This is a genomic window from Sporosarcina luteola (genome assembly GCF_023715585.1).
Classification (GTDB): Bacteria; Bacillota; Bacilli; order Bacillales_A; family Planococcaceae; genus Sporosarcina; species Sporosarcina luteola_D.
The window spans coordinates 1,903,040-1,959,894 of record NZ_JAMBOK010000001.1; the positions used below are offsets into that span (position 1 = coordinate 1,903,040).

General features: G+C 46.5%; 66 protein-coding genes (2 of these 66 running past the window's edge). 19 read left to right on the plus strand and 47 right to left on the minus strand.

The features are described from left to right. Positions 1–218, plus strand: the final stretch of a protein-coding gene (gene argS, locus M3193_RS09315; protein WP_251626755.1) for an arginine--tRNA ligase. Its footprint begins 1,447 nt before the window's first position; 218 of the gene's 1,665 nt are visible here — the last part of the coding sequence; its start codon lies off the left edge, out of view; its stop codon occupies positions 216–218. Between the two features lie 52 nt (positions 219–270). On the opposite strand, the gene M3193_RS09320 is transcribed toward argS, so the two are convergent. From M3193_RS09320 to M3193_RS09345, 6 genes are all read right to left on the minus strand, one after another. Continuing rightward, a complete protein-coding gene (locus tag M3193_RS09320) occupies positions 271–2,373 on the minus strand; it encodes a methyl-accepting chemotaxis protein (RefSeq protein ID WP_251626756.1) in 2,103 nt (700 codons plus the stop codon). A 155-nt stretch (positions 2,374–2,528) separates the two neighbouring features. Next, entirely contained in the window at positions 2,529–3,914 is a 1,386-nt protein-coding gene (locus M3193_RS09325; protein WP_251626757.1) for an alanine/glycine:cation symporter family protein, read from the minus strand. Between the two features lie 406 nt (positions 3,915–4,320). Further along, entirely contained in the window at positions 4,321–6,261 is a 1,941-nt protein-coding gene (locus M3193_RS09330) for an FtsX-like permease family protein (RefSeq protein ID WP_251626758.1), read from the minus strand. Beyond that, entirely contained in the window at positions 6,239–7,015 is a 777-nt protein-coding gene (locus M3193_RS09335) for an ABC transporter ATP-binding protein (protein WP_251626759.1), read from the minus strand. Before M3193_RS09335 ends, M3193_RS09330 begins: the two co-directional genes overlap by 23 nt. 101 nt (positions 7,016–7,116) lie before the next feature. Further along, entirely contained in the window at positions 7,117–8,136 is a 1,020-nt protein-coding gene (locus M3193_RS09340) for a sensor histidine kinase (RefSeq protein ID WP_251626760.1), read from the minus strand. 10 nt (positions 8,137–8,146) lie between these two features. Beyond that, the gene (locus M3193_RS09345) at positions 8,147–8,830 is read right to left on the minus strand and encodes a response regulator transcription factor (RefSeq protein ID WP_285851869.1); all 684 of its coding nucleotides are present in this window, start codon (positions 8,828–8,830) and stop codon (positions 8,147–8,149) included. A 499-nt stretch (positions 8,831–9,329) separates the two neighbouring features. Here M3193_RS09345 and M3193_RS09350 point away from each other — a divergent pair, with 499 nt between their 5' ends. The 3 genes from M3193_RS09350 to M3193_RS09360 are packed head-to-tail and all read left to right on the plus strand — an operon-like array spanning position 9,330 to position 12,018. Then, on the plus strand, positions 9,330–10,469 hold the full coding sequence (locus M3193_RS09350) for a betaine/proline/choline family ABC transporter ATP-binding protein (protein WP_251626761.1): 1,140 nt from the start codon (positions 9,330–9,332) through the stop codon (positions 10,467–10,469). Then, positions 10,466–11,122, plus strand: a complete 657-nt coding sequence (locus M3193_RS09355; RefSeq protein WP_251626762.1) for an ABC transporter permease — start codon at positions 10,466–10,468, stop codon at positions 11,120–11,122. Before M3193_RS09350 ends, M3193_RS09355 begins: the two co-directional genes overlap by 4 nt. Continuing rightward, complete coding sequence (locus M3193_RS09360; RefSeq protein ID WP_251626763.1) at positions 11,122–12,018, plus strand: glycine betaine ABC transporter substrate-binding protein; 897 nt, start codon at positions 11,122–11,124, stop codon at positions 12,016–12,018. Before M3193_RS09355 ends, M3193_RS09360 begins: the two co-directional genes overlap by 1 nt. Positions 12,019–12,217: 199 nt before the next feature. Here M3193_RS09360 and M3193_RS09365 read toward each other — a convergent pair whose 3' ends face one another. The 3 genes from M3193_RS09365 to M3193_RS09375 form a co-directional block, all read right to left on the minus strand. Beyond that, on the minus strand, positions 12,218–13,159 hold the full coding sequence (locus M3193_RS09365; protein ID WP_251626764.1) for a nuclease-related domain-containing protein: 942 nt from the start codon (positions 13,157–13,159) through the stop codon (positions 12,218–12,220). A 117-nt stretch (positions 13,160–13,276) separates the two neighbouring features. Further along, complete coding sequence (locus M3193_RS09370; RefSeq protein ID WP_251626766.1) at positions 13,277–14,056, minus strand: nucleotidyltransferase domain-containing protein; 780 nt, start codon at positions 14,054–14,056, stop codon at positions 13,277–13,279. A gap of 40 nt (positions 14,057–14,096) precedes the next feature. Next, entirely contained in the window at positions 14,097–14,384 is a 288-nt protein-coding gene (locus tag M3193_RS09375) for a hypothetical protein (RefSeq protein WP_251626767.1), read from the minus strand. 258 nt (positions 14,385–14,642) lie between these two features. Here M3193_RS09375 and M3193_RS09380 point away from each other — a divergent pair, with 258 nt between their 5' ends. The 4 genes from M3193_RS09380 to M3193_RS09395 all read left to right on the plus strand — a co-directional run bounded on the left by M3193_RS09380 (position 14,643) and on the right by M3193_RS09395 (position 16,813). Next, on the plus strand, positions 14,643–15,239 hold the full coding sequence (locus M3193_RS09380) for a hypothetical protein (RefSeq protein WP_251626768.1): 597 nt from the start codon (positions 14,643–14,645) through the stop codon (positions 15,237–15,239). Between the two features lie 214 nt (positions 15,240–15,453). Further along, on the plus strand, positions 15,454–16,032 hold the full coding sequence (locus M3193_RS09385; protein ID WP_251626769.1) for a uracil-DNA glycosylase: 579 nt from the start codon (positions 15,454–15,456) through the stop codon (positions 16,030–16,032). A gap of 68 nt (positions 16,033–16,100) precedes the next feature. Beyond that, positions 16,101–16,553, plus strand: coding sequence for an SRPBCC family protein (locus M3193_RS09390; RefSeq protein ID WP_251626770.1), 453 nt, complete (start codon positions 16,101–16,103; stop codon positions 16,551–16,553). Between the two features lie 83 nt (positions 16,554–16,636). Continuing rightward, positions 16,637–16,813 (plus strand): hypothetical protein, encoded by a 177-nt coding sequence (locus M3193_RS09395; protein WP_251626771.1) that lies wholly within the window; start codon positions 16,637–16,639, stop codon positions 16,811–16,813. Positions 16,814–16,839: 26 nt separating this feature from the next. Here the strand turns inward: M3193_RS09395 and M3193_RS09400 are convergent, their stop codons facing one another. The 8 genes from M3193_RS09400 to M3193_RS09430 form a co-directional block, all read right to left on the minus strand. Further along, on the minus strand, positions 16,840–17,619 hold the full coding sequence (locus M3193_RS09400) for a class I SAM-dependent methyltransferase (protein ID WP_251626772.1): 780 nt from the start codon (positions 17,617–17,619) through the stop codon (positions 16,840–16,842). Positions 17,620–17,638: 19 nt separating this feature from the next. Beyond that, positions 17,639–18,187, minus strand: a complete 549-nt coding sequence (locus tag M3193_RS09405) for a hypothetical protein (protein ID WP_251626773.1) — start codon at positions 18,185–18,187, stop codon at positions 17,639–17,641. A 41-nt stretch (positions 18,188–18,228) separates the two neighbouring features. Then, on the minus strand, positions 18,229–18,354 hold the full coding sequence (locus tag M3193_RS16730) for a hypothetical protein (RefSeq protein ID WP_285851870.1): 126 nt from the start codon (positions 18,352–18,354) through the stop codon (positions 18,229–18,231). 228 nt (positions 18,355–18,582) lie between these two features. Continuing rightward, positions 18,583–18,744: a hypothetical protein gene (locus M3193_RS09410; protein ID WP_251626774.1), complete on the minus strand. Its 162-nt coding sequence runs from the start codon at positions 18,742–18,744 to the stop codon at positions 18,583–18,585. Next, positions 18,741–20,048: an acyl-CoA thioesterase/bile acid-CoA:amino acid N-acyltransferase family protein gene (locus M3193_RS09415; protein WP_251626780.1), complete on the minus strand. Its 1,308-nt coding sequence runs from the start codon at positions 20,046–20,048 to the stop codon at positions 18,741–18,743. Before M3193_RS09415 ends, M3193_RS09410 begins: the two co-directional genes overlap by 4 nt. Next, positions 20,048–20,581, minus strand: coding sequence for a GrpB family protein (locus M3193_RS09420; RefSeq protein ID WP_251626782.1), 534 nt, complete (start codon positions 20,579–20,581; stop codon positions 20,048–20,050). The genes M3193_RS09415 and M3193_RS09420 overlap by 1 nt, the downstream gene beginning before the upstream one ends. 419 nt (positions 20,582–21,000) lie before the next feature. Then, positions 21,001–21,534: a DinB family protein gene (locus tag M3193_RS09425; RefSeq protein ID WP_251626783.1), complete on the minus strand. Its 534-nt coding sequence runs from the start codon at positions 21,532–21,534 to the stop codon at positions 21,001–21,003. Between the two features lie 305 nt (positions 21,535–21,839). Beyond that, positions 21,840–22,346 (minus strand): GNAT family N-acetyltransferase, encoded by a 507-nt coding sequence (locus M3193_RS09430; RefSeq protein ID WP_251626784.1) that lies wholly within the window; start codon positions 22,344–22,346, stop codon positions 21,840–21,842. A gap of 112 nt (positions 22,347–22,458) precedes the next feature. Here M3193_RS09430 and M3193_RS09435 point away from each other — a divergent pair, with 112 nt between their 5' ends. The 3 genes from M3193_RS09435 to M3193_RS09445 are packed head-to-tail and all read left to right on the plus strand — an operon-like array spanning position 22,459 to position 23,925. Then, positions 22,459–23,208, plus strand: coding sequence for a class I SAM-dependent methyltransferase (locus M3193_RS09435; RefSeq protein ID WP_251626785.1), 750 nt, complete (start codon positions 22,459–22,461; stop codon positions 23,206–23,208). Positions 23,209–23,265: 57 nt separating this feature from the next. Next, positions 23,266–23,709, plus strand: a complete 444-nt coding sequence (locus M3193_RS09440; protein ID WP_251626786.1) for an NUDIX hydrolase — start codon at positions 23,266–23,268, stop codon at positions 23,707–23,709. Positions 23,710–23,721: 12 nt separating this feature from the next. Next, positions 23,722–23,925 (plus strand): hypothetical protein, encoded by a 204-nt coding sequence (locus tag M3193_RS09445; protein ID WP_251626787.1) that lies wholly within the window; start codon positions 23,722–23,724, stop codon positions 23,923–23,925. 90 nt (positions 23,926–24,015) lie between these two features. Here M3193_RS09445 and M3193_RS09450 read toward each other — a convergent pair whose 3' ends face one another. The 12 genes from M3193_RS09450 to M3193_RS09505 form a co-directional block, all read right to left on the minus strand. Further along, entirely contained in the window at positions 24,016–24,249 is a 234-nt protein-coding gene (locus tag M3193_RS09450; RefSeq protein WP_251626792.1) for a hypothetical protein, read from the minus strand. Further along, a complete protein-coding gene (locus M3193_RS09455) occupies positions 24,246–25,037 on the minus strand; it encodes a dioxygenase (RefSeq protein ID WP_251626794.1) in 792 nt (263 codons plus the stop codon). The genes M3193_RS09450 and M3193_RS09455 overlap by 4 nt, the downstream gene beginning before the upstream one ends. A gap of 27 nt (positions 25,038–25,064) precedes the next feature. Continuing rightward, positions 25,065–26,180, minus strand: coding sequence for a muconate cycloisomerase family protein (locus M3193_RS09460; protein WP_251626795.1), 1,116 nt, complete (start codon positions 26,178–26,180; stop codon positions 25,065–25,067). Next, entirely contained in the window at positions 26,180–26,812 is a 633-nt protein-coding gene (locus tag M3193_RS09465; protein ID WP_251627264.1) for a 3-oxoacid CoA-transferase subunit B, read from the minus strand. Before M3193_RS09465 ends, M3193_RS09460 begins: the two co-directional genes overlap by 1 nt. Next, positions 26,766–27,491, minus strand: a complete 726-nt coding sequence (locus tag M3193_RS09470; protein WP_251626796.1) for a CoA transferase subunit A — start codon at positions 27,489–27,491, stop codon at positions 26,766–26,768. The genes M3193_RS09465 and M3193_RS09470 overlap by 47 nt, the downstream gene beginning before the upstream one ends. Position 27,492: 1 nt before the next feature. After that, positions 27,493–28,200 (minus strand): carboxymuconolactone decarboxylase family protein, encoded by a 708-nt coding sequence (locus M3193_RS09475; protein WP_251626797.1) that lies wholly within the window; start codon positions 28,198–28,200, stop codon positions 27,493–27,495. After that, positions 28,193–29,044 carry an alpha/beta fold hydrolase gene (locus M3193_RS09480; protein WP_251626798.1) on the minus strand — a complete coding sequence of 284 codons (852 nt, stop codon included), beginning with the start codon at positions 29,042–29,044 and terminating at the stop codon, positions 28,193–28,195. Before M3193_RS09480 ends, M3193_RS09475 begins: the two co-directional genes overlap by 8 nt. Further along, positions 29,041–30,588, minus strand: a complete 1,548-nt coding sequence (locus M3193_RS09485) for a 4-hydroxyphenylacetate 3-hydroxylase family protein (protein ID WP_251626799.1) — start codon at positions 30,586–30,588, stop codon at positions 29,041–29,043. The genes M3193_RS09480 and M3193_RS09485 overlap by 4 nt, the downstream gene beginning before the upstream one ends. 149 nt (positions 30,589–30,737) lie before the next feature. Then, the gene (locus M3193_RS09490; protein ID WP_251626801.1) at positions 30,738–31,199 is read right to left on the minus strand and encodes a flavin reductase family protein; all 462 of its coding nucleotides are present in this window, start codon (positions 31,197–31,199) and stop codon (positions 30,738–30,740) included. Positions 31,200–31,466: 267 nt separating this feature from the next. After that, positions 31,467–31,655: a hypothetical protein gene (locus M3193_RS09495; protein ID WP_251626803.1), complete on the minus strand. Its 189-nt coding sequence runs from the start codon at positions 31,653–31,655 to the stop codon at positions 31,467–31,469. Continuing rightward, a complete protein-coding gene (locus M3193_RS09500; RefSeq protein WP_251626805.1) occupies positions 31,652–32,998 on the minus strand; it encodes a GntP family permease in 1,347 nt (448 codons plus the stop codon). The genes M3193_RS09495 and M3193_RS09500 overlap by 4 nt, the downstream gene beginning before the upstream one ends. A gap of 3 nt (positions 32,999–33,001) precedes the next feature. After that, complete coding sequence (locus M3193_RS09505) at positions 33,002–34,138, minus strand: glycerate kinase (RefSeq protein WP_251626807.1); 1,137 nt, start codon at positions 34,136–34,138, stop codon at positions 33,002–33,004. A gap of 127 nt (positions 34,139–34,265) precedes the next feature. Here M3193_RS09505 and M3193_RS09510 point away from each other — a divergent pair, with 127 nt between their 5' ends. Further along, entirely contained in the window at positions 34,266–35,348 is a 1,083-nt protein-coding gene (locus M3193_RS09510) for a CdaR family transcriptional regulator (protein ID WP_251626810.1), read from the plus strand. A 201-nt stretch (positions 35,349–35,549) separates the two neighbouring features. Here the strand turns inward: M3193_RS09510 and M3193_RS09515 are convergent, their stop codons facing one another. The 4 genes from M3193_RS09515 to M3193_RS09530 all read right to left on the minus strand — a co-directional run bounded on the left by M3193_RS09515 (position 35,550) and on the right by M3193_RS09530 (position 38,347). After that, a complete protein-coding gene (locus M3193_RS09515; RefSeq protein ID WP_251626812.1) occupies positions 35,550–35,840 on the minus strand; it encodes a hypothetical protein in 291 nt (96 codons plus the stop codon). Between the two features lie 152 nt (positions 35,841–35,992). After that, positions 35,993–36,283 (minus strand): hypothetical protein, encoded by a 291-nt coding sequence (locus tag M3193_RS09520; RefSeq protein WP_251626814.1) that lies wholly within the window; start codon positions 36,281–36,283, stop codon positions 35,993–35,995. A gap of 16 nt (positions 36,284–36,299) precedes the next feature. Next, complete coding sequence (locus M3193_RS09525; protein ID WP_251626816.1) at positions 36,300–37,628, minus strand: vWA domain-containing protein; 1,329 nt, start codon at positions 37,626–37,628, stop codon at positions 36,300–36,302. A gap of 482 nt (positions 37,629–38,110) precedes the next feature. Then, positions 38,111–38,347 carry a glutaredoxin family protein gene (locus tag M3193_RS09530; protein WP_251626817.1) on the minus strand — a complete coding sequence of 79 codons (237 nt, stop codon included), beginning with the start codon at positions 38,345–38,347 and terminating at the stop codon, positions 38,111–38,113. Between the two features lie 95 nt (positions 38,348–38,442). Here M3193_RS09530 and M3193_RS09535 point away from each other — a divergent pair, with 95 nt between their 5' ends. Then, on the plus strand, positions 38,443–39,177 hold the full coding sequence (locus M3193_RS09535; RefSeq protein WP_251626818.1) for an MBL fold metallo-hydrolase: 735 nt from the start codon (positions 38,443–38,445) through the stop codon (positions 39,175–39,177). Between the two features lie 142 nt (positions 39,178–39,319). After that, positions 39,320–40,342, plus strand: coding sequence for an AI-2E family transporter (locus M3193_RS09540; protein ID WP_251626819.1), 1,023 nt, complete (start codon positions 39,320–39,322; stop codon positions 40,340–40,342). Between the two features lie 123 nt (positions 40,343–40,465). On the opposite strand, the gene M3193_RS09545 is transcribed toward M3193_RS09540, so the two are convergent. The 13 genes from M3193_RS09545 to M3193_RS09605 form a co-directional block, all read right to left on the minus strand. Further along, positions 40,466–40,855, minus strand: coding sequence for a hypothetical protein (locus M3193_RS09545; protein ID WP_251626820.1), 390 nt, complete (start codon positions 40,853–40,855; stop codon positions 40,466–40,468). A gap of 196 nt (positions 40,856–41,051) precedes the next feature. Then, on the minus strand, positions 41,052–41,615 hold the full coding sequence (locus tag M3193_RS09550; protein ID WP_251626821.1) for a PepSY domain-containing protein: 564 nt from the start codon (positions 41,613–41,615) through the stop codon (positions 41,052–41,054). An 89-nt stretch (positions 41,616–41,704) separates the two neighbouring features. Beyond that, entirely contained in the window at positions 41,705–42,280 is a 576-nt protein-coding gene (locus M3193_RS09555) for a PepSY domain-containing protein (protein WP_251626822.1), read from the minus strand. Between the two features lie 38 nt (positions 42,281–42,318). After that, positions 42,319–43,683 (minus strand): sensor histidine kinase, encoded by a 1,365-nt coding sequence (locus M3193_RS09560; protein WP_251626824.1) that lies wholly within the window; start codon positions 43,681–43,683, stop codon positions 42,319–42,321. Continuing rightward, the gene (locus M3193_RS09565) at positions 43,673–44,374 is read right to left on the minus strand and encodes a response regulator transcription factor (protein WP_251627265.1); all 702 of its coding nucleotides are present in this window, start codon (positions 44,372–44,374) and stop codon (positions 43,673–43,675) included. Before M3193_RS09565 ends, M3193_RS09560 begins: the two co-directional genes overlap by 11 nt. An 86-nt stretch (positions 44,375–44,460) precedes the next feature. After that, entirely contained in the window at positions 44,461–45,288 is an 828-nt protein-coding gene (locus M3193_RS09570) for an undecaprenyl-diphosphate phosphatase (RefSeq protein WP_251626826.1), read from the minus strand. 3 nt (positions 45,289–45,291) lie between these two features. Beyond that, complete coding sequence (locus M3193_RS09575; RefSeq protein WP_251626828.1) at positions 45,292–45,903, minus strand: DedA family protein; 612 nt, start codon at positions 45,901–45,903, stop codon at positions 45,292–45,294. A 323-nt stretch (positions 45,904–46,226) separates the two neighbouring features. After that, positions 46,227–47,510 carry a DUF4139 domain-containing protein gene (locus M3193_RS09580; RefSeq protein ID WP_251626830.1) on the minus strand — a complete coding sequence of 428 codons (1,284 nt, stop codon included), beginning with the start codon at positions 47,508–47,510 and terminating at the stop codon, positions 46,227–46,229. 256 nt (positions 47,511–47,766) lie between these two features. Continuing rightward, positions 47,767–48,012, minus strand: a complete 246-nt coding sequence (locus M3193_RS09585) for a hypothetical protein (RefSeq protein WP_251626831.1) — start codon at positions 48,010–48,012, stop codon at positions 47,767–47,769. 37 nt (positions 48,013–48,049) lie between these two features. After that, positions 48,050–49,672: a long-chain fatty acid--CoA ligase gene (locus M3193_RS09590; protein WP_251626833.1), complete on the minus strand. Its 1,623-nt coding sequence runs from the start codon at positions 49,670–49,672 to the stop codon at positions 48,050–48,052. Between the two features lie 107 nt (positions 49,673–49,779). Beyond that, the gene (locus M3193_RS09595; RefSeq protein ID WP_251626835.1) at positions 49,780–50,928 is read right to left on the minus strand and encodes an acyl-CoA dehydrogenase family protein; all 1,149 of its coding nucleotides are present in this window, start codon (positions 50,926–50,928) and stop codon (positions 49,780–49,782) included. A 12-nt stretch (positions 50,929–50,940) separates the two neighbouring features. Then, a complete protein-coding gene (locus tag M3193_RS09600) occupies positions 50,941–51,711 on the minus strand; it encodes a 3-hydroxyacyl-CoA dehydrogenase (protein ID WP_251626837.1) in 771 nt (256 codons plus the stop codon). 24 nt (positions 51,712–51,735) lie between these two features. Next, the gene (locus M3193_RS09605) at positions 51,736–52,884 is read right to left on the minus strand and encodes a thiolase family protein (protein WP_251626839.1); all 1,149 of its coding nucleotides are present in this window, start codon (positions 52,882–52,884) and stop codon (positions 51,736–51,738) included. A 200-nt stretch (positions 52,885–53,084) separates the two neighbouring features. Here M3193_RS09605 and M3193_RS09610 point away from each other — a divergent pair, with 200 nt between their 5' ends. The 5 genes from M3193_RS09610 (at position 53,085) to M3193_RS09630 (ending at position 56,633) form a co-directional block, all read left to right on the plus strand. Then, a complete protein-coding gene (locus tag M3193_RS09610) occupies positions 53,085–53,438 on the plus strand; it encodes an ABC transporter permease (RefSeq protein WP_251626841.1) in 354 nt (117 codons plus the stop codon). 13 nt (positions 53,439–53,451) lie between these two features. Continuing rightward, entirely contained in the window at positions 53,452–54,090 is a 639-nt protein-coding gene (locus M3193_RS09615) for a PspA/IM30 family protein (protein ID WP_251626843.1), read from the plus strand. 191 nt (positions 54,091–54,281) lie between these two features. After that, entirely contained in the window at positions 54,282–54,983 is a 702-nt protein-coding gene (gene liaF / locus M3193_RS09620) for a cell wall-active antibiotics response protein LiaF (protein WP_251626845.1), read from the plus strand. Beyond that, positions 54,980–56,026, plus strand: coding sequence for a sensor histidine kinase (locus tag M3193_RS09625; protein WP_251626847.1), 1,047 nt, complete (start codon positions 54,980–54,982; stop codon positions 56,024–56,026). Before liaF ends, M3193_RS09625 begins: the two co-directional genes overlap by 4 nt. Next, positions 56,001–56,633, plus strand: a complete 633-nt coding sequence (locus tag M3193_RS09630; RefSeq protein WP_251626849.1) for a response regulator transcription factor — start codon at positions 56,001–56,003, stop codon at positions 56,631–56,633. The genes M3193_RS09625 and M3193_RS09630 overlap by 26 nt, the downstream gene beginning before the upstream one ends. Positions 56,634–56,812: 179 nt before the next feature. Here the strand turns inward: M3193_RS09630 and M3193_RS09635 are convergent, their stop codons facing one another. Then, positions 56,813–56,855 carry the end of a mechanosensitive ion channel gene (locus M3193_RS09635; RefSeq protein WP_251626851.1) on the minus strand. Its footprint extends 1,445 nt past the window's final position, so the window shows 43 of its 1,488 coding nt (coding positions 1,446–1,488); the start codon falls outside the window, past its right edge; the stop codon is at positions 56,813–56,815.

Below are 56,855 nucleotides of genomic sequence, written 5' to 3' on the forward strand. Positions count from 1 at the left end.
CGCAAGCAGTCAAGCGCGCAAATGACGAACTGGACCCTTCAGTTATCGCTAAATATGCGGTCGACCTTGCCCAAGCGTTTAATTCATTTTACGGGAATGTGCAGGTGTTATCCGACGAAGCTCACAAGCATTACCGGATTTCACTAATTGAATGTGTCACCATCGTATTGAAGGAATCATTACGCCTGCTCGGAATTAAGGCGCCCGAGGAAATGTAGAATCAAAAAAAGCAATCGTTCCACCTGGGCGAGGCGGGACGATTGCTTTATTTTACTGTAGTTTAAATCTTTCAACGATCGCTCGCAATTCGTTCGCAATGTCTTTCATTTGTGTCGTCGAATCGGCCACTCGTTCCAATTCGTTTTGCTGAGCGATAGAAGAAGCACTCACTTGTTCAGCAGAAGCGGCTGTCTCTTCTGATACGGCTGATACACTTTGAATGGATGTCATTACTTGGTCTTTGTGTGCCAGCATTTCGGATAATTCGGCCGTCAACTCTTTAATAGAGGCGCTCATCTGCTCTGTCAGCTCCGCGTTTTCCATGAAGGATGACTCAGTGCCTGTGACAGATTTGTTTTGACCTTCCATCAATTTCAGATTGGATTCAATTACTGCCGAGGTCTGTTTTGATTCCGTGATAATTTCTTGGACAGTCTGTTGAATGACTTCCGTTTCCACTCGTGACTGTTCCGCAAGTTTCCGCACTTCCTCCGCGACAACTGCAAACCCTTTGCCATGTTCGCCGGCACGTGCCGCTTCGATGCTTGCATTCAAAGCAAGAAGATTTGTCTGCCCCGTAATGCTTTGAATCGACGCAATCACTTGATCGATTGCCGCAATTTTAGTCGAGAGCGCATCCATTTGCCGTTGGACTCGCGTATTCATTTCATTTGCAGTTTCATTATGTTCCCGAAGGCTTTGAACTTCCATTATTCCTTTTTCAGTAGAGGCTACTGTCTGTTTTGACAATACATCCATGCTATCAGCTAAACTGGATAACGTAGTGATCTGCTCCGCCAATTCTGTCATACGGCTGCTCGTTTCTTCTGTGTCCTCCGATTGAGTGGAAGCTCCTTGGGCAATTTCATTTGTCGCCAATGCCACTTCCTCGCTGGATGCTACAATTTCTTCAAAAGCATGGTGGACATGTGAACTGGACTCACTTAATTCATTGGAAGAAGAACGCACCGCGCTCATCGCTTCGTTTGTTTGGCGCAGCATATCATTAAAAGCGTTTGTGACGGCACCGATTTCATCGTTGCGGATATATTTCTCGTCGACGGATTGCGTTATGTCGCCGGTCGCCGCTGCTTCAATGGAACGCTGTAAATAAGATAGTGGTTTCAGCTGTCTGAAAATAAACAATGAAGTCGCCCCTGCCATAATCACAACGATTATAATCGCGGAAATCACTGTAACCAATAGGATCTTATTGAAAGTTCCAAGGATTGTAGAGCGCGGCAACACGGTTTGCACGGACCATACATCATCTATATTGTCCAGCATGATTGGCGCAAATGTATTAAAGGATTTCTCCTTCAGGCTCTTGGAATCCACATAGAGTGTACCGGTTTGCCCTTCATCCAACTGCTTCTTCACAGCGCTCCAATCAATCGAATCTTGCATATTCGTGCCAATCATATCTGCTTTCAAACTATTCGCCGTCAAGTTGCCTGTCTCCGTTATAATTGAAGCATAACCACCGTCAGGTTGAATTGTTGTCACCAGGTCATTTAAGAAATCAATCGTCAGATCTGCTGCCAATACCCCAAGAAGCTGACCGGATTCCGTCTCAAGCGGCACAGCCATGGTCGTCATTAGCACCATTTTGTCACCCGCATCGTATTCATGGGGTTCCGTCAGTACAGCCCGCTTTTCCTTCTTTGGTATCGCATACCAATCTCCATCTCCGGCAACGTCGTACCCAACAAGCCCTCTTAAATCAATACGATTGCCATCCTTATATAAGTAAGGGATTAATTTTCCCGATGAATCAATTACATTTTTATTGACTTGATCATCTAGTGGAATCGCACCACTTTCGAACACAGCAGCCATACCTATTGCATCCGCATTATCTGTCAAATTTCTTTCCATCACACTGAGAATCTCCTCAGTTGTAAGATTCCCCTGCGCATGCAACGTCTCGAAAACACGCTTTGTCGTATGCAGCATCTCGTCTGTTTTCCCAAACCTCGCACTGATCACTTGAGCATTATAACGTGTACTTTCTATCGCGTAATTTTCAGCTTCGGCAACGGTTTCCTTATGTAAAATCGTGCTCGTTATTACCGTATACGCAATGAACAGCAGCAAAAACAACCCAATAATTAATCCCGACAACTTCCACACGATACTTTTCTGCTTCTTCAAATGTAAAATACCTCCAATGGTACTATAGTAATAGAATTATAGCAGACTTAAATATAATTAGAAACAACTATTATTAAGTTCGATATTTCTAATTACATAATAAAAAAAGAATGGTTCGTCAATTTCGACGATACCATTCTTTCTATTGATAAGTTTCACTCTTCTCTCCAACAGTCGGCACCTTTCAAACTAGAATCCGCTTTAAATACAGGATTCTTCCCTTGTTTCCGTTGCTTCGTGTAATCATCCAATACGCGGAAAGCAACTTTTCCAAGCGCCAAGATGACGAGGAGATTTATAATTGCCATCAAGCCCATGAACAAGTCCGCCATGCTCCAGACGATATCCACTTTTGCGAGGGCACCGAACATGACCATTCCGAGCACCGCAATTCGGTAGGCCGTCATCCACGACTTATGTGTGTTGATGAATTCAATATTTGTTTCACCGTAATAATAATTCCCGACGATTGAGCTGAACGCGAAGAACATGATCGCAATCGCGACAAAATAAGGTGCCCAAGAACCAACGTGTACGGCCATCGAGGACTGCGTCAGCAAAATGCCGCTCTCTTCCCCTTTGTCATAAAGTCCTGCGAGGAGGATGATAAAAGCGGTCGCAGAACAAATGATGATCGTATCGAAAAATACACCAAGACTCTGGACTAGCCCCTGCTTCGCCGGATGCGTCGCACTCGCCGTCGCCGCAGCGTTCGGCACACTCCCCATACCAGCTTCATTTGAGAACAGACCACGTCGGATACCTTGCATCATGGCAGCACCAATACCGCCGCCAGCCATTTCCTTAATGCCAAAAGCATGCTCAAAAATGAGGGCAATCATGGCAGGAACTTCCGTGATATTACTAGCAACAACATACAGCGCAATCAGCAAGTAAAACACCGCCATGATTGGGACAATTGCTTGCGTCACTTTGACAATCCTTTGCACGCCGCCAAAAATGATGATTGCCGTCAAAATGACAAGTAGTAAACCAACCACCCAATAGGGTAGATTGAATACATCATGGAATGACTGGCTGATCGTATTTGATTGAACAGAGTTAAAAATAAAACCGAAACACATCGTTAGGAGAATCGCGAAAACGATTCCAAGCTTCCGAAGGCCTAGCGCCTTCTCCATGTAATAGGCTGGTCCTCCGCGGAAGGTGTCGCCGTCCCGAACTTTGTACACTTGCGCAAGCGCACTTTCAATGAATGCCGTCGCCATGCCGATAATGGCAATGACCCACATCCAGAAGACCGCGCCTGGTCCGCCAATCCCGATGGCAAGCGCTACGCCAGTTACGTTCCCTGTACCGACCCGGGACGCCGCACTAATTGTAAACGCCTGGAACGCCGAGACTCCACGGTTGCCTTCTCTTTTCTCGAAAATGAGTCTGAACATCTCTCCAAATAAACGAAATTGGACAAACTTCGTTCTTATCGTAAAATAAAGACCAATGAGCAATAAAAGCCCAATCAATATATATGTCCAAATAAAATCATTCGCCGGTCCCACCAGCCACTCCACTACGCCCACACTATTCACTCCTTCTCCATCATCATATTTCACTTACTATCCTTACCCAGTCGTGCAAAAAAACTCACATTTCAGAAATAGAAAAACCGCTGAGCCATCATGGACTCAAACGGTCTAGAAGCTCTCTTCCACTTTTCATGAAAGCGCTTCATATTTACTCTGACTTGATTATTTTATCATCGGCTCGGCATTTTTCAACCCATTTATTTAAAAAAATTATCGAATACTGCCAGAAAATATTGGTTATCACCGACTAAGGGGGGTTATCACCGATTCTCGGCACTTTACCACCGTTGCCCAGAGTATTACCACCGATTCGGATGGCATTACCACCGTTGCTCAGAGCATTACCACGATTCGAATGACTTTACCACCGAATCGCCTTTTTTCGTAGCAATTCGCCCAACTAAAGCGCAGCCTTCACCGTTTTCCGGTAATACCCGACCGTCAAAAAGGCGAACATGAGATAAATAAGCACGTAGATACCCATGGCGATCGAAGCGGGCAATGTAATATCGGACATGAACATGAATGACGCGGCTTTTATCGCAAAGATGGAATGCAACAGCCCAATCATCAACGGAACTCCGAAGACGAATACTTGCTTGCGGACGATACCGCGCATAATGTCTTGCGCGGTGAAACCTAGCTGACGCAATGTTGCATAGCTGCTTTTCTCTTGCTCCGCCTCCGTCATTTGCTTAAAGTACAAAATGCTGCCTGTCGAAATGAGGAACACGAGCCCTAAGAACCCAGAGATAAAGATGAATAAACCATTGTTCTCCATCCCCGAAGCGTATTGGGAATAGTAATCAAATCCGTGCTGATCATCTTCCTCATTAATACGCTTGAAAATCGCAGAAGCTTCGGCAAGCTGATCACGGTCTAGAACATCGATGGCATAGGTGTTTGAAATGCGCCATTCGTTTTCATCATTCAGAAACAGCTCTTTTAATTCATGATAAAATGCATCTTTCACAACAAGGTGTGTCATCGCTGAAGTATTTAATGCATTTCCTTCGCTCACTTTTACAACTTTCATATCGGCTTCTATTTCTGCATTCGATAATTCGATATTGAATGGAACTTCCATCGTTTTCAATAACCAGTATATGCCCGCATCATAAAGGTACGCAGCGTCGGAGTCAGAAACTTCAATATCCACACCTGCTTGTTGCAATTGTTTGTCGCTTATTATATATGCTCCAAACGAATTGGACATCAATTCTGATACACTGCCACCTTCGAATTCACCATCCACTTCTAGCGTTTCAACTGTTGAATACGAATACGTAATCTGTTGCTTATCTAGTTCGCTGATGAATTTTTCGGCAGCACCTTTACCGTCATCATACCAAAAATCATCAAATGCAAAATCAAAAGGATAAATGAGACGGACTTCCTTTTCCGTCGAATAATAAAGGGAATACACGCCCGCCAACATTGTCAGCGTCATTGCGGATAATACCGTAATAATCGTCAGTGAATTCGCATTGCCCTTCATCCGATGCATGATCGGCGCAAGCGACAAGCTGTTATACAATCCAAGATGGCCCTTCTTCCTTTTGCGCATCTGATACAGCACCCACCCGATCGCCACGCGGAACAATAAAAAAGTACCGAGAATTGTCGTAACCAAAACGACGATCATATTGATGAACAGCAAAGCATTCAACATCCGGCCGGATAGCCAGTATCCGAACGCGATGAGGGCTATCCCTAAAATCGCAAGAAAGGCTGACCTGATAGCTTTCGGCTTTTTCGGATGCTCGCCGGTCTTCTCGGCATTGAATAGTCCAAGCAACGTGTTGCGGTAGACTGCAACGAGCATTTGCATTGACGTGAGAATGGTGATTCCAAGAAATACAATCACCGTCTGGATGACAGCCGCCGTCGAAAACTCCACTTCGATAAATCCATCAAAGCCGATGAGCTTCATTAGCAATAATAAAAATACGCGTGACACGAGAATCCCTATGCCAATCCCAATCGCTAACGCCCCGGCGCTCAGCAAGGAATTTTCGATAATCAACAGACGCGAAACTGATCCTTTTGTCAGGCCAATCAATTGATACAGCCCGATTTCACGGCTTCTTCTCTTCAAGAAAATCGCATTTGCATAAACGACGAAAATCCCTGCGATGAATAACAGTAAGATTCCTGCCACTTTGAACGCCGCACCCATGCTGCCGCCAGACCTCTCAACAACCGACGGATCATGCTGCAACGTCGCAAAGACGAAGTACAGGACGACACTTAAAATAAGCGCAAAAAAGTATAAGTAATAATGCTTGATGTTTTTCCGCATGCTGCGGATGACGAGATCAAAGAGCGTCAACGCTGTCACCCCCGAGGACACCTTGAACTTTCAGGATTTCCTGGAAGAAGGCCTGTCTCGTTTTATCGCCGCGGTACAGCTCCGAGTAAATATTGCCGTCCTTCAGGAAGACAACACGGCTGCAATAGCTTGATGCGACAGGGTCATGCGTCACCATCATGATCGTGACGCCGCGTTGTTTATTGACATCCTCCAATGTTCCGAGCAACGAAGACGCCGATTTCGAATCAAGCGCGCCCGTCGGTTCATCTGCAAAGACCATGGATGGCTTGTTGATGAGTGCACGCGCTGCGGAAGTCCGCTGTTTTTGGCCGCCGGAAATTTCATGTGGATATTTATCTGCCAATTCTTTGATGCCTAAAATATCGGCAATCGAGTTGAATTGATCTTCCGCCACCCGCTTTTTCATTTTGCCAAGTGAAACTGGCAGCAGGATATTTTCCTTCACCGTCAATGTGTCGAGAAGATTGTAATCTTGGAAGATGAACCCTAATTTGTCTCGCCTGAATGCGGATAATTCGCGGTCCTTCATCTTCGAAATATCAGAATCTCCAATAAGAATCGAGCCCTCCGTCGTACGGTCGATTGTCGCTAGAACGTTCAACAATGTCGTTTTTCCTGCGCCGGACGCCCCCATGATGCCGACAAATTCGCCTTCCATTACCCGCAAGTCGATCCCTTTCAATACTTCTTGCACATTTCCGCGAGTTCCGTATGATTTGCGGATATTTTGAGCATGTAATACTGTTTTATATTGATCCATCATTGTACCCTCCCTGTTTGCTATACCCTTATCTTAACGGGTGAACTAACTCCGGTCGTTTGATTTAGATGACAAACAGGTCGGCCAATGTGACATTATTGTCATGTTCGTGTGGCGTCAAACTCGTTTTCGGTGGAAAACGTCATATTCATCGTCGTTCCTTGATCCGGCACGGACTCGGCGGACAGTGAAATCCCAATTTTCGATGCCACTTGTTGGGCAAGATACAACCCGAGTCCTGTCGCAGCATTATGCAGCCTTCCCGTGCCCCCGGTGAACCCTTTGTCGAAAATACGGGGCAAATCGTGAGCCGGGATTCCCGGTCCATCGTCTTTTATTGATAAAACCGGATTTCCTCCCTGCGATAGACTAGTTCGAATGCAGATGACGCCTCCTGCCGGACTGTATTTCGCTGCATTCGTCAGCAATTGGCGGATGATGAAGCGGCACCATTTGCTGTCCGTGAGCACTTCCATATCACCTTCGATTTCCACTGCGATATTTTTCTCAATATACCAAGATCGCAGCTCGCGGATTTCGGGTGTGAGCAACTGTTGCACCTCAATTTTCTCCAATACATAATCCGATTCAAGCGTGGTTAATCGTGAAATATAGAGCTGCCGGTCGATAAGCAAATGGACACGCAGCCAATCCGACTCTATTTTACGGATGGCCGGATCTTGACGATTTGCGTCGATTGTCAGTTTCATCGACGTCAACGGCGCCTTCACTTCATGCACCCACGCAGCTGTATAGTCGCTTTCCATAAGGTTTGCGGCCTTCATTTCCGAAAGCTTCTGCAAATGATCATCCGCCACTTGCCGCAACAGATCATTGATTGTTTCGTCACGATTGAAAAGCGGTTCCGGAAGCCCTTCCTGCCAGTCCCTTGAAGGATCTCCGGAAATTTGAAGAAGTTCTTTCTTATATTGCGTCTCCTTTTTGTATCGCCAGATGAGGAATAAAATGAAAATAGCAATGAGCAGCAGGTTAAGGTAAATGAGGGAGCTTAGCTTCATTGCCAGCCCCTTATCAATCAAAATCATTAAGTCAGTGACCGCAATAGATCCGGCAAACAGGAGTATCCAACTTTTCATATCCTTCAAGTATGCAATGAACATCGTATCCCCCCTACAAGCTAACCGCCATATAACCCATTCCTTTTTTTGTGAGAATCGCGTCACCGAGTCCGATGTCTGCAAGCTTTTGGCGCAGCCGCGTCACATTTACGGTCAACGTGTTGTCGTTAACGAACCGTTCGTCGTCCCAAAGTTTGCGAATCAATTCATCGCGCGACACAATTTCATCCTTCGCCTGGACAAGCACCGCCAAGATGAAGAATTCATTTTTCGTCAGTTCCACTTCATTTCCATCAAGCCGAATGACACCGCGCTTCATATCAATCATCGCGCCGTTCCACTCAAGCACATCCGCTGGCTCTTCCGTGTATGCATATGTACGACGGAGTGTCGCTTGGATTTTCGCAAGCAGCACATCTGTATGGAACGGCTTCTGAATATAATCATCCGCCCCCATATTCATCGCCATTACCATATCCATCGGATGATCCCGCGATGACAGGAAAATGATCGGCACCTTCGAAACTGCTCGGATTTCCCGGCACCAATGGAACCCATCATAGGCGGGTAGCTGGATGTCGAGTATGACCAGATGGGGCCTCTTTTGGATGAAAGCCCCAATCACATCATGGAAATCTTCTGGTCCCGACACTTGAAGCGACCACTGCCCAAGCCTTTCCTTCAGCGAGTCAAATATCGCCCGATCGTCCTCCACTATGAAAACGTTCATCTCCATCCGCTGCACTCCCTTTCGTTAGTTAGTATTATAGTTCATTACCGCTGAAACCGGACACTTCTACGATGGTCGGACTTTCACCGAGGCGGCGAGTGTTATCACCGACTCGCAAGTTTCTGTATTTTCATAGGTAAAAGGAATTATCTTCATAGGTGTTTTCCTTCACTACCGACTCTCGGTACTTCCTCACCTTCTTGGACTAATTCATTAACTACTTTCGGCACTTAATCGCCGAATCAGCTTGGTTTATCATCGATCCGCAAGTTTGCGGAAAACTTCACATGCGCAGGTCTTAAGTTCTACAAATGACATATACTAAAAACCTACTAAATATCCAGTTATCCATTACTTCCATCTCCGAAATATGATATACTAATTAGCAAGACAGACGCACCTGATTGTTCAGGAAGCATAAATGTCTTCTTTTTTTGCCGCTGCTTTATATTTTCATTCCAAATTCAACACATTACAGTTTTGTGAAAAAACATAGGAGGATTATATGCTGAAATTTGAAAACGTAAGTAAAGTATATGATGACGGGTTCAAGGCTGTTGATTCTGTCAGCTTTGAAATTCCGAAAGGCGAGCTGCTCGTTCTCATCGGTCCGAGTGGTTCAGGTAAATCAACAACGATGAAAATGATCAATCGGATGCAACCGCATACAAGCGGGAAAATTTCGATAAACGGAAAGGATAACAAATCGTATGTCGCTTCCGACCTTCGAAGAAGCATCGGCTATGTAATACAACAAATCGGTTTATTCCCCCATTATACGATCGAAAAGAACATCTCCATCGTTCCTGAATTAAACGGTTGGGGCCCGGAAAAAATCAAGCCAAGAGTAAACGAACTGCTTGAACTGGTCGGACTCGATCCTAAAATCTACGCAAATCGCTATCCAAAAGAACTCTCCGGGGGACAACAACAGCGTGTTGGAATTGCTCGAGCACTTGCATCTGACCCCGAAATCATCTTAATGGATGAACCGTTCAGCGCATTGGACCCGCTTACTAGGGAGCAATTGCAAGGTGAACTCATTTCATTACAGAAAAAATTGAATAAGACTATCATTTTTGTAACGCATGATATGGACGAGGCACTCAAAATGGGTGACCGCATCGCAATAATGAAAGACGGCAAGCTCCTTCAGTTGGACACTCCAGAGAAATTACTTCACGAACCTGCCCACGGTTTTGTAGAGGAGTTCATTGGCAAGCATCGAATTATCCAAAACCCTGAACTGATGCCGGTTATTGACATCATGTCCGAATCGGTTGTCACATCTCTTCCTCAAAGTTCTCCTGAAAAGGCAATTTCACTTATCCGCCAGAGGAAAATCACGGATCTCATCATTGTGGATGAATCAAAAAATCTGCTAGGCATCGTTTCCGCCTACGACGTTATCAAGAAAGTGAACAACATCCGTACCATTGAAGAGCTAATGCAGCCGATCAGCCACATCTTGCAAGACACTGCTTCCGCAAAAGACGCCATCATTATGATGGATGAATCACCGTTCGGCCTGATTCCTATCGTGGATGAAAAGAATAAGGTCGTCGGTCTCGTAACTCGCGGTTCGTTGCTATCCGCATTGTCCAGCCAGTGGACGGATACAGAAACGGAGGTGGTTGCCATATGAATAATTTATCAATCTGGCAACAATTGACCGAACAATCACAGATGCGTTGGAGAGAAGTTCTTGAAGCGACTTCGGTCCATATCCAGCTTGTGTTCTTCTCGATGTTAATCGCGATCATTCTTGGCGTGTTCCTCGGAATCCTCGTCACCCGAGTTCCAAAACTGACGACACTCGTACTCGGCGGAACAGGCGTCATGCAGACAATCCCAAGTCTCGCCTTGCTCGGTTTCATGATCCCTATTTTCGGGATTGGCGTGAAAACTGCGATTGCAGCACTTTTCCTTTATTCGTTGCTGCCAATTGCCCGAAACACGTACGCAGGAATTAGCGACGTCGATCCGGCTACTCGGGAAGCTGCCAAAGGAATGGGTATGACGAGCATGCAAATTCTGTTCAAAGTGGAGCTGCCGCTTGCGATTCCAGTCATCATGGCCGGAATCCGGACAGCTGCAGTCATTAACGTCGGAAACGCAACACTTGCCGCATTTATCGGCGCTGGCGGACTCGGAGATTTCATTTTCCTAGGAATTACGCGCGGAATCGATGGACTGATCCTTCTTGGCGCAATCCCGGCCGCACTGCTTGCCATCATTCTAGAAGTGTTCTTCAGCTCGGTTGAGCGCTGGACGACGCCGAAAGGATTGAAAGTGTAATGAGGAAAAAGTTCGTTTCACTACTGCTCATGGCAGTTGTCGCAAGCATGCTCACCGGATGCATCTTCATTGAAGAAGATTCATTGACACTCGGTTCACGGAACAATACGGAAAGCATCATTTTGTCCCACATCATGGGGCAGTTGATTGAGAATAAAACAGATATTAAAGTCATCTATAAAGAAAACCTCGGCGGCTCCAACGTCGTTTGGAACGCAATGCTGAACGGCAATATCGACGTTGTTCCCGATTACACGGGGACGATTGTCGTCAACTATTACCATGAGGAGCCAGGCAACGCAGAGGAAACGTTGGAAATGACAAGACGACTCGTCGGTGAAGACGGCATCATCGCCTTCAACACATTCGGCTTCAACAACACGTACACCCTCGCGTTGGACGAATCAAAAGCGGAAGAACTTGGCATCGTCACATTCAGTGACTTCGCTGCTTACTCCAAAGATTTCACGTTAGGCGCGGTCTTTGAATTCATCGACCGCCCCGACGGACTCCCCGGCTTCCAAAAGGAATACGGGTTGAAATTCAAGAATGTCAAAGGTATGGACCACGGCATCATGTACCGTTCCATCAACGCAGGCGAAGTCGACGTCATCAACTCCTACACGACAGATGGTCAGCTGCAGGAATTTGACCTGCGTGTATTGGAAGACGACAAATCCTACTTCCCTCCGTATCACGCGCTCCCGCTCGTGCGGAAAGAAACGCTGAAGGAGTACCCTGAAATCGAAGCCGTCTTGAAACAGCTCGAAGGCATGATCGACGAAGAAGCGATGCAGAAAATGAACGCCAAAGTCGACAACGACGGCATGATGGTTGAAAGGGTTGCGGAGGAGTTTTTGGTGGAGAGTGGGTTGATTGAGGCGGTTGCGCGGTAGGTTATCGCCAACTTCCGGAGAGTTATCACCAATCTGGCAAGTCCAAACTCGGCAAGGCACCGTGAAGATTTCATTTACCACCGATTCTTAGGACATTACCACCGATTCAGGGGAGTTTACCACCGAATCTTAGGGCGTTACCACCGAATCTCGACACTTTACCACCGATTCGACATTTTCCCATCAAAAAAGCGCACAATCATGTGCGCTTTTTGCGTTCCGAGAGTAATTCCATTGTGTATACCCGATTCCGGTAGGTGCCCTCCGACTTTAATTGCATAGACATTATTAGCCGATGAGCAGTCTGCTGCCGATTAACTCTCAGAAACTCTCTACAATCTTTATTACTCATTCCACCGCCAAACAAAAGAAACCAGTCGCGGATCGCTCGTTTGTGGGCGTCTCGGCTCGTCTTTGCACAAGCTAAACAACGCCACCCCCCATTATATTTCTCCATACCAATAACACCACACCCCGGGCAAATCACACCCGTCCGGATGTCGCTGCGTCTAATAGAATAAGTTTCACAAATAGGAGAAGGAATAAAATCACGATGGGAGCTGCTGAGCTGCGATAATAGGTCGACGAATGTTTTGTCATCCAACAATGGGGAGGTTGTTGGCAGTTTGCGGATGAATGTGGGGACCGCGCTTGGGAATAAAATAGGGATTTTCGTGTCAAAAACTTCGATGCGCTGCCTGGCATACGCGAGGACGACGGCGCCGTAGACCGGCAATGACATATTTCGGCTATATAGCCAGTCCCGAAAAAGTTCACAGTTGCTTTCCAATTGGGCAATTGGGCTTTTAAACCCGCTCACTTGTCCGGAATCCAATGTGCGGATTAATTGCGGCAGATTTTCCGTCACCGTCAGTTCGCCCGCGATGTTTTTCACCTCGAATAAAACCGCGTACCATGGGGTGATAAACAGTGTGTCTACTTGAAAATACGCACTGGAGGCCAATGATAGATCGTGGAAAATACCATGCTTCATTGTAAAAGCATAGCCCTCAAATACCTTGTCCAATTCCTGCTCGCCGCCAAATCCGGCTTGGACCGCTGCATGCTTCGATCGCAACGCTGGAATCGCTGCATGGTGGCTCAGCAATCTTCTCATTGCTGCTTCCAGTCCTTCTAACAAGAGAGGGGCTTTTCTAAGTTTATGAATGAATTTGGTTCAACTCCTCTTCTATTATTCCGCTTCCAGATAGTCTACCATAGTTACTCATGACTAAATATTAAATACTCAGATACCTCATCATTCATTTTCCTCAATGTACTTATCAATCATCCTCCGAACAAATCGCATCTGCTGACTTTCTTCACTCCACTGCAACCGAATCCATTCGTACTCGCAATCGAGCAATCGGCTAATCAAAACAACTGCCTGCGCATGCTTTCCGGGTGTGATGCACTCCAGAATTTCCGTCAATTCCAGTATCACTGACTCAGGCAACGACCGCTCAATCGTCTTCAGCCCCAGCTTCGCGCGTTCCGGTGCATATCGATAGAGCAACACCCTCCCTAGATGATGCACAACGTTCGTCAGCATCCTCACCGACCAAATGTCATTTCCCCTTGCAGCTGTCTTTGAGTACTGGAATAAAAACCAGCCTACATCCATGACATCATCCCGATATTCCTCCTCCCTCAACGCCAATCCTTGCGTCTCCACGAATTCATCCATTAAACGATAAGGATCATACAACACCTTGAAATGATCGCCTCCAACAAACGATTCCTTCGTCACCGTGAATAAATCGATATGCAGTAAATCGTCAAACACGGCGATGATCTGAGGAGCGACAATGAAAATATCATCCATTAGAATGATGTCGCGATACGCCCGCAAATGCTCTACGCGGTTGACGAGAAATTCCTCCTTGCCCACCTCGTTCACTAAGCAATAAAGGTCGACGTCTGAATGCTCGTCATGCTCTCCTCTTCCCATTGACCCTTTCAGAAAAACCGCCTGCACATGCGGATCCTTTTCCAAACTGGCAGTAATTTTTTCAACAGCCAACTCCTGCGGTAACATAATCTTCCCCCTTACTTGTACAGTCCCACTGGACAGCCCCTTAGTTAAACAATTTTAACCAAAATGGATAATCGTATTGACCTTCAGACACTTGAAAGAATGTGCCAAACGCGCCGATATGCGTTATCCCATGCTCCCAGTGATAGATTGGGGTATAGGCTGTAAACAATAGAAAGTTGATTCTTTCAAGCTTCATCTCAACAGGTACCTCTACTTCCCCATAACATTCTTTGCTAAACTGCAAATATTGTTCTTCAGATGGATTCGTTACAAAAGCAATGAGAACAATGATTGCCAATAGACCGCCAAACCAGTATCTTTTTTTCATTCCGACACTCCTTGAAAAAATCAACTATTTTGGAACCTATCAAATTCATTAGCATTCTGGAACTCCTTAAGTTCCCATATCCTTCTCCATTCTATGCTGGTTCTCCTTCATTACACACAAATAAAAAGGAGCAGCCCAACTAAAGCACCTCCAATTGAAACTTTATACCGCTTTCATTCGTATTCACAATGAAAACAGGTAAAGGTTTATTAGCAATAACCATACCTAAATCGATAGCCGAACGAGAGGTTGATGTGTATGAGGAAGAAATCCTTAATTGAACAGAATAAAAAACGACTACGAATCATTTTTCTCTTTTTAATGGTCATTATGGTTCTGGTTATAATAGGAGGCATTTTTATTACAACAAATAGGTTTGGGACGGATCTTTATAAAGCGTTCGTCTATAACTTTATTGGAACGTCCTTTTTGTTTGCTGCTGGTTTGACATTCTGTATATTTATTTTGTATCACGTCTTTTTGATTACTGTTTACAATCCTCAGAGGATCAAAAAATCATCGGTCATCAAATTTGCATGTAGTGGGATAATCACCTTAATTTTCACCATAGTTTTATTAACCTTCGGTGGAACTGAAGCTAAAAAGTCTATCCAGAGTATGAAGGATTATGAGAATGGTGAATGGCAAGTCAAAGACGTATTAGTTACGGATATTTATAGAGGATCTCGTGGACATAAAGGATCTTATCGTTCTAATATTGTACTAATTGACACCGATATAGGTGAAATGACACTCTATTTTGAGGATTTTCTAATATATAAAGGGGAGAAGTATCGTTTCACTTATTTAGATGCAACAAACACGATTATCAAAGTTGAAAATATCATAGATTAAGTACTCCAATAGTCTATTATTTAGCCAGTACTTTAATCGCCGGGATAAGTAATTGAATTTCTCATTGAGTCAAAATATGAAACAGCCACCTTCTTTGTCGAGTCGGTGGCTGTTTATTTACTGTAAGAGCTGTTCCTTTAATCATTTTAAATGGGATGAATCTGCATGATTCATCCACTTAAGGGTATTCTATTCTGTCAGGAAGGTGATAAAAATGACGTCCTTTTGCCCAGAAAGTTGGCCGGAAGATCCGACGCCTGCAAGCGAGATTCATTGCGAGGAATGTGGACTTTATAAACAAGGAACACGCATGGTTTGGGGAGAAGGAAATCCAAAGGCACCTATCTTGGTGATTCTCGATAATCCAGGTGCGCGTGAAGATCGTGAAGGAAACTCGATGGTATGCGGCACACGGCAAACTTTGCAGCAAGCCGTTCATGAAGTTGGTTTGAATAAAGAACTTATCTATGTCACTTACATTTTAAAAAGACGGCCAGTTCGTGCGTATGACAAAGAATCGACCCGCCAAATCTGCATGCACCGCCATTTGGATGAGCAAATACAGGTGCAACAACCATCCGTCATCTTATGTTTAGGAAATGTAGCGGTACAGTCCTTCTTCCAAAACTCTGAAGTGGATGTAAAGGGTTTGCGTGAAAGCTGGCATGACGTTAAGGGATATCCGACCACCGCCGCCTACCACCCGCTTGCCGTCAGACGCCGTCCCAATCTATATCGATTATTCATTCAAGATTTGGCATTTGTAGCGAGTCGGATTCAACAAAGTATATGAGTTTCACCATACTACACGCCTTATAACTTATAATGATAAAAACGAAAAGTTCTCGAAAGGGATTTATCATGCCTATCATTGAATATGAAATATATGTCGATGCACCTATCCATATCTGTTTTGACCTCACCAGAAATGTTGAAGTCCACACGCAAACTACAACTAAAACGAAGGAGAGGGCCATTGCCGGAGTTACAACTGGACTGATGGAAAATGGTGATACTGTCACTTGGGAGGCTGTCCATCTTGGAGTGAGACAAAGATTGACCGCAAAAATAATAGAGATGGATCGACCACACCAATTCACGGATGTAATGGTGAAAGGTGCTTTTCACTCGTTTACGCATACACATGAATTCGTCGAAAGCGGAACAGGAACAATTATGAAAGATACCTTTGCGTACAAATCCCCTTTCGGCATCATCGGTAAAATTGCTGACCGCCTCTTTTTAGAAAAGTATATGAAAAATTTTATAGCCGATCGGGCAAAGGAATTAAAGAGAATAGCTGAAAGTAAGTAATGAAAACCGCAGCGGCACATCAAAACGAATAAACAAGACCATATTAAGACTGCAAATGCAAAATAATATGGGAGGTACTCGAAATGAAACAAGGTGCACACAGCAATTTATATTCCAATCCGAAGACGCCAGGTAATCGCAGAGAAGTGAAAGAAGAGATTTCGATGGAATTGGCTGAGCTCGGCAATCTTCAACCGAATCATGAGAAGATGACGCCGAATCATCGGGAGACGGCCGAGAGGGACAAGTACAAAGGCTAAGTACAGAAAGCCATGTCTGTTTGAATTCAGACATGGCTTCCTCTTTTCACTCTGCATACATACACCATCGAAACACTTTCCGCATGCAATTCATTCTCATCCCAATCACCATATACTTGTACAATTTCAAATCCATTTGAGTCTAATAATCGTTCCATTTCCTGCGGGAATGAATAGCGGAGGGAAATGCCATCTTGCTCCTCTGCGATGAGCGCATTATTCCGATAGACCTGCCGTTGCGTTTGGCAATCCAAAATTTGTGTCAAATGATTATAGACATCACGGTGGCTTTCAATCACTTGGTTGCCATTTTTATCGAGGAACTTCTCCTGGTACTCATCAACAGTAGAAAGCTCATTCAATGCCGGATTTCGTGAATCGAAAATGAAAATGCCCCCATCCACTAAATGCTTTCGGACAGATTGCAATAAAGCATCCTGCGCGTCATTCGTTAAAAAATGTTGAAAGGAATTTCCCGTCATAAAAGCTAACGAACTTTTCACAGGGATGTTCAATTGCGTGCAATCTTGATGAACAAATTTAATCGTCACATCTTGCTCTTCGGCCTTTTGCTTTGCTCGCGCCAACATACCTTCATGTAAGTCAACACCAATCATCTGAAATCCACGCTGTGCCATTGGGATTGTCAATCTACCTGTACCACAAGCTAGTTCGAGTATTTTTTGATCCGGATTCGCCCATTTTAAAATGAGGCCCAAATCCTTCTGATACCGTTCATACAGATGATCATACATTTCAGGATCTGCATATTTCTCTAGGTTACGTTCAAATGTATTTTGGCTCATTCACTCATCTCATTTCGTATCATTTCAGCTGTAACTCGGTAATCAAATTGCCTCTAGCTTTCAAGTTACCAATAGCCTCAGAAAGCGCCCGATTACTCGCTGGATCATTCCGTACGATAAGCAACTTATCCAAGTAAGGATGGAGAATCCCGTCCAACTTTCCGCGCTTTCCTTCAAAATCCTTCGTCCATTTATACATATTGCGAAGCATTTGAAGATCCGGCTCATACGCACATTCTTCTACACCAATCACTTGCTTCACATGCCTGCTAAAAATCCGGAATTTCCGTTTCCACAAAGGCGGATCCAGCCATATGACAATGTCAGCCAAGTCCAAAAGGAGGTGATAAGACGGGCGGTATACCCCTTCCGCAATCCAACTTCCTTTGGCCTCCATTTGGTGAATGACTCGCACTTGTTCATCAGGCGTCCGCTTTATCCGTTTTCCGCCTACCGTATGGTAAACAACCGCATCCAATTCAATAAAAGGCAAACCCGTCTGCTTCGACAAACCTTTTGCATATGTCGTTTTCCCGCTTGCAACGATCCCCATGATGAAGATTTTCATTTTCAACATTCCCGTTCTTGAAGTTTTGCCTTAAAAAAACATCAATCTATAAACTGTAATACTTCAATAACCTCTTCGATTTTATAAATGCCCCTAGCTTCTGCTGGACCTCCTACATTGATTCCTATACCAACCATATTCATTCGGATAGCTAATTCCATATCCACAATCAAGTCGCCTATTATGAAGGATTCATTCAATTAGATTGCAGGATATTTTTCAATAGCCTGTCGAATCATTCCTGTTTGGGGTTTGCAGCAATCGCAGCCTTCCTGCCGCCCATGTGGACTATAGAAAACATCTAAAATTTCCACTTCATGTCTTGTTAGTTCTTTCAACATTTTGTTACTTATATCTTCATATTGCCGTAATGGAATATAGCCTTCATTGATTAACTATTGGTTGGTAATGACAATAATTTTGAATCCTCTTTGCATAACTTCTTGCAATGTTTCAATGGAACCAGGAAGAAACTTAGGTTGGGTAATGGAGGACCATTTCTCATCAGAATAGTCTTGAATGATCGTTCCATCCCTATCAAAAAATGCTATCTTCAATGGTCACTCTCCTGTTCACATTTTAGTCGCTGCTGAGAAACACTCCTCCCAAAGAAATCAATCGTCTTTTGCCAAGAATCTTTACTTGCCTGGGCTGTATTATATTTAGTACCGCCGGTGAAATGATTGGCGGATACAGGAATGAAAGGAATTCCCGTTTCGTGACCCGCCCCTTCGTATACTAAATGCTTGTATTCATTCTCAAAATCGTTTTGCCGAAGCCTCTCCATTACCGCTTCATTCAACTGAACCGAATCGAAGCAAGCATCGTCCGTTCCGGAAATGAATAATACATTCCCATTTATCTTTTCAACCGGAATGGTCGCTTTTTCCGTTATTTGAGAATCAGAAGTTAGATAGTCGTACCAAATGCGAAGCGGATTCTCCCCTGCCTTCCGCATAGCAAGACATGTATTCGAAATTTCAATTGAATTGTCCGGACGTGCATACGGGATTGCTTTGCCTCTATAAGTCCATGAAGGAGGCAATTCTTTTTGCTCCGTCCACGGAACAATTCCGCAACATACTACAGGTGAACCGCTTAACGAAACGACTGCTTTGATGTCTTCAAAATGGGTTGCAGCTAATAAAGCAAGTTCTCCGCCTTTCGACGTTCCATGCATTCCTATCCATCCTTTTGCGATGTCTGGCCGGGCCTTTAGCCAATGAATGGCGCCTTCTATATACTCAAGTGGTATTTCAACGAGTTGTTTCTGAAGAGGTGCTTCACCCCAATAACCTAGAGCAAGTACGTTAAACCCACGGGACGCTAATAAAGAAGCAGGGTATTCATAGATTCCTCCTTCAGATCCACCGACAACGATGATTGCAGGTCTCGGAGATGAATCTTTAGCATGAAAAAATGTTCCTACTACCCCTTTTTCATTCACCGGCGTCCTCAGTATGTCATCGGAGATCCATTTGCGAGTGATGACTTTCGTGTCGATCACCTTTCCGTCACTTTCGAGCAAGATCATTAAGGATTGAGGCTGCAGTTTATCAAAGACTTCCTCGGAATTTTCTTCTGTACCTTTAACCTGCAAAGACCAAAATAGTCCCATCCCATCGACGCCTTTATATGTACCTTCAATTGGAGAAATTTGCTGTAAGTCAACGATACCTTTCGCATCCGCCGTATATGCCCCATATGATTCCATAAAATAAATCGTAATTCCCCAATATGATCTTCGCTGAAATCTCACCGTCACCTTCTGCCCACTGCTTAGCCCTGTCACCCGTATACCAACTGACCGGTCAATTAATGGCGATTCCATATCAATCTGCAATTGAGGCTGCTCCTTCATTATTCCATCCCCTTTCCCATCATTCCCCGATGCCACACGACTGCCTTCCGTTCAATTCGCGCCGCTAATTCGGCCTTTCCATTTATGTACGATTCAATATCATAGGGAAATTGCCGTGCTAACTTTTCTTTCAAATCCCCATATTCCTTCGCCTTCTCGGGATGCACTCGCAGGAAGTCACGGAATGCAAGATGGCGAACGATTTCCGGAGAACCCTTCTCGTAAATATGGACATGATGCGTCCGATTATCTCCGCCTTTTTGAAAATAGCGGCGACCTAAAATTGCATTCTCACCCTTCGCTTCATACCCGATTGCGGCCATACTTGCGTTATATTGATCGACTTGCGAAAGGTCTTTTACAACAGGCATGATGTCGATGATCGGCTTTGCTGACAATCCTTGTACGGACGTGCTGCCGATATGGTGGATTTCAATGATTTCCGCGCCAAATATCTCCTGTAATACAGCTGCTTCCTTTTGGTATTCAAGACTCCATCTTTCAGAAAAAGGCATCACATCTACTTTCCGCATAATGCACCTCCCTTTATCTACTGATGTCTGCCCTTTTCATTTCATAGTTTCTTAGTTGGATAGCAATCATATTCATCCACGTAATGATTGGAATGAAAATTAGTAACACTATAATCCCTAAACTTCCAAATAAACCTTGAACATTTTTAAGGAAATTAAAGGCATCAATTTTATAAAGTATTAAAAATGCCGAGCCCAATATAACTGTATTTAGTAAGAAAGAAAAAACGACTAACTTTGCCCTACTCCATTTCCTAGGCATCAAATGGCATAGATACGTGGAAACTATCAAAGAGCATAACAAGATGACGATTAAAATTGAATTTATCATGGATTCACCCACCCATCTTTTCAATATCACCTTAACCCCTACAGCAAAAGGGCTAACAGATTTCAAAATTGTTAACCCAGCCATGTACTTATGTTTCCGATGCGCTCATCAATTTCTTAATCAAACGAATTTGCCCACGGTGATTCAATTCATCCTCAAACACATGAAACCATTTGAAGTAATTATTCATAGGCTGCCCTCCCCAATATGGGGCTTGTTCGAAAAGCCAAGAATCGGGTAATGTCCCGAATGCGTCAATCGTCTTTTTCCTCGTTTGTTCCAGCTCTTCAAGGTAGTATTCAATTGGATTCCCTTTAATTTGTTCGCGTGCGGTCTTGCCAAGTTCTAGTGCAGGGTTCAGCATTTGGATATCCTCTTCCGTGAAGTCGCGTTTTTCAAATGTCTCGATTTGATATGCTCTTTCAACTGACACCATATGGGCGAGCAACATGCCGATAGAGTTGGCATCATCGTTAATGAGAAAATCCAATTGGCCGACTGTTAAACCTCTCACTTCCGCCAACGTTGTAACCCTTGTATATTCCATCATGGATGCCAGCTTGCTAAACTCCAAGCTTAGACCATCTTTTTGGTCGATTATAAATAATCCTTGATTTCCCATTATGATTTCCTCCTCTGTGTAGTCTTCACTGTTGCTAGTACTAACAATTGCCCCCAGTACTCCCACGCCTTTCTTGTATGATCCGTCATCTATTGTTATAATAATTGAATAATTAAAGTGAGGTGGATGGACGTGGAGTTTGAATTAAGCTTTAAGAATCCTGTAGTTAGTGCCTGGGTAATCATCATGGTGCTTTCTTTCATACTTGCGACGCTACTCATATTTTTAACTGATATCCCTAGAACTTACATTTCTTTATCCCAATCTATAGGGTCATGGACGATTTTTATTGCTTGGTTTCTTTTTTATAACAGAAAGAAAAAATTAGCTTGAGGCTGATTCCTTTGCTTCCTTTCCAATGGATTTCTGAAATTTACAATGCCCATCCGCCGTCGTTCCGATGAGTGAAAAACCATTCTCTTCATAGTACGTACGTAACTTGGCGTATATATGTTTTCATCTATCCAACTAAAAATGTCTCTTCCAATCCCCTTTTTCATATAATCAGGTCGCACTGCCAACCGATGAAGATAAAGAACCTCCGAGTTTTCTTCCTGTCCCCAAACATGCTGGTCCCACTCGCTTTGCTTCGAATAAAGCGAAAAGGTAGCAATGATTTCATTGTCCTGACACGCTACATAAGTATCTCTATTACCCACTGCTTGGCTTATTTCAACATCCTCCCCACCCTCTAATAGAAACCCCCATTGATTGATGTCATTCTTTTGCAGCCAAGCAGCGACTTCTTTTAGTAAGGCAATAATAATCGGAGCTTCCTGCTCGGTTGCCTTTCGGATCTCATATGTATTCACCCTATCCCACCTTCCTACTTACTTAATTCTCTTCATTAATTGCAAATTCCTTCATTTCATACAAAGGGGAAGCGGCCATCATCGTCGAATGTATTCCCATGGAGGGATGACCATGGGAAATGAATCACTAGTATTGAACAAAAAAAGTTGGGATGAGGTGGCACCACGGTTTTTCGGGCGGAATCCACTTCCTGAATATGGGCCGCTTGCGCCTCGGGAAGAAGAATTGAATTTACTTGGCGATGTGGCTGGAATGAAGATATTGGATATCGGGTGCGGAAGCGGGCATTCCTTGCAATATATGAATTCGCGCGGTGTCGGGGAGTTGTGGGGAGTGGATCTTTCCGAGACGCAGATTGAAACGGCGAAGGAGTTGTTAAAGGACTGCTCTTCGCCTGTTCACTTATTCGAGTCGCCTATGGAGGAAAACCCCGGGCTGCCTCTTGCATATTTTGATATCGTCTATTCCATCTATGCGTTAGGTTGGACAACCGATTTGCGCCAGACGCTCACGAATGTCCACCACTATTTGAAACCGGGCGGCATTTTTGTTTTCAGCTGGGAGCATCCATTGCATAGCCGTGCAAGCTTGGTGGGTAAAGAGCTTCATTTCAATAAATCCTATCACGAAGAAGGTGCTTATGATCACGAAGCTTGGCACGCGCCTGCAATCATGCAGCAGTATAGAGTGAGTACATATATTAATACATTGATCGAGTGTGGATTCGAAATCGAAAAGGTCGTTGAGGATGTTTCATTGACGGAAGAGGATCGGGTAAGACATGCGAATCGGTGGTATTCGTATGAGAAGGCGAAGATGATGCCGACTACGTTGATTATTAAGAGTCGAAAGAAAGGGTAAGCGGATAAACATATCAAGAGAAATAGAAAGCAGACTGTATACGAGAAGGAGAAAACAATGAACTATATTCAATCACTTAGAAGTGTTATTGGAACGAGACCCATTATCGCTCCTGGTTCAGCAATAATCGTGATGAACGACGTGAAAGAAATATTATTGCAATTGCGTTCAGATACGTACGATTGGGGAATTCCCGGAGGCGGCATGGAGTTGGGAGATAGTTTTGAAGAGACTGCCAGAAAAGAGCTATATGAAGAAACAGGTCTTATTGCAAACCGTTTAGAAATAGTAGGACTAGCTTCCGGAAAGGAGTTTTATTATAAATTCCCTCATGGAGACGAGATATATAATGCTGCAGTTATCTTCAAGGCTAAAGATGTAACTGGAGAACTAAAAATAGATCAAGAAAGTTTGGCGTTAGCCTACTTCCCCCTAGATTCTTTGCCAAATTTAAACGATACTTCACAAAAAATATTAGAAAAAGTTGGTTTGATTGTGTAAGGAGAGAATTAAATGGATGATGAACTAACAGAAAAAGAAAAAGCCGAGCTTGCGGAAAAGTTAGGATTAAATAGTAAAACTGAATCGATGAAAAGCACTCTTTTTCAAGGCGATTTCGGCTTCAGCATTGACTTTTCTACACACGTTCCAATACTTATACTAGCGGCTTTTCTGTTTATTCATCATAGAAGGAAGAGTAGATTGAAGAAAAGATAAAGATAACGGGCGCATATCCATACCATGGATTCGCGCTTTTTTTGATTAAGGATAGCTGTTTCCGATGTGAGCAAAATAAGACTTAAATCTTTAAGGAGGGTTTGACGTGTGAATTAGGTTATCACCGCTCTGGTCGTGTTTACCACCGACTTGGAGGAGTTTACCACCGACTCTTAGCACTTTACCACCGACTTGGGCGAGTTTACCACCGACTTGGGCGAGTTTACCACCGACTTGAACGGATTTACCACCGACTCCCCCTCTCATGGCAATTAAAACAATGCACACAGCCCCCGCTGTGTGCATCTCATTCCAATCTATCAACTATAAACAGGCTTATCCTGTAAGCGCAGCTTGAAATCTAATTGGGCTGTGTAGAAATCAGTCTCCAACCCTTTTTCCGCCCCATCATGCTTCTCCAATTTCGTGATTAGCGTTCCGCGCACGCCATTTGCAACATCATTGTCCAAGTATTGATTCCCTTCGAAGAATACCTGGGAGATCAATGGATCACCGTTTTGCGGTCTGAATAGGAAATGGAGATGGGCTGGGCGGAATGGATGGGAGTCGATCCATGTCAGGAATTTGCCTGTCGGGCCGCCAGTTGGTATTGAGTAGTCGCCCGGTACGACCGTCTGGACTTCGAATCTTCCATTCTCATCCGTGAACAGCACCGCACGCAAGTTTTCCGCCGGGATGCCTTCTGCAAACCCAGAGTACTCACCATTCGCATCCGCCTGCCAAATATCCACTTTCGTATTCGCAAGCGGGTTGCCTTCTACATCTGTAACCGTGCCGCTGAAGAAAAACACATCGCCCTTCTCATCTTCGCGCTTCGGCATGACGCCCGGATTTTCAATTTCCTGCGCATTTTCAAGATAGAACGGTCCGAGGATTGTCGGCTCTGTCCCCTCTACATTTTTGTACATTTCCTGGAGGGCGTGCGTTTCAAAGAACACATCCATGAAAAGTGGAATTTCTCCAGCACGTCCAAGTTCATCTGCCCAATTGACGAGCGCTTGGTAATCGTTATGATCCAACTCATGCTCCCGAATTAACTCCTTAAATTTAACGACCATTCCATTGTAAACATCCACCACTTTTTGATTCATCTCTTCATCCTTTCACTTTGTGTTTTATTAGTAATCCCTAGCGTAATGGAAGATCTTCTCCACATCCATCTCCATGCCGTAGCCTGGTCCGCTCGGGACTTTCAACTGAAAATCTTCGTACATAATCGCATTTGCCGTAACCGTATCTGTGAATAATAGCGGGCCGAACAGCTCCGTGCCGTACTTTATTTCGGGGATTGTCGAATAGAGATGCGCGGAAATGGCTGTGCCGAGCGATGATTCGATCATCGTTCCGCCGTACAGCGAAATGCCTGCCGCTTCCGCAATGGCCGCCACCTTTTTCGTCGCGGATAGACCTCCGACGTTCGCGGGCTTGATGGAAAACACATTCCCGGCACGATGCTTCGCCACTTGATATACATCTTCAAGCGAAACAAGCGACTCATCCGCCATAATCGGCACTTTGAACCTTGCCGCCAGACGTGCCATTCCCTCTTTGTTCCAAGCGGGCAGCGGCTGTTCAATCAAATCGATGCCGCCATCCTCTAACGCTTCAATGCAATACATTGCCGTCGTCTCGTCCCATGCTTGATTGACATCGACCCGGACACTCGCCTCGTCACCGACAGCTTCCTTGATCTTCAGCACGTGGGCGACATTCCGTTGTGGATCGCCCATGCCAATTTTCAACTTGAAAATATTATGCCGTTTCGCATGTAAACTTTCCTTCGCCTCTTCAATATCCCGTCGCGTATCCCCGCTCGCGAGCGTCCATGCGACGGGTAAAGACGCGTGGATCTGCCCGCCGAATAACTCATGGACAGGGATTCCCCTCGACTTCGCGGCAAGCTCGACAATCGCCGCTTCCACCGCCGCCTTCGCAAACGTGTTGCCGACGACATGCTGATTGACGGTTTGCGAAATCGCATCGAAATGGGCTGCATTCCGTCCGATGACGAGAGGCCTTATATACTTTTCGATATTCATCTTAATCGCTTCCGGCGTTTCCGCACAATACGAAGCGCCGCCGATCGTCGCAACCTCTCCCCAACCTTCCAGCCCGCCCTCCCCGGTCACCCGGACAATGATGATCGTCTGCATGACAATCGTATGCATCGCAAGCTGATGCGGCCGGATTGTCGGAAGGTCAACAATGAGGACATCGAGCGTTTGAATGTTCATTATTCGAACCCTCCCTCGAGGAAATTAGCTTCCGTACTTTCCCGTACTTGCTCGAGCGTTGCGCCTGGCATGAGCTCTGTCAGGATCAGCTGTTCATTCACGACAGAGAATACGGCCAATTCCGTAATGATCATGTCGACGCTGCGAGTTGACGTGAGCGGAAACGTGCATATCTTCATCAGTTTGCTTTTGCCGTCTCTCGTCAAATGGGAAGTCGTCACGATCACTTTCTTGGCTCCGACAAGCAAGTCCATCGCGCCGCCGACTCCGATAATGTTCTTCCCCGGGATGGCCCAGTTGGCAATGCGTCCGGTTTCATCGACTTGCAGGGCGCCGAGGATCGCAACATCTACATGCCCGCCGCGGATCATCCCGAACGATTCCGCACTGCTGAAAAACGAAGCACCGACCCGTTCGCCGACCGGCAATTTCCCTGCGTTCACTAAGTTCGGATCCTCTTCCTCCACATCAGTTACGCCTAACAAACCGTTTTCCGTATGAAAGTGGATGAGTTCATCTTCAACATACTTCGCGACGAGTGTTGGAATGCCGATGCCCAAGTTCACGACAGAAGGGCCTTTCAGTTCACTGGCAGCACGCCTCGCAATCAGCTCTTGTACATTGTTTTCGATGGATGACACCTTCCTTCGTCAGGATTTTCTTCGCAACGATAAGCCTGTCGACGAATAGATGGGGCGTGACGACTTCTTCCGCAGACAGCTCTCCGGCTGCCACAATTTCATCCACCTCGGCAATGACGAGATCCGCTGCGGTCGCCATGACCGGGTTGAAATTCCGGGCGGTCTTGTAATAGATGAGATTGCCTAGCGTGTCCGCCTTATGCGCGCGGATGATCGCGACATCCGCTTTCAATGCCTGTTCGAAAACATACGGCTCCCCGTTGATTTCGCGTATTCCTTTCCCCTGCGCGAGTTCCGTTCCAACGCCGGTCTTCGTATAGAATCCGCCGATTCCCGCGCCGCCAGCGCGCATCGCTTCCGCCAACGTCCCTTGGGGCAGAAGCTGCAAATCGATTTCTCCGCGCTGAAATGCTTCTCCGACTTCCCGGTTACTTGTAAAGTAGGAGCCGATCGCTTTTCGGATTTTCCGCTGCCGGAGCAGCACACCCAGCCCTTCTCCCGCTTCACCGAGATTATTGCTGATGATCGTCAGTCCATCGACGTCTTTCCCCGATAGACCCTCGATCAATGTGAGCGGCGCACCGACGAGACCGAATCCCCCAACCATGATTGTCATCCCGCTTTTGATTTCAGAAAGGGCATTTTCGACCTTTTCATAGACGATGGCCATGTCAATGACCCCCTTCGTGCAAATAGTCGCTCGCCTCAAACCACGCCGGAATTCCTGCCGTGAGCAAGCAGAGGAGACCGACTTCCGCCAACTCGTCTTCGGTCGCGCCATCCGAACGCGCCCTCTCCATCCACTTCCCCGCTTCCATTCCTCGTAGAGCGGTACTATTGATGCCGACCATCAGCAAAGATTTCATCTTCGCACTGACGACTCCGCTCACCAATAGCAAGTCGTCCTGCAGTTCCTCCGGCGCTTTCAAGATGTTTAATACAAACCATGTATCTTCATCATCTAAGATGGAGAGAAAATAACTTAACACATGCTCGTTGCATACTCCGTAAGGCATCTGTCCCTCAGGCAGTCCTTTTAATGAAAGTGCATACTTCACGGATTGAATGCCAGTTTGCAGCGCTATGAGACCGCCATACCGGTACGCGACAAGCAAGTATTCAATCAGCTCCGGGATTGTGGCGCCCCCGTCGATCGCGCCTTTCGTATGATAGACCATGCTGCGTTCGTAGCTCCTCGCTGCATTGATTCCGACGAGAAGGAGGTCCTTTTCCTTGCCGGTTAAAAGCCCTTCCCCCATGATGGCGCTGCGCAAGGTAGTGTAATGATCAAGCGCATCCGGCCGATAGGCATGCATTTTTTCCACCCAACCAGGAACAGCGCCATACACTTCCTTGAAATAGTCCAATCCGCTACTCATCCAAGATCACCCCATCCAAGAACTTCCGGATTTCATCTAAAATATCTTCTTGTTTCTCGAAGACCATCGTGTAATGATTGCTATCCGAATTGAACGTCGTCAGTTTCGATGTATGTTTTTTCGTTTCTACGTAATCCGCATCCGTGAAAAATGGCGGAAATTGTCCGATTCCACCGTCCGCTTGAATGAGCAAAGTCTTACAAGCTATTTTCCCCATCACTTCAATCGGATTGAAAAAGTCAAAGCTGGCAAAGTCGTCTTCGATATTTTCATTCGCAGACTTGTGCATCCACCCGTTGCCTGTCCCATGGATTTCATACTCCACGATTTCCTGGACAGCGTCGGTCCATTTGATGCCTAGCCGTTTATATAGCTGCCGAAGCTCCTCGATATACGCCCGCTTCGATTCATACGTCTTGCGGAGCCTCCCGAGCGACGGTTTGACAATATCATGCTGGCGACCCGACATCCGTGCGGCGCCGTCAAGCAAGACGAGGCCTTTCACCGACGGCAATTCGCTTGCTACAATTGCGGAAATGAAGGCACCCATTGAATGACCGAGCAATATCGGGTCTTTTATTCCCATAACCGCCATCAATTCTTTTATGTCCTCGGCATGGGAGAAGATGGAGGGGACGTCACCCATCTCCGAACTGTCGCCCCTCCCCCGTAAATCACAGGCGATGACTCGATAGTCGCCCTGCAAGCTTTGCGCGTAATGAAGCATGTTCTTATGTGTCCCGGTAAGACCGTGAAGCGCAATGATCGTCCCCTTTTCGCCCGGGTAATCGACGATTTGCAAGTAACGTCCTTCCAGTTCAACTTTGTATTGTCGTTTTGTCATTCTTTAAAATAGCTCACATCGTCCGGGTTGATCCACGTGTCATTCGTCCAGCCGTTCAAGTCGTAGTCGCCCAAGCATTCTTCGGCGAACTTCTCGAATTGGTCCGCCTGCCCGCTCATATTGGCGACGACCAAGTTTTCGAGCCGGATGTTTTCATGGTTGCCGGAGTAATTGCGCTCGTACAGTTCATGCCTGCCGCCATATTCCGTCCCGATGGCATCCCACAGCAATTTGATGAGCTTGATTTTTTCTTCTGCCCCTACGCCGTATGAACCGCGATATAGTTTATCCAACAGCGGACGCAGTTCAGGATTTTGAAAATCCTTTGAGCTTGACGGCTGCGCAATCAGGCTTCCCGCGACGACATTCTCGATAATTTCCTTCACCCGTGGCCACCCTTCGGACATGAACATCCGGTATGCGAGCCCGTAATTCAAATTCGGCAGCTTTGTCCCATTGCGCCCTTCATCCGGGTTCAGCGCCATCGCGTCGCTTAGCGCCCAGAACATGTTCTTCCAGGCAAGCACCTCGCCGACATTCACTTGGACGCCTCGGAATTGGTCAGAGCCGTTCATTTTGACCGCTTTCAGCAATAAACCCGAAACGAAGTCAAGCTTGACCGCGAGCCTCGTTACGCCGTGGAACGTAAATCTGTGAAGGAAGCCGCTATCCGCGAAAAAGCTGTTCGCTTTCTCCACGTCTTTGTAGATGATGATATTCTCCCAAGGGATGAGCGCGTTGTCGAAAATGAGGACCGAGTCGTTTTCATCGAACCGGCTGCTCAATGGGTAGTCGAACGGACTTCCCATTACAGCGGCATTCATTTCATACGACGCACGGCTCACAAGCTTCACGCCCGGCGTATCCATCGCCGCCACGAAAACGAGCGCGAACTCCTCCTTCGTAATCGGCGCAGCGCCGTAATGGGCGACGAAATTATAATTCGTCAACGCAGATCCCGTCGCGACCATCTTCGCCCCGCTGACGATGACCCCTTGCTCCGTCTCCCCGACAGCCCGGACAAAAATGTCGGCAACCGCGTCAAGCGGCTTATGCCTGTCCACCGGCGGATTGATGATCGCATGGTTGAAGAACCAATTCCGCTCCTGCGCCTCCTTGTACCACCGGCGCGCATTGTCCGCGTACTTCCCGTAGTAATCCGGGTCCGCACCGAGCGTAGCGAGGAATGCCGCCTTGTAATCCGGCGACCTGCCCATCTGCCCGTATGTCAGTCGTGCCCATTGCGCAATTGCATCGCGGGACTCCAATAAGTCCTGCGCACTCTTGTCCACACGGAAATACTTCTGCGTGAAGCCGCCATTCCCCGTATCCGTCTCAACCGTCAGGACTTCCTTCGTCTTCTCGTCATGCAATGCATCATACAGCCGGGCAATCGACCTCGCCGCATTCCGGAAAGCCGGATGCGTCGTCACATCCTTCACCTTCTCGCCATGCAGCCAAATTTCCCGCCCATCCTTCAAGCTTTCTAAATACTCCTTGCCTGTTAAAGGCAATAACGTCTTCTTCTCCTGTTCAACTGGCATAAATTCACTCCTCCTTGTCCCATTACACCTATACGTATGCCTGTCTTATAGGAAAAATGCCGAAGCAGGACAAAATGGCGTAATTTCATGCCGAAATAAAAAACGACCGGCCGCCAGGGAATGCATCCTCTAGAAAGCCAGTCATTTCATCATATCTCCACTTTCGAAAACTTACCGCCATAAAAAGCGAGTGGTGTCCCATCTTCATATGCAAACCGTTTCACTTTCCCGACAACAAGAACATGGTCGCCGCCATCATACTCCGCCCACGGTTCACATTCCAAATAGGCAAGCGAACCTTTAATCCGTGTGCCATCCCATTCAAAAGGTGCTGGATCTTGTGGCCTGCCCGCAAAATGCATCGCCGCATCCTGCTGTTTGTCCCGTAAAATGTTGACGGTGAATTGATTACCCTTCAAGTAAGGCAACGCTTTCGCCCGCTGATCCACCGACACAAGCACTAGCGGCGGATCAAGCGAAACCGAAGTGAAGGAATTCGCCGTCATCCCATGCTTCCCTTGCTCATGCGCACACGTCACAACAGTCACGCCCGTCGCAAACCGCCCGAAGCAGTTGCGCAGCTCCCGTATATCCAACGTTTGTTCATCCATACATTCATCCCCTTTCCAGTAATTGTTATATGATAAATCTGGACAAATGGACAACTCTTGCATTTACTATATGCATGGTATTGGCCGGCATATGCCGATTAAGGGTTATCACCGACTTGGACATGTTTATCACCGACTTGGGCGAATTTATCACCGACTCGGCACTTTATCACCGCTCATGGAGCTGTTATCACCGCTTAGTAGCACTTTATCACCGCTCAAGCATCGATTATCACCATTTACGCATTGTTTATCACCGGCCGACCATTAATTACCACCTAAGTTGATCATGTCAACTGGTTTACCACCGATTCGGACGTGTTTACCACCGTTGCTCTGCACATTACCACCGATTCTCAGCACTTTACCACCGAATCTCGACGCTTTACCACCGATTCCCCCATTTCCCCATAAAAAACGCCGATCCCCCCAACAGGAATCAGCGCTATCCATCAAACTAGTATCATCCAAAGAACCATCGTAACAACAATCGTTGTCACACCTTGCAGCAATGTCGCCATTGTCTGCGCCTTATACGCATCCGTCACTTTCATGCCGCTGAACTCGGTGACGACCCAAAAGAAGCTGTCGTTCACGTGGCTCACCGTCATCGCGCCTGCACCGATTGCCATGACGATGAGGGCGAGTGGGATCGCTCCCTCAATTCCCATCGCCGGCAGCAACGGAGCAACCAACGTTGACGTGATGACCAACGCCGCAGTTGACGAACCTTGCGCCGTTTTCAGCGCTGCTGCAATGAAAAATGGAACGAGAAGGAAGAATGCGCCACCAGCCAATGCATCGAAATTCATCTCACCAATCAATTCAGCGACACCCGAGTTCGAAATGACTCTTCCGAACGCGCCACCCGCTCCTGTAATGAGCAATATCGGCGCTGCTTCTTTCAGCCCCTCCCCGATCCACTTCGTCAACGTCTCTTCATTCCATTTCGGCAGCAGCAGAAACGCGGCAAGGACACCTAATAACAAGGCAACTGAAGGCGCGCCTAAAAATTGAAGGAAGTTGTTGAAACCACCTTCCGCCAAAGTCAATTTTGCCACAGAACCGACGCCGATGAGAACGATTGGCAAAACGATCGGAAGGAACGCTTTGAACGTCGAAGGCATTTCGCCGAACGACTTAACGATTTCATCATAATCAAGACCGTTATCCTCTACATCTTCCAGCACGGAAATCTTCGTTCCGACCCTTACTGCCCATAAATAACCGACAATGACAGCAGGAATGGCGACGATAAGGCCGATCAAAATAATCGTGCCCAAATAATCTTCAGCCTTGATATTACCAGCCGCTGCAATCGGACCCGGCGTCGGCGGCACTAACGTATGCGTTGCATAAAGCCCTGTCGCAAGCGCAACAGCCATCGACGCAATCGCAACTTTCGCCCGCTTCGCCAAAGCTTTTTTCAAGCTGGATAAAATAATGAAACCAGAATCACAGAAAACTGGAATCGATACGATATATCCGATAATGGACATCGCCAATTGAGGACGTTTCTCCCCGATCAGGCGCAACACGACTTCCGCCATCCGGTATGCAGCGCCCGATTTCTCAAGTATGACGCCGATGATCGTACCCGCGACAATGACGAGCCCGATTCCTTTCATCAACCCTCCGAAGCCTTCGTTTACATTATCTACAACGGTCAACAGTGGCATGCCGGATGTGATGCCGACGAAAAACGCTCCCGCTAGCAATGATAAAAACGGATGGACTTTGAACACAGCTGTCAGAACTACGATGAGGACTACACTCAACGCAATCATTGCAAACAACATTCCCTACACCCCTTTTTCTGTAATGAATTCCATCACCTGTTTTGTCTTCTTGCGCAAAAGATTGAAAGCATCCGCAATCGCTTCTTCCACGGACACATCTTCATCCATGATCGCGTGGACTTCCGTAAACAGCGGCGTCAATGCATCCCGACTTTCTGCATCCACAGCCCCCGAAATGAGAATGACAGGCTTCCCTTCCCGATGCGCGGCCTGCGCAATGCCGAGCGGCGTTTTTCCGGAAAACGTCTGCACATCCGTCTTCCCTTCCCCCGTAATGATCAAATCCGCATCTTTCACTTGGCACTCAAAATCAATCGCTTCAAGCACGACATCGATCCCTTGCCGCATCTCACAATCGAAGAACGCCTGGAATGCACCTCCCGCTCCTCCGGCAGCACCTGCACCTTCTTTCGTATGAAGGGCAATGCCTGTTTCTTTTTCAATCGCGTCGGCGAATTTCCGCAAATTCCGGTCAAGAATGTCCACGTCAGCCGGAGCCGCCCCCTTCTGCGGTCCGAACACAGCCGATGCACCGTCGCTGCCGACGAATGGATTTTTCACATCACTCGCGATTAAAAACTCACTTTCCGCAATGCGGGCATCCCAATTTTCCCGATCAATGGAACGGATATGCTCGAGTCCGCCTCCCCCCTTCGGCAGTTCAATCCCTTCTTTATTCAACAAACGCATGCCAAGGGCTTGGAGGATGCCCGCTCCCCCGTCATTTGTTGCGCTCCCTCCGAGGCCGATGATGAATTTTCGAAAACCGCTGTCCAATGCATGTTTGATCAATTCACCGGTGCCGTAGGAAGACGCGGCGAGCGGATTCTTTTCATTTTCCTTCAATCTCATAAGTCCTGAAGCTTCGGCAATTTCGATGGCGCACGTCTCGCCGTCTCCGAGAAAGCCATATGTTGCGCTAATCGGTCTGCCTAGCGGGTCTTCCACAATCACAGACACGTATCTACCATTCGTCGCATCGACCAAGCTTCTCATCGTTCCTTCACCGCCGTCCGCTGCCGGGAGCAGAACCGTCCGGATGTCCGGATCGACATCATGTATACCTGCAGCCATCGCCTCGGCGGCTTCGATAGCTGTCAAACTTCCTTTAAATGAATCAGGTGCCACAATCACCTTCATCAAAGCACCTCCTAGACTACTAAAACGCTTACATTTAATTATATGTTTTGAAAACAAAAATACATTATACTTAATGTATAAGTTTCACGTGAAAATGAAGTGGTTTTTTATACATGGGGGTGAATTTTTGATTACGAAGAAGCTGGCAGAGGAAATCGTGGAACAAACGATGTTCAGGTTGGACAGGAATTTGAATGTGATGGATACGAATGGAGTAATCTTGGCTTCCGGGGAGAAAGAACGCATCGACCGCATCCATGAAGGCGCAGCGCATGTCGCTAAAACGAGACGACCGCTTTGGATAGATGAAGTGAATACAGCGGATTGGCAAGGAGCAAAGCCTGGCGTGAATATGCCCATCTATTATAAGGACCGATTAATCGGCGTCATCGGCATTACCGGCCATCCCGATGAATTGAAAGATATTGCAACGCTCGTTCAATTGACGACCGAGATGATGGTCCATCAGGCACTCATTACATCGGAAGCTGAATGGAAACAGAAGGCTAAGGAGCTCGTTTTTAAAGAGCTGATTGATAGCGGCCCGCTTACACCGATCGTCATCGACCGGCTCGTCTTATTGGAATTCAACATGACCGCACCTTATGTAGCGCTAGTAGTGAAAACAAATAATTTGCCTGAATCTCCTCAGCGATTAATTGAAACGATGGAAGAGCAATTCGAGATAAACACAACTCTAATCGGTCACTCCCAGTTGAATGAATTGTTCATCGTTCTGTCCGTCGTGAAAATGTCTGTGCTTGAGTTGAAGCTGCAGAAAATCCTTTCTTTATTCCAAAAGGATTCCTCCGCTAAAATCGGCGTCGGGTTGCCAGTCAAGAACTTGGAGGGCATCTCCCATTCGTATGAAACAGCAAAGTATGCAATTGAGTACGGGAATTCGAATGAGCAAATCCATTACTTCTATGATGACATTGAGCTGATTGCTCTCTTAAAAAGTAGCCCATTCCAAATGAAAGAACGCTTTGCCAGGCGGATCCTCGCTGGATTGAACGAGCAGCTCATTGAAACGTTGGAAGCTTTTTTCGAACACGACCAAGTGATCGGCGAAACGGCAGCTGCTCTCGCCATCCACCGGCATACATTGACCTATCGCCTACGGAAAGTGAAGGAACTGACGTCATTGGATCCGACCCGCTTCCGGGACGCGGTCCTATTTCACATAGCATTGCTAGTTAGGGATGAGTGAAAAGGGACTTTTGTGGTTATCACCGAATTGGGCGAGTTTATCACCGCTTATCGCATGATTATCACCGCTCATTCCGGATTTATCACCGTTCATAGCATGTTTATCACCGCTCAGACGGACGTTATCACCGTTTGTCTTCAATTACCTATTAAAAAGGAAAAGCAATGCGCCCAATAATCGGTGCATTGCTTCAATCATATTTTAATCGAAATAGCCCGTCATCCATCGAAATGTGAAAATGGCTCCTATAATGACGGCTGACCGACCGAGACTTTTAGTCGAAATCTTTTCTTCCTTCTTTCCCCGTGCAATCATAAGTCCAAAAATCAGCAAAGCAGTTGGGAACAGTGTAATTAAAACAATCGGTTTAAATAAACTAACTAAAAGGGGAGGAACTCCTCCATTTGTGTCAAGAACATATACAGTTGCGATTGTCACGAAAGCGATAGTTGCTAAAATGCCAATTAGCCATTTTGCAGTTGTGTAATTCATTGTAGGCACCTCCCATATTCGCAAATCTATAAAAGATGGATTTGTTTTAAGCGATTCCTTTTCACATTTAACCTTCAAAAAAGAGAAGCAATGCGGCCGATAATCGGTGCATTGCTCCAACCAAAACATCCATCATTATATTACCGTTTCTTTTAATCGAAATATCCAGTCATCCATCGATATGCGGTAAGGGCTAAGATAACGGTGGCAGACCGACCTAGACTTTTACAAGAAATTATTTCTTCTTTCCTTCCACGTGCAATTACATGACCAATGGCTAACAATAGCGCCGGTACCCCCGCAATTAAAATAATCGGCTTATATAAAGCTTCTAATAGGGGATAGGTAACCCCTTTGTGATCAGAATAAAAAACGAATACGGTCGTCGCTATTACAATGGAAGCTAGTATGCCTATCAGCCATTTTGCGGTTGAGTAGTGCATGTTAGTTACCTCCCATTCACTGCGCATGCAAGGCTTCAAATATTTCCTTTCGGGTTTTTTCAATGAGTTCGAGCTTCTCTTTCTTAATGGACTCACCATACTCTCGCATCGTTGCACGTCGTTCATCAATCAAATCAGTCAAGGCAAACTGCGTCTCATTGTCGATTCGATTGTCGTCGCGCAGAACACCTACAGCCATTCTCAAAATGCTGTTTTCCTTTGCTGCAAAATCAAAGAAGTTGGAATGAAGTTTAAGAACTTGATCATTTAACTTAATCGTATGATTGTTAATATTAATTCCATGCACTGCCTTTTTGTTTAATTCCCAAACGACCGCATTCGCTTCTGCTAGCATCGTTTGGAATGTTTTTTGAAAATCGACTTTCGATTTGACGTTGGCGTATTTCCCGTTGCCTTCTTCCGCCACCTTCTTCAATTGCTTCTGGCCTTCACTATCCAAGTTGAAACCGAGGACGTTCACTTCAACGTTCAAGTCGGAAGCCGCCAATTTCTTAGCTTCCTCCACTGGATTTCCGCCGCACGTTTCCACTCCGTCACTAATGACAAAAATCATGTTCTGTGTCTTATCAGAGGCCTTTACACGTAAATCTTCCCCGCCAGCTTGAATGGCAGCGGCAAGCGGCGTCCATCCAGCAGCATCGAATTTACTCAAAGCTTCGTTGAATGAAGCCTCTTCATAATAGTCCGGGCTGTAAAACAGCTCATTGCTTGCGCATGACATCGCTTTATCTGCAGAAGTTCCTGTACCTTCATGCCCATAAACACGGAGGGATACGATCGATTCTTCCGGCAGGCCCGCACCGAACCGCTTTACTGCATCTTTCGCTAGCGTCATCATCTGCTCTCCGCCCACATAAGCTTTCATGCTGCCGCTCGCGTCGATCAAGACTGAAATATTCAATTGCTTCATTTCCTTCTTATCGATCCCATATTCTCCGTAGTCCGTTTCGAAATTAATGAGTGGATCATGGACAACTGAATAGTCCATCGCATACCATTCAACAATTCCGTTAAACATTTCATCAACCGTTAAATCCTCGACGGGGAAATTATCCATCGCTGCAAAGTCTTCTTCTGTCAATTTCGCAGACTTTTGGATGTCCTCCATCTTTTCTCCAGCTCCCGATGCGATGATGTCTGTTGCTTCAGTAGGTGCAGCGGAAAACTCCGGTGCACTCTTTGCCTCCTCGGCTTCAACTTCCGTACGCTCCGGTGTATTCACTTCCTCCGCTGATCCTTCAATATCTTTTATTGATTTTTCGGCATTATTGCAACCAGCCATTAAAAATAAAGAAGCCATTGCAGTTAGTAATAACTTTTTCACAGTAAAATTTGCCCCCAAATTCATCTTATAAGAGTTATAGAATACACTATATGTATATGATTACCATTTAGGATTTCCGTTGTCAAAAGAGGGAATGGAGACTGGGCACAGCAAATAGGATAATAGTCTTCAGGTATAAAGAATTATCCTGTACTAGCTGCGCAATTATCGTTTCAATTACTGCCGCTTCAATGGAAGGCACTATGTATATCTTCCTGAAAAACAGAAAACGGACGTGCCGTAATAGGTATTTATGTTCTTTATTAACCTGTACCAGCGGAGTTCAATCCATTTTCCCAATAAAAAAAACCTCATTGATCGTTACTATCAATGAGGGTAAATTTAGTTTATCAGCTCCATGATCACGAGAAAAACGCCTGTCAGAAAAAGCGCAATATGACCGAGGCAGATTTTCGGATAGCATTTTTCAGCGTTGTTGATCGAGCATGATCTAAAATTTCGAAAGGACAGTTTCAAACCGCTTACCCTTTCAATGCTGCCTGCACAGCCGCCGTGTCAAAGCCTAAAATCCACTTTCCGTTCAATTCGGTTTGCGGAACTCCCATTTGCCCTGTCGTTTCCACGAGCTTCCGACCTGCCGCTTCGTCCTCTTGCACGTTCACTTCACGGTATGGGATACTTTGTTCATCCAAATAATTTTTCATCATTGTGCAGTATGGGCATGTGTTCGTAGTGTACACTGTAGCTGTAGCTGTCATTTTTTTCTCTCCTTTAGTAATTAGATAATACATTCATAATATACCCCGCAAGGTATAATAGCAAACATATAGATTTAGATGGAGGTAAGGTACATATGAAAGTAATTCCGATCGGGATTTGGGGTGGCTATCCGAAAGCAAATGGGGCCACTTCGTCATTTTTAATTGAGCATGACGGGTTTCATTGCCTCGTCGACTGTGGAAGCGGTGTGCTCGCTTCCCTGCAAAACTATGTGCCACTAGAAAAGTTGGATGCCGTTGTGATCAGCCATTATCATGCAGATCACATCGCAGATATCGGCAGCCTGCAATATAGCCGGCTCATCAATTATTATTTAGGCAAACCTTCGCCGGCATTGCCGATTTACGGTCATGATCGGGACGAGGAGAATTTTAGAAAGCTGTCGTATAAAGAGCAGACAGTGGGCGTCGCTATTCAGGAAACGGACATTATCCATATCGGACCTTTTGAAGTAACTTTCTGCGAAACAGTTCACCCCGTCTATTGTTTGGCAATGAAGTTCACTGTGGACGGCCATTCTATCACGTTGACTGCAGATACGGAATGGACTGACAAACTGGTGGATTTTGCACGAGGGACCGATCTTTTGATCAGCGAAGCGAATTTGTACGAAGAGCATCTCGGCAAAGCACCCGGCCATATGGCGGGCAGCGAGGCGGGGAAACTCGCGAAGTTGGCAGGCGCAAACCGGTTAGTGCTCACGCATCTGCCTTTGCACGGAGATCTGACTAAAATTCTGGATGCGGCAAAGGTAATTTTTGAAGGCGATGCTGAATTGGCGGTCGTCGGCAAATCGTATGAAATTTAATTATAGGGTAAGTTCCTCTTCACAGGAGCCGCGGTATTTCTTATCGGAGCGCTCCTGCTTGTAATCTAAATCTGCCAAGTGGATACTTACAGTATGTTACTATTATTTACATACTAATTGGATATGTGAGGTACTCGTTTATATGGATTCGATAACAGGTTTATTCCAGAAAAAAGGAGTTAAACGGTTTATTATTTTTGCTTTAATCATCATTATTCTGTTTAGCGTTAGAAGCATGATGAACTTGATCCTGTTAACCTTTATATTTTCATTTTTAATGAATCGACTGGTTAGTTTTACAACCAAATATGTTCGGTTGAATCATAAATTGATTGTCATATTCCTCTACACGGTGATTGTCGGTTTGCTGACTGTCAGCCTCGTCAAGTATTTGCCGATCATCACACTTGAAATCAGCCAGCTAATAAAGCAGATTACAAATTTCTCCACACAGTCACCTGACAATCCTTTGCTCGGTTTCCTTGAGTCTGTTATTTCCAGCGAACAAATTAAGAGTTATGTAGAAAACGGCTTCTCCTTTTTGCTTAAATCGTTTACTGATATTAGTAAAACAAGTATCCAGGTCCTTCTTGCAATCATTTTGAGCTTGTTTTTCCTTCTTGAAAAACCCCGGCTGATCGAGTTCACGGGTAAGTTTAAAAACAGTAAGATTGCCCCGTTTTATTATGAAATTGAGTTTTTCGGGAAGAAATTTTCACGTACATTCGGAAAAGTGATCGAAGCGCAGTTCATCATTGCCCTCGTTAATACGTTTTTGTCAGTCATTGTCTTGATGATTCTTGGGTTCCCGCAAATTATCGGATTGGCTATCATGATCTTTTTCTTAGGGCTCATTCCTGTCGCGGGTGTCATCATTTCACTGGTTCCTCTGACGATTATCGGTTTTACGATCGGCGGTATCGTTACGGTCGTCTACTTGCTTATCGCCATCATGGTCATTCATGCCATTGAAGCGTATATCTTAAATCCGAAGTTGATGTCATCGAAAACGGATTTGCCGGTATTTTATACATTCATCGTCCTCATCTTTTCCCAGAATTTCTTTGGCGTCTGGGGATTGATCATCGGGATTCCTGTGTTTGTCTTCCTGTTGGATATACTTGATGTGACTGACAAAGAACCGGTACAGCCTACTGGCAATTAACTAAAACAGAGAAGGGTTGAAAATCAAAATGATTTCCAACCCTTTTTCACGGCCTGAGCCGTACACTTGTCCAACCTGTAGTCTCACTCTATGGTTTGTCAAAATCTATTGACAGTAAGATTTTCAACAAACTTCTTCACAATAGCTCACGTTATATTGGAATGTAGCAATACAACCTACTCCACCAGGAACTTGTTCACACCGAAGTGTGAGGCGTCGTACACAAGCAACCGTGAAAGCTGGAGTTTGAATCGCAGTTTGCGGTGGAACCGGATTAGGTAATACTTTTCGTATAACTTGACCATCACAGGTTTCGAATTCCAACACTGCATTACAAGGTATTGCCCCTACCGACGGAAGATTAACTTGACCTTGTCCAGTAATTGTTACACAACGACCTTCTGCCTCAAAGATCAGTAGAGAAGCACCGCAAGCCAGTTCCCCTCCTCCTGATAGAAAAACGGGAACACCAACCACTACCGAACCACATGTACTACATGGCATCATACCCATTCATAATTCACCTCCTATTTATAAACTGATTCTATTTATATGTAAGTGAAGTGAAATCGCTTGTACTAGTAACTAATTTGTTACACGACGAGTGAATTTGACGTTATGCCGTTGACTTTTTTCATCTTCATCTACTCGAAAACAAAAAAAGCCGGCAGCATGGCAGCTACCGGCTCTGTTTTTATGTTTACTAAATTTATTCTGTTACTCCATTGTCCTCTTGTTCAAACGAAAGGATGGCGCCAGTGTAGGCATCGATATCCACTTCATACTCAATTTTGCCGTCTTCCATTTCAATTTCATAGACATTGTCATCCAACTCGACTTCTGTTACGACGCCGCTTGCATGTTGCTTGGCAATCTTAAGCGCCTGCTCTTCTGAGAGCATATCTTTTTTGTCTTTCATTGCTTGTTTTTGGTCAGCAACCTTTTCCGTTTGCGCCTTCGAATCGTTTTCCACTTCTTTTTCAAACTTGATGATCTTCCCCGTGACTGCATCCACTTCGAGATCGTACTCATATTTCCCGTCCTTCAAATCGATGTCGTAATGGTAGCGGCCGTCATCTTCATCCAACTCGACTTCTGTTACGTTGGCGCCTTTAACTTTATCAGTAGCGACCTTTTTAGCATCCTGCAATGAAATCATCTTGTCTGTCTGCTTCGCAACGCCAGGAATCGAATCCTCCGCTAACGCAACGCCCCCGATAGCCAACACTCCTGCCACCGCTGGGATCACCATCCATTTTTTCATGTTCTTCATAGTTGTATTCCTCCTTTTTTCTTCTATCTTCATACTACAACGTGAAGATGAGAGGACATTGAGAGGAATATTAGAATTTGATGAGAGATTTAATCATCCCAAGTGACCGTCAGCACTTTGCCGGAAATCGCATGAATCTGATACGTAACTTCATCCATATCATCAGTAGTTTCGATATCAAGTTGCACTAAATAATAGCCGCCCTCCGCGGAATTTACAAAATCCACGTCATCGACTTCACCGATCATCCCAGCCGGCAATTGGGCTAAAGCAATCTCTTCCGCCTTCTTCTCGGAGATAAGGACAGTCTTCTGCGTGTTGTCCCTAGGCATGGATGTATTAGGTGCTTTATTTGCATCCGGCACATCACCATCCGCTTTTGCCGTATCCCTCGTCTGAATAAGCGAAAGGATCTTGCTAGTGCTTGCATCGACTTCGACGGCGTATTCCATCCCTGCTCTTATAACGATCGCTTTATAGACAGATCCATCCAATAGAAGATCTTTCACTTCACCATCGTAGATCATCGCCAATTGGGAACGGATTTCCTGTTCCGGCAAAGCTTCAGCCTTCGTCAGCTTTCCTGACGTATATAGCTGTCCAGCTACGACTATGATGATTGTCAACACGATCGGGATGAACCAAGGTTTATTCCATATGTTCATGTGAAAATCCTCCTTTCACTCATCCTACCGTCCCAACATTAAAATCTCCTGAGAACTTTTCTGTTTTTTGGAATCAAAACCCGGATGACAGTTCCCATGTCCACGACACTTTCAATTGTCAAGGTCGCGCCAAGTCCGTCGGCAATCTCCTTTGCAATGGAGAGTCCCAACCCGGTTCCGCCTGTCTTACGGCTTCGGTCCGACTCCACCCGGTAAAAACGATCGAAAATATGCGGCAAGTCCGATTGAGGAATCCCTTTACCATAATCCTTCACAGTAATAGCCACTTCTTCCTGCAGGACTTCAATGGAAGTGAAGATTTCCCTATCGCTATATTTACGTGCATTGTCGAGGAGAATGAACAATAGCTGCTTCACAAATTCCCCATCCGTTTCGACGATTGCAGGCCCATCCGCTTCGATGATGATTTCCCTGCCGTATGCTTGCCTCAACGGCTTCACAGCAACTTCCAGCAAAGGTTTTAAATCGACCTGCGCGAATTCGAACCTTTGGGACCCGCTGCTCTTCGCCAAGTCGAGCAGTTGCTCAATCATCTCTTTCATCCTGCCCGTTTCAGAAATAATGGCATTCAACGACTCCTCGACGACTTCCCGGTTTTCAAAACCACGCCTTGCCAATAACCGGGAGTAGCTCTCAATGACAGTCAACGGCGTTTTTAATTCATGGGAAGCGTTCGAGACAAACTGTTCCTGCTTCATGAAGTTCTGTTCCAATTGCTCCATCATCTCGTTGAATGTCCTTTCCATTTGCGCAAGCTCGTCATTTCCATTCACGACGCCCGCCAGTTTTTCATACGTACCGGATTGCCGGCTTCTGTTCATCGCCTTTATAAGATTCTCGATGGGTTGAGTGACAATCCTGCCAAGCGTCATGCTGGAGAGGGTGATCGGAATCATCGCAAAAATTGTAACGCCTATGAGAACATACTTCAGTGCCTTCATATTTTCCTCAACATTCGTAAGCAATTGGGTCATCTTCATTGTGACGACTTCACCTGTCGGCCAAATGATCGGCATTGAGATGGTTAACGCTTCCGTCCCCTCGAATCGGTCGATTGTAAATGAATTGCTTGGCTTCACATGGCCCTCGACTTGCCCGAGCCCGACCAAGGATTGGACATTGATAAGCGTTTTATTGTTGCTGTCGACGATGGAAATAGCGCCATTTGCCGGGATGAATGCGCGGAGCACGATGCCTGCATCTAATTCGGTCTCCAACTGGCTCAACACCGCGGTCAATTCCTTTGCCCGACCGTGCAGCTGATCATACTCGGTATTATGCGACATCCTTTCGAAGAAGAAATAAATAAGGATATTTGCGAGCACAAGAAGAATGAACATTAACAGAGTCGAAAATAGATGAATCTTCTTTTTAAGCTTCATGGACCGGTTCCTTCAATGCATATCCGACGCCCCGAACCGTTTGGATGAGGGACGGTTTACCCCGTTGATCGATTTTCTTTCGGACATACCGGATATAGACGTCAACTACGTTCGTGTCCCCGTAATAATCAAATCCCCAAACCGCATCGAGCAGCTGTTCACGTGAAAGCACCTGATTCGGATGTCTAATCAGATGAAATAATAAATCATATTCCCTTGGTGTCAAATCAATAGATTCGCCATTCCGCTTCACTTCACGGGACTGTTCATGAATTGATAATCCGGCGAACTCATGAAGAAATTCATCTTTCCCGGCGACCTTCTTTTTGGAAGTGCGTATCGCCGACCGGATGCGGGCAAGCAATTCATCAATTTCGAACGGTTTCGTGACATAATCATTTGCTCCCAAGTCGAGACCCGTCACCTTATCTTCAACATCGCTTTTTGCTGTCAATAAAATAACGGGCGTGCCATCTTCCGCTGCCCGAATCCTCCGCAGCACGTCCAACCCATTCATGCCAGGCAGCATGAGATCCAGCAGCACGAGATCCCACTTCTGTTCCCTGAACTTGATGAGGCCATCCGTCCCCGAATGCGCGACGCCGACCGAATATCCTTCAAACTCAAGCTCTAATTGAAGAACACGCGCGATTGCTTCTTCATCTTCAATAATCAATACTTGCTCACTCAAGTTCTTCACCGCCGTTTTTTCTTTAGTGTAGCAGAAGACTGTTTTAGACAATAAAAAAACGACCCATGGAAGAGTCGTAAACGTTCTTATAAAAATACGATGGCCGCTAAGACGATGGCTAGGAAAATTCTATAGATCGCAAACGGCACGAGTTTGATTTTCGAAACGAGCTTCAGGAAAAAGCGGATTGAGATGAGCGCGAAGACAAATGCGCTTATAAAGCCGACGATATAAAATGAGAGGTAATCCATCGACATCTCTTCCCAGTTTTTCAAGACTGACACGAGGCTAGCACCCGCCATGATCGGCACTGCCATGATAAACGTGAAGTCCGCTGCGGTCCTGTGGTTCATTCCAAACAAAACCCCGCCCGAAATCGTTGCACCCGAACGTGAGAATCCTGGCCACAATGAAAGACATTGAACAAGTCCGACAGTGAATGCCTGACGATATGTAATCTGGTCCAATGTTTGGACTTTCGGTCGTTTTGGTCCGAATTTGTCTGCAGCAATCATAAGGAGCGCTCCTGCAATGAGTGCGACAATAACCGTTTCTGTTCTGAATAAGTAATCATCTATCAAGTCTTTAAATGCAAATCCTAGAATGACTGCGGGAAGCATGCCGACGACGACATGCATCAGATTGAAACGGCTTGTCATCTTCTTTCCATCAATCTTATACAGACCGACCAAGCTGAGCAACCTTTTCCAAAATACGACAACAACCGCTAAAATTGATCCAAGCTGGATGACAATTTTAAATGTGTTAGCCGGATATTTTCCAAGAAACTCCTCCGTTTTCAACCACATATCATCCACAATAATTAGATGGCCTGTCGAGGAGACCGGTGCAAATTCCGTCATCCCTTCCACAAAACCGAGGATCAACGCCTTTACTAATTCAAAGAAATCCATACACTAAGCCCTCTTTCTACGGAACCGGATGTAGCCAATACAAACCGCAATTCCGCCAATTGCTAATATCACATATACAATGTTTGAATAGAAGTCCATATAATGGACAATCGATTCCCAGTTTTCACCGACCTTAAACCCTATTGTAACAAGAATGGTGTTCCAAATGAAGCTCCCGAGAGTTGTCAATAATAGAAACAGCGAAAAATTCATATGCGACATTCCGGCAGGCACCGAAATCAGACTCCGGACGAGCGGGACGAGACGGCAAAAGAAAACCGTCCATGGACCGTATTTATCGAACCATGCATCAGCTCTCCTAAGATCTTTCTTCGATAGGCGCAGCCAGCGTCCCCGCCGCTCCACAAATTTTTCCAACCGCTCTACATCGATCAGCAGGCCGATGCTGTATAGAACCATCGCGCCCACGACCGAGCCAATTGTAGCAGCGATAATGACGCCCGTCTTTGTCATCGTTGTAAAACCCGTTGCAAATCCACTGAAGGTCAAAATGATCTCAGACGGAATCGGAGGGAATATATTTTCTATAAACAATAGAAAGAACACACCAAAATAGCCGTTCTCCCCTATGAACTCCGTTATCCAATTTTCCATGGCACTCTCCCCGGTTATAAAAATTCGTACATAATTCCATTTCATCTGACGCTGACATCCACTTACAGGTTCCAACCTGCCCTGATGGATTGTACGTATGGCAAAGGAAGAGTATGAATGTGAATGTAGTGGATAAGTACGTCAAATTTGACTTATACACCGATAACTGTGGGTAAGATTGTTTATATGTTTATAATTTCTGAAAAGCAAGCGATTTTAATTGAATATTATCCACATATAAACAAGAAAACACCCGAATGCCGGTCTTATCCCCAGCTCCGGGTGCTTTTTCCACGTATATGCATAGCATGGAATATTATTCGTTAGAAACCAATCGTCCTTCTCGCCGATCGGTCATGTCGAATTGTGAACCTCACTTTTTCCTCGACATTCACTGCAACATGGACAGGCAGCACAATTTTATCGCGCTTCTTTTGCCATTCATGCGTCGATTCATCAACAGTCCATAAGTGGCCGGGTACCGGTTGGCGAATGACTGCTTCGACGGGAGTGCCTTTCGTATTGCAAATGCTGTATTCGTATTCGGTGTACTCGTATCCGCCTTCTTTGTATTTGCCCGTTTTTTTCGCTTTCACTTCGATGTCGCAAGCTTCTCCCGATTTCAAACGGACTTTTTCATTCACTTCCGTATGCTTAATTGCATAGTCACCTATGAATTCCGCACTGCCATCATCCGGGTTGGTCCTGTACATTTTAAAAACGCCTGCCGGCAACGGAATGCCGAGGCCGTTCTCCTCCGTATTATCGAATTCGATGAAGATATCAGGATTCGAAGTCTGTTCATTGATTTCATAAATAATACGCGCTCGTGAATTAGCGGATGACAGAAGGCGCAGCTGTTTCTGTTGACGGTCTTCCAAGTCGATTGCCTTCGGAAAGGTGTACGTATGGAAATCGGAAAATGCTTCTGTCTTCTTCTGTTCTCGCCTCGACAGCTCTGCACTCTTCTCTTCGTTTTCATTGCCCGCTTTGTTAAGCGTCCCGGAAATAAGGCGGAGTTTCGCATCATTGAAGGAGACGCCGGAATAATTCTTCATCGACAGCCAGCCCGACATGTCAAAACGATCACCATGCATGGATATGACATAATCCGCTTCCCATGTAACGCCACCCGTCAAATACGATACACAGACTTCACTGCTTCGCTGCTCGGCTACTTTCCAGACGAGTGTCGGCTCCACATGATTCCCGCCTTCAATTTCCGGGAATCGCAGCTCGCCTTTCGGATTGATAATCATTTCTTTCGTTTCAACGTCCTGCAAAACAATCGGCCCATTCCCACGCAACAGCGTGTACGCCCGATCTTGTTTGGTGTACGGGTCTTTGATAATTAATTGACGGCCCAAATATCTTTCAAAAATCCTCAATTCATCCATCAGGTCATACTCATAAATAAGCTCCGACACATCCACACCTTCAACGATGATGGAATCGGGCTTCAGCTTCCTTGCCACCCCGACAAAATGGACCTCGTCATTTTCCGCAAACTGCGGAATTGTACGTGTATCTTTCACAAGCGCAAAACCATCATTGTAAACGGTAAGGGAACAAGCTGTCGTCTCGGATTTCGGAATTCTGTTCAGCATACTAAAACCTCCTATGTGATTGAACATTCCTCTGGGCGTTCCATAATTATGCTCCCTATACGCTATTCCCTTTTCCGGCGGAATTAATGCGGCGTGGCGCGAATAAAGTTTATCACCGAGTCTGGGGGCGTTATCACCCACCCTCGGGAGTTTACCACCGACTTGAAGGTGTTTACCACCGACTCTCGAGACTTTACCACCGATTTGGAGGCGTTTACCACCGACTCTCGAGACTTTACCACCGATTTGGAGGCGTTTACCACCGACACAGGGAAATTCTGCTACGTTTGACGGCAAAGCATGTTGAAATTCGCTTGTTTAATGAATGGAATTGATCGCAAAATACGTTATCACCAGTTAAAAGGGGTTTATCACCGTTCATGACTACTTTATCACCGCTCAGCAGGAGTTTATCACCGTTCATGGCCACTTTATCACCGCTTAGACCGAGTTTATCACCGCTTGACCATAAATTAGGCGATTCCCAATTATAAAACTCCATCAAAAAACCACCCGCTCACAAAAGCGGGTGGTGCAATTTACACTTCCAATACATGACCCTTCAATTTCTCACGCAGGGCGGCTTTTAGGAACTTGCCGACGGATGTTTTCGGGATTTCATCCAAGAAGACAACGTCGTCCGGAACCCATAACTTAGCGAATTGGCCTGCCAAATAGTCGAGCAGTTCGGTTTTCAAAGCATCGTCCGCCGTTTTGCCCTCTTTCAAGACGACGCAGGCAAGCGGGCGCTCCACCCATTTTTCGTGCGGAACAGCGATGACGGCTGCCTCGAACACCGCTTCGTGCGTCATCAACGCATTTTCGAGGTCAACGGATGAAATCCATTCCCCGCCGCTCTTAATTAGATCCTTCGTCCGATCCATCAGTTTCAAATAGCCGATGTCCGTCATGACGGCGATGTCGCCCGTGTAAAGCCATCCGTCTTTGAACGCCTCTGCCGTCCGGTCGTCCTTATAATATTCGCTCGCAATCCAAGGTCCCCGTATGGCAAGTTCACCCATCGTCTTGCCATCCCAAGGTACTTCGCCGTCTTCATTCACAATCTTCACTTCAAGCCCTGGCATGACCAATCCCTGCAGCGCGCGGATATCGATCCGTTCATCCATCGGCAAGTCCTCCATGCCGGACGTATAGACCGACAAACTGACGAGCGGGGATGTTTCTGTCATCCCATATCCGACGTAGAACGGCACGCCGAGCCCCTCTTCGAACGCACGGATCAATCCTTTCGGAGACGCAGAGCCGCCGCTTACGATTCCACGGAGCGATGATAGATCCCGCGGATTTTGCTGCTGCTCTTTCAAAACAGCGAGCCAAATCGTCGGCACTCCCGCCGTCAGCGTCACTTTTTCCTGTTCAATCAAATCTAGGATGAGCTGCGGATTGAAACCTGGTCCTGGCAGCACCTGCGAAGAGCCAAAGAAAACAGCGGCAAACGGCATTCCCCACGCATTAACGTGAAACATCGGGACAATTGGCATGATGACATCACCTTCACGCAGTCCCATTGCATCCGCCAAACCGAGCGCGAAACTATGAAGGACGATGCCGCGATGCGTATAGACGACCCCTTTCGGATTGCCCGTCGTTGCGGATGTGTAACACATCCCGGCAGGCGTGTTTTCATCCAGGTCCTCCGGATAGTCATACTGATCCGATGCCTCTGCAAGCAACGCCTCATAGGAATGGACATTTGCAAGCGTCGTTTCCGGCACCTCAGTGCTGTCTCCCATAATTACGTAATGTTTTACCGTCTTCAAGAACGGCGCCAGCTTTTCAAGATGAGGGAAGAGGTTATCATCCACGAGCAGAATTTCATCTTCCGCATGATTGATGACATAGGCGATATGCTCCGGTGCCAAGCGGATGTTCACCATATGAAGGATGGCACCTGTGCTTGGCACGCCGAAATACGCCTCCAAATGGCGGTGATGATTCCAGCCGAACGTCCCCACTTTCGTTCCGTGTTTCATCCCGAGCTTCGTCAACGCATTCGATAGCTTCCTCGTCCGTTTCGCAAATTCCCGATATGGAATCCGATGGATCGTGTCCGGTCCTGTGCGGGAAATGATCAGTTTGTTCGGAAAAAACTGCTCGGCCCGTTTAATGAACGAAGATAGTAGTAATGGTGTTTGCATCATTTGAATCGCTCCCCTTTTGCTTTTTTATGATGTGAAGCATGAAAACCATCCCCGGCAGACGCTTATGCCCACACAATCCTATGCGGACAAGCTTCCCTCTATTCTATCTACAGCCCCATATTCTTCGCGATGATCATCTTCATAATCTCATTCGTCCCGGCATAAATCGAAGCGACCGGGATATCGCGGTACCTCCGCGCAATCTTATATTCCTCCATATAACCGTATCCCCCATGCAGCTGCATGCATTCCGCGGAAATCTCGCGCGCCGTTTCGGTGATCCAATATTTCGCCATGGACACTTTCGTCACGACATCCTTGCCGGCCAAATGGTCTTCAATGAGTGATTCAAGAAACGCTTTGCCGAGTTCCACTTTCGTCGCAATTTCCGCAAGCTTGAACTGCGTGTTTTGGAATGAACCGATTGGCTTGCCGAACGCCTCGCGTGATTTCACATAGTCGAGCGTCATTTCGAGCATATCCTCCGAAGCGGTTTGCGCTGAGAGCGCAACGAGCAGCCTTTCCTGCTGGAGCTTTTCCATCAGACAACTGAAGCCCTTTCCCTCTCCGCCGACCAAGTTGCCAACAGGCACCCGGCAATCCTCGAAATAGAGCTCCGCGGTGTCTTGCGAGTGCATGCCGACCTTATCGAGCTTCCGCCCTTTCGTAAATCCAGGCGTTCCCTCCTCAATCATGAGCAAGCTGATGCCACGGTGCTTCGGCTCCGCCTGCGGGTCCGTCTTCACGACGACGAGGAACAAGTTCCCATTCACACCGTTTGTAATGAACGTCTTTTGTCCATTGACGACATAATGATTGCCGTCCTTTATGGCGGTTGTCCGGATATTGGCGAGGTCCGAGCCGGTTCCGGGCTCCGTCATCGCAACACCTGTAATGAAATCCGCGGTGATGCACCCCGGAAGCCAACGCTTCTTCTGCTCATCCGTCCCATATGATTCGACGTACGGAACGACGATGTCATTATGAAGGCCTACCCCCGTCAAGCCCGCTCCGACCCGTTCCATCTCTTCCCCGATGATGACTCCATAGCTGAAATCGAGCCCGAGACCGCCATACTGTTCCTCCACCTGCGGACAGAGGAACCCCATTTCCCCGAGCTTCCGCCAAAAACTGACGGGGATGAGCCGGTCTTTTTCCCATTGTTCGTACTGAGGGACCGCTTCCTTCGACAGGAATTTCCGGAGCGTCTCCCTGAATAGGACATGTTCATCTGTTTCAAATCGATAGCGTGCCATCAAACTCCCCCCTCATTTCGGCTGCATCCTGATCGCTCCATCCAACCTGATCGTCTCCCCATTCAATAGCGGATTCGTGAAGATGCTTTCCACGAGCCGCGCGTATTCTTCCGGATGGCCAAGCCGCTTAGGGAATAGCGTCAACTCCTCAAGCGCATTGCGTGCGGGTTCCGGAAGTCCGGCGAAAAGCGGCGTTTCAACAAGGCCCGGCGCAATCGTCATGACACGGATGCCGTATGCGGCAAATTCACGGGCAATCGGCAATGTCATACCGACGACGCCGCCTTTCGATGCACTGTACGCCGCCTGTCCGATCTGCCCTTCGAAAGCCGCGACAGACGCGGTGTTCACGATGACGCCGCGCTCACCTTCCGCATTCGGCTCATTGCCCATCATGGCGGCGGCCGCCACCCGGATGACATTGAAAGTTCCCGTCAAATTGATGCGGATCACCTGCTCAAAACGGTCCAGTATCATCGGTCCGCCTTTTGACACGACTTTCCCAGGGGTCGCGATCCCTGCACAATTGACGACGGCGTTCACCTTTCCGAACACCGATACCGCTTCAGCTACGTTCGCCTCGACATTTTCAGCGTTCGCCACATCCGTTTTTAGGAATAAAACATGATCTTCCCCCAACTCGTCGACCAACATCTTGCCACGTTCTTCATTCATATCGAAAACAGCGACTTTACCACCGGCTGCCACAATCCTTCGAGTCGTCGCCTCCCCTAAACCGGATGCCCCTCCCGTGACAATCGCTATGATTTCATGCATTTCCATCTGACCATCCCCCTGTATGTAACGTTATAATCTTTCAATAATCGTCGCGTTTGCCATTCCCATCCCTTCGCAAATGGCGAGCAGTCCGTATTGACCGCCCGTGCGTTGCAGTTCCTTCACCATCGAGACGAGCAGTTTCGTTCCTGTTGCGCCAAGCGGATGACCGAGTGCGATTGCGCCACCGTTCGGGTTCAGTTTTTCTGGATCCGCCCCAGTATCCTTCAACCAGGCGAGCGGCACGGGAGCGAATGCTTCATTCACTTCATAGACGTCCATATCTTCTATAGATAGTCCCGTCTTCAACAAGACCTTCCGAGTCGCTTCAATCGGGCCAGTCAACATCAGAGTCGGATCTGAGCCAACGACAGTCCGGGCGACAATCCGCGCAAGCGGCTTCAATCCAAGTTCCTCGGCCTTTTCTTTCGACATAAGCAGGACAGCGGATGCGCCGTCGCTCATTTGACTGGCGTTTCCAGCTGTGATGATGCCATTTTCATCGAACACTGTTTTGAGGCCGGCAAGCACTTCAGGTGTTGAATCTGGACGCGGACCTTCATCCTTTGCAACGGTTTCCGCTTCACCATCGACGCGATTCACAGCAACCGGAACGATTTCGTCATCGAATTTACCTTCTTCAATGGCTTGGATCGCTTTCTGATGGCTTTCGTATGCGAACCGGTCCAGTTCTTCACGGGACAGTCCCCATTGTGCGGCGATGCGTTCCGCTGAAAGGCCTTGATTGATGATTTCGTGCCTCTCCGTCAGTTTCTGGCTCGGTTTAGCGTCCCCCATGTTGGAAAACATCGGTGCCCTCGTCATGCTTTCGACGCCGCCTGCAATGACGATGTCCATATCGCCTGATGCAATCGCTTGGGAGGCGAAGTGGACCGCCTGCTGGCTCGACCCGCATTGACGATCGATTGTTACGCCGGGCACATGGACCGGAAAGCCTGCAATTAAGGCCGCTGTGCGCGCAATATTGCCTCCTTGTTCACCCGACTGCGTGACGCAGCCTAAAATGACGTCCTCTATATCACCTTTATCGATTCCTGCGCGCGTTACCAGCTCTTCGAGGACAACAGCTGCAAGCTCATCTGGGCGATATTCCGAAAAACCGCCTTTTCGTCTTGCGACAGCCGTCCGCACCCCTTCAACAATTACCACTTCTCTCATATCGGCACCTCATTCTCTGAATTAATTGATATTTCGTATAGTTATAGCTTACCTGAAAGCGCTCCCAATATCCATAGCATTTTTCGGTGTTCCTAGAACAGAATCAGTCTCAAGTCGTAGACGGAAATCCGCTTTGCGGCCGTTTGGATGAAGCGATGACGATTGTATAATGTAGATACAACGAAAGGAGGAACAACAATATGAAAAAATTTGGTCTTGCGATTCTCGGCATAGTGGCGGCGATCGTTGTTCTGGCAAACTTGGGTTCGCTTCTGGCACTCGCCATTTCCGGTGCAATCGCTTTTGCGGGGTTCCACTATTATAGGAAGAGTGATTCGACATTCCTGAAGCTGTTCTGGGGAATTGTGCTGCTCATCGGTTTGGTGACAGCTGTTTCAAACGTGCCGGCTTTCATCGGCATCATTGCGTTGCTCGGTGTCTACTATGTATGGCGCAAATGGAATGAGCGTACAAACGACAATGTAATTGAAGCTGCTTATTCAGACGACCCATTCGTCAACTTCGAACGACAATGGGATGAAATTACAAAATAAGGAGGAAACTATGATGAACACATTATGGAATAGGATTAAATATACGGTGCAGGCTGACTTGCATTCGGCGCTCGATAAAAAGGAAGCGAAAAATCCGATTGCGATGTTGAATCAATACATCAAGGAAGCGGAGAAACAGACGGAATCGGTCGGCAAACTGTTGGAGCGCCAAGGGAAGTTGAAAGTTGAGCTTGAGAAGGAGTTTGCGGAAGCGGAAGCGATGCTCGAAAAGCGCCGCCGTCAATTCGAGCTCGCGCAGTCGACTGGCGAAGAGGATTTGGTCGCGTTCGCTCAGGATGAGATTTATGCTTACGAGACGCGTGCCAACGAGTTGGCGGCTAGCATTACGCAGTCAGCGCAAGAATTGATTGCGCTGGAACGGAAATTTGAGGAAATGAAGCATAAAGTGAAGGATATGAAAGTCCGCCAGCTCCAATTGATGGGCAAAGAGAATGTTACACGCGCCCATCGCCGCATGGATCAATTCATCTCCCCTGAAAACGGCGACAAGCAAGTTTCAAGTGTCGAGGAGATGAATGCGTATATCGAAAATCTCGGCGGCCAGATCAACCGCGAGTACGAAGTGTCATCCATGGAACGTCGATTGGAAATGCTTGAGAAAAATGCCGCATCCAAGACGGAAATTGTGTAATATAGAAGTGCGTAGATATGACTTTTCGAGGTTTATGATCACTTGCCGGGATTTATGATCACTTGCCGGGATTTATGATCACTTGCCGAGGTTTATGATCACTTGCAGGGATTTATGATCACCCGGCGGAATATCAATGGGAAGGTGTCCGCCTTCCCTTTTCCATCTGACATCAAGAAGGGGGCATTAGAATGAAAAAAATGGATACGAATAAGATGACATTTTGGATAGCAGCGTTTCTCTTGCTCGTTTTCATAGAATCCGCTTTCCTGGCGAATGGTAACATCATCTTCCTCCTTCTCGGTGCCGGATTAACGTATTTCGGGTTCAAGAGACGTTCGAAGTGGATGGCCTTTTTAGGGCTGTTCTTCATTATTATGGCGTTATTGACATTGTGGAGCTTACGCCTATTGTTGCTCGCCATGTTCATTTATGTTTTATTCCACTTGTGGAGAGGGGTTCCGGCGGAGCAGATGATGCGTCCGTTGAAAGAGTTCCAAAAGGAGACGCCGAATGGGATTTGGAAAAACAAGTGGTTTTCCGTTCAGGCATCCCCCTTCTCTTCCTATGAATGGGAAGACGTGCAGATCCAAGGCTTTTTCGGGGATATCCATGTTGACGTGACGGACACTGTGCTTCCGAAAGGGACGTCTTTCATTGCGATCCGGCAAGGGTTCGGGCGGATCAGGATTGACCTGCCATACGAAATCCCTGTGCGCATCCATTACAATACGTTGTTTGGCGAAGCACGGATCCTTGATATCAGTCCGAAGCGGATGATCAATGAGACGCTTCATTTTAAGGACGGCTACGACGCGGACATCGGGGACCGGGCAGAGCTGATCATCTCCCTTTCCACATGGATCGGAGATATTGAGGTGGTGCGGAAATGAAGAACTTTTTTGGTCGCAGCCTCTTTTTATCGGTCATTTTCACGGGCGTTGCGGCATTGTATTTCTATACGCTCGTTGATGTACCGTTGAATGAAAGCTGGTTGTTCTTTTATGAAATCCAATATGCGAATGTACCGTTAGGCGCCTGGATCATTTTCACTTGCATTACGCTCGGTTCAATTATTGCAGGCTGGATGGGCGGCATCGGCCGTTCCAAGGTGAGGGCGATTGAACAGCAGTTGAAAGGGTTAGTTCAAAATGAAGAGATTGTGAAAGTCACAAAGTCGTTTTCTCCGAAGATTGATAGAACGCTTGAAGACGTGTCCAATATTTTGGCGACACAACGGAAAAGCTTGCAGCGGATCACCGATGAACGTGCGGAGGCGCAAGATAAATTGATACAGGAGCGGATTGTACAGGAGCGGCAACGTCTTGCACGCGAGCTGCATGATTCTGTTTCCCAGCAGCTGTTTGCCGCTTCGATGCTCATGTCTGCCATTAATGAGCAGGAACATGAACAGGCAATGCAAAAACCGCTATTGCAAGTGGAGCGGATGGTGCAGCAGGCGCAGCTAGAAATGCGGGCTTTGCTCCTTCATTTACGGCCAGCGGCGTTGAATGATAAATCACTTGCAGAAGGTCTTGAGGAACTATTAGTCGAATTAAAAGAGAAGGTTTCGTTCGATATCCGTTATCGTTTGGAAGAGGTGTCTTTGTCTAAAGGAGCGGAGGACCATCTTTTCCGGATTGCACAGGAGACATTGTCAAACACGCTGCGGCATGCGCAGGCGACGGAGGTTGATGTCCTTTTTGTCGAACGTGACGGCCTCGCCATTTTCCGTGTGCAAGATAACGGGATTGGTTTCGAAGAGTCGGACGGCAAAGGCGGTTCGTATGGATTGCAGAATGTTAAGGAACGGGCGATTGAAATCGGCGGAACATGCAAAATCGTGTCGGTCCCTTCTCAAGGAACAATTGTCGAAGTGAAATTGCCGACGAAAAAGGAGGATGAACCGGATGATTCGGATTCTATTAGCGGATGATCATGAAATGGTGCGGATCGGTGTGTCCGCTTATTTGCAGACACAACCCGATATGGAAGTCATCGACGAAGCGGTCAACGGGAAAGAAGCTGTTGAAAAGGCGCTTGCACTCCGCCCCGACATTATTTTGATGGACATGGTCATGCCGGAAATGAACGGCGCAGAGGCGACTGCCGAGATTATCAAGCAATGGCCGGAAGCGAAAATTGTCATCGTCACCAGTTTCCTGGATGACGACAAAGTGTACCCGGCACTGGAAGCCGGTGCCATCAGCTACATATTGAAAACTTCCAATGCCAAACGGATTGCGGAAGCCATACGTGACACGTTGAAGGGGCAAACCGTGCTGGAGCCGGAAGTAACGTCGAAAATGATGCAGAAAATGCGGTCCGGCAATGGGCATCGCCTTCATGACGATCTGACGGAGCGGGAGTTGGAGATTCTTCTTTTATTGGCAAAAGGGAAAACGAACCAGGAGATCGCCGATGACCTGTTCATTGCGTTGAAGACAGTGAAAACACATGTCAGCAATCTACTATCGAAGCTCGAAGTGCAGGATCGGACGCAAGCCGTGATTTATGCATTTAAAAACGATCTTGTGGAATGAAGAATGGCCGCATGCCTGGCAACGGGCATGCGGCTTTTTGATGGGGGAACTTTTCGGACGGAGAAATGAGAACTTGCCCGGAAACGAGAATTCACGCTTAACTCCCCACCCTATTTTTATTCAAATAAAAAAACAGTCCCGCCACCGGATTTCCGATGGACGGGGCTGTTTTTCGTTTATTAATTACCACGGTTCGGGTCAAATGGATAATCTTCACCCGGA

What these genes read in the sequence shown, in the direction of transcription:
- M3193_RS09630 (WP_251626849.1), top strand. Translation starts at nt 56,001, where the DNA reads ATGATTCGGATTCTATTAGCGGATGATCATGAAATGGTGCGGATCGGT.
- M3193_RS09420 (WP_251626782.1), bottom strand. Translation starts at nt 20,581, where the DNA reads ATGCGGAAAGTAGATGTGATGCCTTTTTCTGAAAGATGGAGTCTTGAA.
- liaF (WP_251626845.1), top strand. Translation starts at nt 54,282, where the DNA reads ATGAAAAAAATGGATACGAATAAGATGACATTTTGGATAGCAGCGTTT.
- M3193_RS09590 (WP_251626833.1), bottom strand. Translation starts at nt 49,672, where the DNA reads ATGATGCAAACACCATTACTACTATCTTCGTTCATTAAACGGGCCGAG.
- M3193_RS09515 (WP_251626812.1), bottom strand. Translation starts at nt 35,840, where the DNA reads ATGAATTACACAACTGCAAAATGGCTAATTGGCATTTTAGCAACTATC.
- M3193_RS09560 (WP_251626824.1), bottom strand. Translation starts at nt 43,683, where the DNA reads ATGAAGCTTAAAAAGAAGATTCATCTATTTTCGACTCTGTTAATGTTC.
- M3193_RS09485 (WP_251626799.1), bottom strand. Translation starts at nt 30,588, where the DNA reads ATGCCAGTTGAACAGGAGAAGAAGACGTTATTGCCTTTAACAGGCAAG.
- M3193_RS09445 (WP_251626787.1), top strand. Translation starts at nt 23,722, where the DNA reads ATGGATGATGAACTAACAGAAAAAGAAAAAGCCGAGCTTGCGGAAAAG.
- M3193_RS09355 (WP_251626762.1), top strand. Translation starts at nt 10,466, where the DNA reads ATGAATAATTTATCAATCTGGCAACAATTGACCGAACAATCACAGATG.
- M3193_RS09505 (WP_251626807.1), bottom strand. Translation starts at nt 34,138, where the DNA reads ATGAAGGTGATTGTGGCACCTGATTCATTTAAAGGAAGTTTGACAGCT.
- M3193_RS09605 (WP_251626839.1), bottom strand. Translation starts at nt 52,884, where the DNA reads ATGAGAGAAGTGGTAATTGTTGAAGGGGTGCGGACGGCTGTCGCAAGA.
- M3193_RS09555 (WP_251626822.1), bottom strand. Translation starts at nt 42,280, where the DNA reads ATGAACATATGGAATAAACCTTGGTTCATCCCGATCGTGTTGACAATC.
- M3193_RS09530 (WP_251626817.1), bottom strand. Translation starts at nt 38,347, where the DNA reads ATGACAGCTACAGCTACAGTGTACACTACGAACACATGCCCATACTGC.
- M3193_RS09380 (WP_251626768.1), top strand. Translation starts at nt 14,643, where the DNA reads ATGAGGAAGAAATCCTTAATTGAACAGAATAAAAAACGACTACGAATC.
- M3193_RS09415 (WP_251626780.1), bottom strand. Translation starts at nt 20,048, where the DNA reads ATGAAGGAGCAGCCTCAATTGCAGATTGATATGGAATCGCCATTAATT.
- M3193_RS09625 (WP_251626847.1), top strand. Translation starts at nt 54,980, where the DNA reads ATGAAGAACTTTTTTGGTCGCAGCCTCTTTTTATCGGTCATTTTCACG.
- M3193_RS09345 (WP_285851869.1), bottom strand. Translation starts at nt 8,830, where the DNA reads ATGGAGATGAACGTTTTCATAGTGGAGGACGATCGGGCGATATTTGAC.
- M3193_RS09500 (WP_251626805.1), bottom strand. Translation starts at nt 32,998, where the DNA reads ATGTTGTTTGCAATGATTGCGTTGAGTGTAGTCCTCATCGTAGTTCTG.
- M3193_RS09405 (WP_251626773.1), bottom strand. Translation starts at nt 18,187, where the DNA reads ATGAAAATCTTCATCATGGGGATCGTTGCAAGCGGGAAAACGACATAT.
- M3193_RS09375 (WP_251626767.1), bottom strand. Translation starts at nt 14,384, where the DNA reads ATGAAAAAAAGATACTGGTTTGGCGGTCTATTGGCAATCATTGTTCTC.
- M3193_RS09490 (WP_251626801.1), bottom strand. Translation starts at nt 31,199, where the DNA reads ATGGATGAACAAACGTTGGATATACGGGAGCTGCGCAACTGCTTCGGG.
- M3193_RS09615 (WP_251626843.1), top strand. Translation starts at nt 53,452, where the DNA reads ATGAACACATTATGGAATAGGATTAAATATACGGTGCAGGCTGACTTG.
- M3193_RS09480 (WP_251626798.1), bottom strand. Translation starts at nt 29,044, where the DNA reads ATGACAAAACGACAATACAAAGTTGAACTGGAAGGACGTTACTTGCAA.
- M3193_RS09600 (WP_251626837.1), bottom strand. Translation starts at nt 51,711, where the DNA reads ATGGAAATGCATGAAATCATAGCGATTGTCACGGGAGGGGCATCCGGT.
- M3193_RS09340 (WP_251626760.1), bottom strand. Translation starts at nt 8,136, where the DNA reads ATGTTCATTGCATACTTGAAGGATATGAAAAGTTGGATACTCCTGTTT.
- M3193_RS09550 (WP_251626821.1), bottom strand. Translation starts at nt 41,615, where the DNA reads ATGAAGAACATGAAAAAATGGATGGTGATCCCAGCGGTGGCAGGAGTG.
- M3193_RS09585 (WP_251626831.1), bottom strand. Translation starts at nt 48,012, where the DNA reads ATGGAGTTTTATAATTGGGAATCGCCTAATTTATGGTCAAGCGGTGAT.
- M3193_RS09385 (WP_251626769.1), top strand. Translation starts at nt 15,454, where the DNA reads ATGACGTCCTTTTGCCCAGAAAGTTGGCCGGAAGATCCGACGCCTGCA.
- M3193_RS09570 (WP_251626826.1), bottom strand. Translation starts at nt 45,288, where the DNA reads ATGGATTTCTTTGAATTAGTAAAGGCGTTGATCCTCGGTTTTGTGGAA.
- M3193_RS09520 (WP_251626814.1), bottom strand. Translation starts at nt 36,283, where the DNA reads ATGCACTACTCAACCGCAAAATGGCTGATAGGCATACTAGCTTCCATT.
- M3193_RS09425 (WP_251626783.1), bottom strand. Translation starts at nt 21,534, where the DNA reads ATGGGAAATCAAGGATTATTTATAATCGACCAAAAAGATGGTCTAAGC.
- M3193_RS09610 (WP_251626841.1), top strand. Translation starts at nt 53,085, where the DNA reads ATGAAAAAATTTGGTCTTGCGATTCTCGGCATAGTGGCGGCGATCGTT.
- M3193_RS09455 (WP_251626794.1), bottom strand. Translation starts at nt 25,037, where the DNA reads ATGAATCAAAAAGTGGTGGATGTTTACAATGGAATGGTCGTTAAATTT.
- M3193_RS09460 (WP_251626795.1), bottom strand. Translation starts at nt 26,180, where the DNA reads ATGAACATTCAAACGCTCGATGTCCTCATTGTTGACCTTCCGACAATC.
- M3193_RS09390 (WP_251626770.1), top strand. Translation starts at nt 16,101, where the DNA reads ATGCCTATCATTGAATATGAAATATATGTCGATGCACCTATCCATATC.
- M3193_RS09595 (WP_251626835.1), bottom strand. Translation starts at nt 50,928, where the DNA reads ATGGCACGCTATCGATTTGAAACAGATGAACATGTCCTATTCAGGGAG.
- M3193_RS09535 (WP_251626818.1), top strand. Translation starts at nt 38,443, where the DNA reads ATGAAAGTAATTCCGATCGGGATTTGGGGTGGCTATCCGAAAGCAAAT.
- M3193_RS09470 (WP_251626796.1), bottom strand. Translation starts at nt 27,491, where the DNA reads ATGGCCATCGTCTATGAAAAGGTCGAAAATGCCCTTTCTGAAATCAAA.
- M3193_RS09370 (WP_251626766.1), bottom strand. Translation starts at nt 14,056, where the DNA reads ATGTTACCGCAGGAGTTGGCTGTTGAAAAAATTACTGCCAGTTTGGAA.
- M3193_RS09400 (WP_251626772.1), bottom strand. Translation starts at nt 17,619, where the DNA reads ATGAGCCAAAATACATTTGAACGTAACCTAGAGAAATATGCAGATCCT.
- M3193_RS09580 (WP_251626830.1), bottom strand. Translation starts at nt 47,510, where the DNA reads ATGCTGAACAGAATTCCGAAATCCGAGACGACAGCTTGTTCCCTTACC.
- M3193_RS09395 (WP_251626771.1), top strand. Translation starts at nt 16,637, where the DNA reads ATGAAACAAGGTGCACACAGCAATTTATATTCCAATCCGAAGACGCCA.
- M3193_RS09350 (WP_251626761.1), top strand. Translation starts at nt 9,330, where the DNA reads ATGCTGAAATTTGAAAACGTAAGTAAAGTATATGATGACGGGTTCAAG.
- M3193_RS09360 (WP_251626763.1), top strand. Translation starts at nt 11,122, where the DNA reads ATGAGGAAAAAGTTCGTTTCACTACTGCTCATGGCAGTTGTCGCAAGC.
- M3193_RS09435 (WP_251626785.1), top strand. Translation starts at nt 22,459, where the DNA reads ATGGGAAATGAATCACTAGTATTGAACAAAAAAAGTTGGGATGAGGTG.
- M3193_RS09540 (WP_251626819.1), top strand. Translation starts at nt 39,320, where the DNA reads ATGGATTCGATAACAGGTTTATTCCAGAAAAAAGGAGTTAAACGGTTT.
- M3193_RS09575 (WP_251626828.1), bottom strand. Translation starts at nt 45,903, where the DNA reads ATGGAAAATTGGATAACGGAGTTCATAGGGGAGAACGGCTATTTTGGT.
- M3193_RS09440 (WP_251626786.1), top strand. Translation starts at nt 23,266, where the DNA reads ATGAACTATATTCAATCACTTAGAAGTGTTATTGGAACGAGACCCATT.
- M3193_RS09475 (WP_251626797.1), bottom strand. Translation starts at nt 28,200, where the DNA reads ATGAGTAGCGGATTGGACTATTTCAAGGAAGTGTATGGCGCTGTTCCT.
- M3193_RS09545 (WP_251626820.1), bottom strand. Translation starts at nt 40,855, where the DNA reads ATGGGTATGATGCCATGTAGTACATGTGGTTCGGTAGTGGTTGGTGTT.
- M3193_RS09335 (WP_251626759.1), bottom strand. Translation starts at nt 7,015, where the DNA reads ATGGATCAATATAAAACAGTATTACATGCTCAAAATATCCGCAAATCA.